The following is a 57,671-nucleotide window of genomic DNA, read 5'->3' on the forward strand; positions in this document are numbered from 1 at the left end:
ATATATAGCTTGGCGAGAAGTCACATTTTGTTTAGATTAGATGGGAATAACGTGCCACACTAACTGGTCGGAGCTTGATGACGACATCACTTTATTGGTAACAAAATGCATCAAAGGATTGTTTTTATCTTGAATGCCCATACTATTTTCATCAATACAGCTTTCACCAATACGATTTTTTACTAATACAACGTCCACCAATACAACTTCTACCAATACAACAAGCAAGCGCTGAACACTGGGTTTAAGCGACGGAGAGACATAATGAAACGCATAGGATTATTTCTTGCTACCAACTTTGCGGTACTGATTGTATTTAGCATTGTGCTAAATATTATTTATGCCGTGACTGGCATGCAGCCGGGGAGCTTGTCTGGACTGCTAGTGCTGGCGGCCGTCTTCGGTTTTGGTGGTTCGATCATTTCGCTACTGATGTCTAAATCGATGGCGCTTCGTTCTGTCGGCGCGCAAGTGATTGAGCATCCACGTAACGAAACCGAGCACTGGCTAATGAACACCGTGAGCCAACAAGCACAACGTGCTGGGATTGGCATGCCAACGGTCGCGATTTATAACTCACCCGATATCAACGCCTTTGCCACCGGTGCTAAGCGTAACGATTCTGTCGTGGCGGTCTCGACCGGGTTAATGCAAAACATGACACGCGATGAAGCCGAAGCGGTACTGGCGCATGAAATCAGTCACATTGCTAATGGTGACATGATCACCATGACCTTAATGCAAGGCGTCGTGAACACCTTCGTGATCTTTATTTCACGTGTGATCGCAGGGGCAGTCAGTGGCATGAATAATAGTGACGAAGAAGGCGAAGGCGGCGGCAACTGGATGATGTATTTCCTGATCTCTTCCGTGTTGGAAATCGTCTTTGGTATTCTGGCCAGCATCCTCACCATGTGGTTTAGCCGTCATCGTGAATTCCGTGCTGATGCCGGATCTGCGCAGCTGGTGGGCAAACAGAAAATGATTGCAGCACTTGAGCGCTTAAAAGTGAGCCAAGAGCCAAAGCTAGAAGGATCGATGATGGCGTTCGGTATCAACGGCAAGAAAACACTGAGCGAGTTGTTTATGACGCACCCGCCGCTAGAAAAACGCATTGATGCCTTGCGTCGTGGTGATCACTTATAACGGGCGCTTTTTCATGCTCGACCACAGCCAGCATCAAATCATGCTGGCGAATGATAGATAACATGTTTAAGCGGCCTGCGGGTCGCTTTTTGTTTGTGCACGACGCCATTTGATCACGTCACTGGCTAACACAGCGCCAAGCACGATCAACGCCATCGCCGCCAGAGTGAGTATGCTAACCGTTTCACCGAAAACCGGTATGGCCATTAACGCGGCCACCACAGGCGTAAATGCCCCCATCGCGGCACTCATTTCAGCTCCTAACCGGCGAATGGCAAAGGCGTAGCTGTAGTTGGCAATAATCCCCACGCCCAAGCCTTGAGCAAGAATGTGATAACCAAGTTCATCGAATGGCGCTTGGAGTAGGTTAAACGAAATAAGCCCACTCAATACGCCCACCGGCAGCAGTAATACAGCCGATATCGCTAATACCGCACCGGCTTCCGCAGCACTTAATCCTGTCACGCGTACGCCAATGGTAAACCAGGCCCAACTGATACTGGCTGCGAGCAAAATCAGATGGCCTTGGGTGACAGGCCAAGGTGAAAAGAACAAGGAGTGCCATAAAAATGCGCCAATACCGAGCACAATCAAACTAATGCCTAATCGTCGTCCCATGGAGAGCGATTCGCCATAAACAGTCCAAGCAATGGTGGAAACAAACAGTGGTAAGATCCCAGGTATTAATGAGGCTCCGTCAGCCACAGGCGCAAACTGCATCCCCGTGGCAGCCAGCAGATAAAACGGTAACCCTGCGCCAAATGCAATCGCAAACAGATAACGTTTGGGGGTAGTGACAATATGGCGTACTCGATGACGACTCAACCAACCAAATAACAACGCGGCGGGTAAGAAGCGCAATAAGGCAATATCGCCACTGGTCAATACCGATTGGCTGGCCTGACGTAATGAAATAAATAAGCTTGCCCAGATGGTCACGGTCAAGCCCATGGCAAGCATACCCAATAAACGTTGTGAAGGTGCAGGCATCATTAATCACTTCCTTGTCGATTCGTTATTTAAGTGTGACAGCGTCAAAGAAGAGATTGGTGGCAAAATAAAGGATGATTTAAGCCAGGATTAGCGATTATCATCTTTTTATGGCTATAAATTAATAAAAACCATCAAGGAGGCGGTTTGGACAATAAAGACAAAGCGATTCTTGCGTTATTGCAGGATGATGCGCGCCGTACTGTTGCCGAGATAGCCGATGCGGTTGGGCTCTCGTTTTCGCCGTGCGCAAGACGGATTAAAAAGCTTGAGGCTGATGGGATCATTGCCTCATACCAGGTCACACTCAACCGTCAGCGGATTGGGCTAAACATGACATTTTTTGTCAATGTCAGCCTGAGTAACCACCGAGAAGAGGCAATTGTTACCTTTGAGCATGCGCTAGTGGAAATGGATGAAGTGATTAACGGCCATGTGATATCGGGCACGTATGATTATTTACTGGAAGTAGTTAGTCGCGATCTGCCGCACTACGAAGCCTTTATGCGTCAGCTGCAAACGCTCGCCATGGTGAAAGACATCAATACCAATGTGGCGATCCGTGCGGTAAAACAAGGCGCAGCACTCAAGGTATAGCGCAGCACTCAAGGCATAGCGCTGCGCCAGAATCACACGATGGAAAAACGGCGATAAACCGATAGCGCATGATTAGCTAAGGTGCTGGTTGACCCAGTCGCTGAACGCATTTTGTGGCAAAGCACCATTTAAGACATCAACCCGTTCGCCGTTTTTAAACACCATCAGGGTCGGAATGCTACGAATGCGATATTGCGCCGCGAGGGCTTGTTGGGCCTCTGTATCAATTTTCACAAAACGGGCACGACCTGATTCCTGCTCTGCCACTGCTTCAAAAGCGGGTGCAAAGCTTTGACAGGGGCCGCACCAGGTAGCCCAGAAATCGACGACAACCGGCTTGTCGCTATTTAATAAAGCGGCAAAGTTATCTGTAGTGCCTTCGATAGGCTTGCCATCGAGCAGTGCCGATTGACACTTACCACAGTTAGGTGCGTCATTAATGCGCGCTTCAGGAATACGGTTGGTTGCTTGGCAGTGGGGGCAGCGCGAGGTAAGAGTTGTCATTGTGCGTCCTCGTTGAATGATTTACCCCTAATGTAAGCGCCTTTGTGTGATAGCCCAAGTTGAAATAATCAATCACTTAAATAGAAAAAGCCGATGACAGTGTCACCGGCTCGTTTTCTTTTGCCTTACCGCTTGCTAGCTAGCCTTGTTAAAGGCCATCAACCACGCCAAGGATTGCGCTGAGCATGTCTCGGCCAAATGCTTGGCTGCGCGCGGGTGACCAGCCAAAGTCAGGATCGGGGTGATTGTTATGATCTTTAAACGGCATTTCGACCGTGTACGACAAACACTTAAAGCGCTCACCAATCCAATTTGAGCCAACGGTTAAGTTCGCTTTGCCTGGTGCATCTTTTTCATAGCCGTGCTCGTCTTGAAACTCCGGCGTCACGGTAAGCAGCGTACGCTTAAATCTGTCTTCCAAGTCTGCCATGCGCGCATCATAAGAGGGGATGCCCTCACAGCCGGCGACAAAGTTATAAGGAATCGCCTCGTCACCGTGGATATCCAAACACATTTTTACCCCAGTTTGCTCCATACGAGCACGAACATGATACACCTCGGGGCTGCGTTCAAGGGTGGGCGACTGCCACTCGCGGTTCAAGTTTGCGCCCACCGCATTAGTGCGTAGGTGGCCGCGCACACTGCCGTCGGGATTCATATTCGGCACCACATAAAAATCAGCTTTTTCTAGTAATGCCTGTGCAGTGGTATCGGTGTCGTCAAGCAATCGGTCGAGTAAACCTTCCATAAACCACTCCGCCATGCTTTCGCCGGGATGCTGGCGCGCAATTAGCCAAATGGGCGTTTTCGGTTGGGCAGACTCGCTTAAATCCGCGCGGATTTTCAACAAACTAATATCACGACCATCTAAGGTTTGTCCTAGCGTTTCGAGCTGGCACTGTGGATAGGTCTGCGCCTGGTGAATGAGATCCAAATGGCGTTCATAGCTATAAGGCGCGAAGTAGGCAAAGTACATCGAACCATGTTGCGGCGTGACCTTAATCGTCAAGGTGTCGCCATCAAACTCGGTTGGCACGCGGAACCAGGTATCGCGGTCATATGAGGCAACGGCTTGGTAATCTTTCCAGCCTTCAGGATAGGCCGACCCAGCGAGCTGTTGAATGTGGAGTGTATGAGCCTGATCCACGTCCGCTTCTAAGCGAAAATGGAACCACTGATAAAATTCAGATTGATTGTCATGATGAATGGCAAGCTGGATATTATTGATGTCGCTATCATTCAGAACGCGAATATTCCCGCTATCGAACTGACTAAAAATACGCATAGAGCATCCTTTTTCTGTTGAAGGGCCAGCTGTGTTTGCGCCGGAAGGATAAGCCTTATTATTATTTTCGCTTCGTCTGTTGCCTATTTGAGCAGACATTGGGCGTTTACAGGCTTATGCTGGTTAATCTCAGTGATTATCTTGCCGTGCCAAAGGTGAGCTGGCAAGGTGCTATCAAGATTCAAGCGAACTCGCCAGCCTTTTGACACAAAAAAGGAGCCATTATGCAGCTTCACGATCAGGCGCTACTCAAATCTCAGGCCTTAATCAATGGCCAATGGGTTGATGCCAATCATCAAACCACACGTTCAGTCACGAACCCTGCTAACGGTGAGTGCTTGGCAATGGTGCCCAATATGGGGGCGGAGGAAACACGTCGTGCGATTGATGCTGCCGACGCCGCCTTGCCCGAGTGGCGATCACTTACCGCCAAAGCTCGAGCTGAGATCCTCTATCGCTGGTATGAGCTCATGCTCGAGCATACCGAGGACTTAGCCGCGATCATGACCGCGGAGCAGGGCAAACCGCTGAAAGAATCTGCCGGTGAGATCCAATACGCCGCGTCGTTTTTGCAATGGTTTGCTGAAGAAGCCAAACGTGTGAATGGCGCAACTATTCCTGCCGAGCAGGCCGATAAACGCATCTCCGTGATCAAGCAGCCCATAGGTGTGACAGCAGCCATCACGCCTTGGAATTTCCCCGCCGCCATGATCACCCGTAAAGCAGCGGCCGCGCTTGCTGCCGGTTGTACCATGGTGGTCAAACCGGCCAGCGACACCCCTTTATCAGCGTTGGCGTTGGGTGAATTAGCGCAGCGTGCCGGCGTACCTGCTGGCGTGCTAAGCATTATCACCGGGACGGCGGGTCCGATTGCAGATACCTTATGTGCCGATGAACGTGTGCGTAAACTCTCCTTTACCGGCTCGACCGACATTGGCGCGCAGCTAATGGAAAAATGTGCGCCAAGCATTAAAAAGCTGTCGTTGGAGCTTGGCGGTAACGCCCCATTCATTGTCTTTGATGACGCCGATATTGATGCCGCCGTAGAAGGGGCAATTGCCGCTAAATTCCGTAACGCGGGACAAACATGCGTGTGCGTGAATCGTATTTACGTGCAATCGCGTATTTATGACGCATTTGCTGAAAAATTCACCCAGGCAGTGAGCCAATTGCGCGTCGGGCAGGGTACTGACAGCAACGTTGACATTGGTCCGTTGATTAATCGTGGTGCCATCGACAAAGTAAAAGCACACCTGGACGATGCCCAGCAACACGGTGGTGAGATTTTATTGGGGGGTGACTGCCCCGATTTAGGCGACAACTTCATCCAACCGGCGGTGATTAAACACGCGACCTCGGCGATGCGGATTGCGAAAGAAGAGACCTTTGGTCCTGTCGCACCGCTGTTCGCTTTCGACGATGAAGCGGAAGCCATCGCCATGGCCAACGATACCGAATTTGGCTTAGCCTCGTATTTTTATGCCCGTGACATCAGCCGTGTACACCGCGTTGCCGAAGCGCTGGAATATGGCATGGTGGGGATTAATACCGGTTTGATCTCAACGGCGGTAGCACCGTTCGGAGGGGTCAAACAATCTGGGTTAGGACGCGAAGGATCGCAATGGGGCTTGGATGAATACCTCGAAATGAAGTACCTATGTTTGGCGCTGTAACCATGTGCTGGCATAACGACACACGGAAAGCGCGTACATCTGGTGTGGAAAATTACTGACACATCATCAACACGCTACCTGGGGTATGGCCGAGAGGCTGGTGAGGTTGTCGCCATATTGGCGACGATCTCGTCACTTTGGTTGTTTTTTATCAGCTTAATGTATGAATATTTGTGATTCGACACATCTGCTCTGTTGTTGCCTTTTCATCCGTGGTAAAACTTAAGAAATGCGTAAGACAAGTCCAACCGTTGCGTTTACGCAGCATGTTGGCGAACCAAACCAAGTGGAGATACAAGTTTGATCAATGTTTTTCTTGTAGATGATCACGAGCTGGTTCGCACAGGGATTCGACGTCTTTTAGAAGATGTTCGTGGCATAAAAGTGGTAGGGGAAGCCGACAGCGGTGAAGCCGCACTCAAGTGGTGCCGGCAAAATCACGCCGATATTGTCCTGATGGACATGAATATGCCAGGTATCGGCGGGTTAGAGGCCACACGTAAGTTGCTTCGCTACTCGCCAGACGCCAAAATTATTGTGCTCACAATTCACACTGAAAATCCGTTCCCAACCAAGGTGATGCAAGCCGGTGCGGCAGGGTATCTCACCAAGGGCGCGGGGGCTGATGAAGTCGTTAATGCGATCCGCATGGTGAACAGTGGCCAACGCTACATTTCACCTGATATTGCCCAGCAAATGGCGCTGAGTCAGTTTTCTACCTCTTCTGATAATCCTTTCAAAGAGCTGTCAGAGCGCGAACTGCAGATCATGTTAATGATCACCAAAGGGCAAAAAGTGACCGATATTTCAGAGCAGTTAAACCTCAGTCCAAAGACGGTGAACAGTTACCGCTATCGCTTATTTAGCAAGCTAGATATCAACGGTGATGTGGAGCTAACCCACCTTGCTATTCGTCACGGCATGTTAGATACCGAAAGCCTTTAAAGCGAAGTTAAGCAGTACGAGATCGCGCAGTGCCAAACACCTTTGATGCCAAGAGTTTTCTTAAAACCGTGCCTCACCAGCCAGGCGTTTATCGAATGATGAACGCCACCGGTGAGATCATTTATGTGGGTAAAGCGAAAGATCTCAGCAAGCGATTAGCCAGTTACTTCCGGCTTCAGGTGTCGAGTGAGAAAACCAAAGCACTTGTCCGTCACATTGCTGATGTGGAAGTCACCGTCACCCACACTGAAACCGAAGCGTTAATTCTTGAGCACAACCTGATCAAGCAGCATCGTCCAAAATACAACGTCTTGCTGCGTGATGATAAAACCTACCCGTACATTTACCTCAGTGGCCATGAGCACCCACGGCTGGCGATCCATCGTGGCGCGAAAAAGAAAAAGGGCGAATATTTTGGCCCGTTTCCCGATGCCAACGCGGTGCGTAAAAGCCTGCACTTATTGCAGAAAATCTTTCCTGTTCGCCAGTGTGAAGACTCGGTGTATGCCAACCGCAGCCGTCCGTGTTTAATGTATCAAATTGGCCGCTGTGCCGGGCCGTGTGTGTCTGGGTTGATCAGTGATGAAGAGTATGCCGAGCAGGTCAATTTTGCCCGCATGTTTTTACAAGGCAAAGATCGCGAAGTGATCGACAGCTTGGTCGCCAAGATGGAAACTGCCAGCCAACAGCTGCAATTTGAAAAGGCCGCCGAGTACCGCGATCAAATTCAAGCGTTGCGGCGCGTGCAAGAGCAACAATTTGTCTCGCAAGACAGTGACGATGATCTGGATGTGATTGGCTTTGCGGTCGAAAATGGTGTCGCCTGTATCCATGTGCTCTTTTTACGCCAAGGCAAAGTGCTGGGCAGCCGCAGCCATTTCCCTAAAATGCCGGCAGAAACCGAGCCCGGTGAAGTGGTTTCAAGCTTTGTCAGCCAGTTTTACTTGGCGCAAGCAGAAGGGCGCACTATTCCAAGCCATATTCTGATTTCAGACGATATTGGCGATGATCTTGGCTGGCTATCGACGACCCTGAGTGAAATCGCCGGGCGCAACGTCCAGCTACAAAGTCGACCAAGGGGCGCTAGAGCGCGATTCTTAAAGTTGGCTAACACCAATGCGCGCACCGCCTTGACCAGTAAAATCAATCATCGGATGACCATCCAACACCGTTATCAGACGCTACAACAAACCTTGGGCTTGGAGCCGGTTAAACGGATGGAGTGTTTTGATATTAGCCACACCATGGGAGAAAAAACGGTCGCCTCTTGTGTGGTGTTCAATCAAGATGGCCCCCTGAAAAAAGAGTACCGCCGTTATAATATTGAAGGGATCACCGGCGGTGATGATTATGCGGCGWTGGCGCAAGTGCTGACGCGTCGGTATAGTAAGCAAGTTGAGCCGGAAAAAATCCCCGACATTATCGTGATTGACGGCGGCAAAGGGCAGCTTAACCGCGCCTGGGAAGTGCTTGAACCCCTAATCGCTGACTGGCCGATTAACCCGCTGATATTAGGTGTGGCAAAAGGCACCAGCCGTCGACCTGGGCTAGAAACCTTAATTAAGATCTCAGGCGAAGAATTTTCGCTGCCGTCCGACTCGCCAGCCTTGCACCTGATTCAACATATTCGTGACGAAAGTCACGACCATGCGATTGCCGGACACCGCGCCGCACGAGGCAAAGCACGCAAACAGAGTGTACTCACACAAATCGACGGGATTGGCCCGAAACGCCGCCAAGCACTACTCAAATACCTCGGCGGGCTCCAAGAGCTGAAAAACGCCAGTGTCGAAGAAATCGCCAAAGTGCCAGGCATCAGTGCAACATTGGCAGAGAAAATTCATTCCTCATTGCAAGGTTAGCGGCAATGGGGCACCATAACCTAGTTACTCCTAAAATAAAAAGCTGAGCATGCGTCTAAATATACCTACCATTCTGACCTTTTTGCGCATTGCGCTGATCCCGGTCTTTGTTGTTGCTTATTATCTTCCCTACGCGTGGGCGCCGTTTGTGGCGGCACTGATTTTTATCATTGCGGGGGCGACGGATTGGTTAGATGGCTATTTAGCACGCCGTTTAAAACAATCGACTCGATTTGGCGCATTTCTCGATCCCGTTGCGGACAAAGTGATGGTGGCGATTGCCATGGTGTTGATTGTCGAGCACTATGCGTCTATTTGGGTCACGATTCCCGCTGCCACCATGATTGCGCGCGAAGTGATTATTTCTGCATTGCGAGAGTGGATGGCCGAAATCGGCAAACGTGCCAGTGTCGCGGTGTCTTGGGTAGGTAAATTTAAAACCGGCTCGCAAATGTTCGCACTGACCATGCTGTTGTGGCATGGCGCCCCTTGGATTGAGTGGTTAGGGTATATTGCTTTGTATGTCGCAGCAGGCCTAACGTACTGGTCGATGTATCAATATATGATGGCAGCCAAAGACGATTTGCTGGCCGATCCTGATGGCGACTAAGCCCTAACGACCGATATCGCCAACGCACCAGCGACAAAAACGCGCGACAGCACGCAACAAAAAACGCAGCCCCGTTAAGGCTGCGTTTTGTCGTTTAGCGTTTAGGAATAGTCAACACAAATGCCGCGCCTTGTAATACCGAGTCCGTGACGTGGATATTACCATCGTAACTAGCGATAATTTCATCGCAGACCGCCAAGCCAATTCCGGTGCCCGGGTTCAGTTGATCGGCGCGCACGCCGCGTTGAAATATGCTCTCTCGATAGCACTCTGGCACCCCAGGGCCGTCATCTTCAATGATAAGCTGAAACACCTCGCCTTGATCCTCTACGCGCACTTTCACTTGCTCGAGGCAGAATCGATAGGCGTTTTCTAACAAGTTACCGAGTAACTCCATCAAATCACTGTGGTGTATCGGCAAAGAGGCGTGTTGATCAAATGCGCGGATCACTTTAACCGGTTTATCGCGATACGCTTTATCTAACATCCCGGCCAAGCTATCGATAGGCGCAGACAGTGGACTAGCTTCGCGTTTTAACCCACATTGCCCCACCAACGCGCGTTTTAGTTGATACTGCACCATGTCATCCATTTGGCTGACTTGCTCTAGGATCCGTTTGTTCAGTACTTCACGCGATAAGCGATTGTCGTCTAACAAGGCGTTGGTGGCCGACAAGCGCGTTTTTAAACTGTGGGCCAAATCATCCATCGCGTGACGATAGCGCGTTTTTTGCTTCTCGCGTTGGGTGATCATCCGGTTAAGCGCTTGGGTAACATCTTGCAGCTCATCAGGATAATCATCGTCCAAGGTTTTTTGCCGTGATTCGGTAATCGCAATCAGCTCTCGTGCCAATCGGCGCAGCGGAGAAAAACTCCAATGGCAGGCGGCGATTACCATGGCAGAGGCCGAAAGAAACAGCAAACTGATATAAAACCAGGTCTCTGTCTCTAAATCAGCTAACTGTTGTTTTTGCATATCTACGTTGCGCAGCACAAACAAGCGATTGTTACTGTCACCCGGTTGCCGATCGGACGATAACTGCTGTGCGACCACACTAAAGCCAGCAATTGACAAATATTGCGGTTTTTTCGCTTGTTGAGGAAACAGGGTACAAATGTCATCAATATCAAAGGCTCGCACATCGCGAGAAGACCACAGCGTGTGGTTGTCTGGGGAGCACAGTACAGACATGTAATCAGAGCTAGACGGGTCCAGCGATTGGATCCACGCCGTGAGCTCATCGGCGCGAATCAATCCATCTTTACTCAGTTGCGCCATGACCATGGGAACTTGTGAGGCCAGATCGCGAGAATAAGCGGCTATCGAGCTTTGTTGATAGAGCTTATTAATTAAAGCGGCTAGGGCGATAGAAAAAACCAGTATGATACCGATAGACGTCGCAAGCACTCGGGTGCGCAATCTTGGTCGACAACGGCATAAGGTAAATTGGCCTAGTTTCATGATTCACTCAGCTTGAATTTCAAAAAGATACCCTTGACCTCGCACGGTCGAGATCGGGTTTCTATGGCCGCTTTGGAGCAGCTTTTTGCGCAGGCGACTGATCATCACTTCAATGGTGTTCGGATCGCCATCTTGATCGTGATACAGCACATCGAGCAAGCGCTGCTTGGAAATCACCTCACGGCTATGACGCATCAAATACTCAAACAAGTCATACTCAAACGCGGTTAACTCAAGTGGCTGGCCGTTCACCGTCACCGCTTTGGCTAACAAATCGAGCTCAATGCCACCGGCGGTAATCGTGGGTTTGACAAAGCCAGCACTTCGGCGCACCAAGGCATTGAGGCGGGCAACCAGCTCCGGCTTTTGAAACGGCTTAACCAAGTAATCATCAGCGCCAGCATCTAGTCCCGTGACTTTGTCTTGCCAGTTCGCCCGTGCGGTCAGCACCAAAATAGGCAGGCGCAAGCCCTTGGCGCGAATATCCCGAATCAAGCTGATCCCATCTTGATCGGGTAGGCCCAAATCAACAACGGCAATATCGTTGGGGTATTGATCGGCAAAATACAGCCCCTCGCTCGCCGTCTTGGCACAGCGAACATGGTGCCCAAGCTCAGTGAGCTCAGTGTTTAGGTGATGACTTAAAATCGAATCATCTTCAATAATCAATACCTGCATAAAAGCCTCTTTAAAACAAAAAAGCGCCCATGGTTGGACGCCTTGATTATAAGTTTTGTTGGCTGAATTGTGCCTGACGTGACGTCGTTCTCTTCGACGGCTTACACCAAAATAATCATTAAGGTGCCGGCGAGTGTCAGGATCACGTTGGCAATCGCATAGGTGCCGGCGTAGCCCAGTGCTGGAATGGTACTGCGCGCGTGCTCATTGATCATATCCATCGCCGGGGCACAGGTGCGTGCGCCAATAATCGCACCAAACAATAAGGCGCGGTTCATTTTAAGCACATAGGCCCCCACCAGATAAGCAATAATCACGGGGATCACGCTAATCACAATGCTGGCTAAAATCACCGAAAAGCCCATATCCGCGATGTAGTCAAATAGTCGGCTACCGGCACTCAGACCAATCCCGGCCATAAAGGTCATCAAGCCCAAATCTTTGACCATATTCAGCGCCCCTTGTGGCACATAGCCGAAGGTAGGGTGGTTGGCGCGTAAAAAGCCAAGGCTGATCCCTGCCAGCAGCAAGCCGGCGGCATTACCCAGCCCAAAGGTCACTTGGCCAAAGGTGAGGGTGATCATCCCCAACCCAAGCCCCAGAATAAAGAAGCAACAAAACGCGAGCAAATCCGACATCTGGCTATGAATCGAGATAAAACCAATCCGATCCGCTAGCCCTTTGACGCGGCTTTTCTCGCCACTGATTTGCAACACATCGCCTTTATTCAGAATAATGCCTTGGTCCATCGGCATCTCGACTTGCGCGCGTACCACGCGGTTTAAAAAGCAGCCATATTCCGACAAGCTAAGATCGGACAGCTTTTTTTGCGCCACACTGTCGTTTTTCACCACGATTTCTTCTTCGACGATGCGCAAATCAAGCAAGTCACGATCAAACACTTCTTTACCGTTTCTAAAACTGGGGTCGAGGCGCGCATGGCTGTCTGGGTAGCCCACTAAGGCAATCTCGTCCCCTTGCTGCAAAATGGCATCGCCATCGGGATTAGCCAAAATGCCATTACGGCGAATCCGCTCGATATAACAGCCGGTTTGGCGATAAATACCCAGCTCACGCAGATTACGGCCATCAATCCAATCAATCAGCTCTGGGCCAACCCGATAGGCGCGAATAATAGGCAGATACACTTTACGCTGTGACTCACTGCCTAACCCGCGCTCAATCGCAATTTGCTGGGCCGAGTGCTCCAGGTTATGGCGTTGCAGCTTAGGCATTAACTTGGCAAGCACAATCAAACTCACCAAACCGGTAAGGTAGGCCATGGCATAGCCGACACTGAGGTTATCGATCATCATCCCCAGCTGCTCGCCATCGGTGCCGGTTAAGCCAGAGTTAAGCGCATCTTTCGCGCCCACGAGCACCGGAGTAGCGGTGAGTGCGCCTGCCATCATGCCAGTGGCAATACTGGTATCCAGACCTAACTGATCTTGAAAAAACAACGTCAACCCAATGGCGCTTAACAACACGGTGAGCGCGAGCAATAGGTAAGATTTTCCGTCACGGAAAAACACGCCAAAAAAGTTCGGCCCTGCCTCGATACCGACACAGTAGATAAACAACATAAAGCCGATGCTGAGTGCGTCGGGCGAGAAGGTAAACCCGGCATTACCAAAAATGATTGCGGTCAACAACACGCCGATGGATCCACCGAGTTGCACACTACCAATTTTGATCTTTCCGACGGCCAGGCCGAGCGCGAGCACCACAAAAAGGAGTAAAATATCGTTTTGAAGCAGGAGGTTATTGACGTCTATATTCACAGCACAAATGTCCGACAGCGCGTGCAGAGGGTTAATATGGTGGAAATTATACCAACCTTAATCACATTTTGTTGGACAAATTTAGTGAAATACACAGAAAAGTCGGGTAAAAAAAGACCGCTTGGCTGATTTTTTCAACGTAAACAACAAAAAGCCCCATCGACTGATTTTTAAGGCGCCCCTATACAAGCCCCTAGACTCAAGCCAACGCCCCCTTACCAGACCCACAGAATAAGCGCTCGCTAACATTTTGGACATTAGGACATGAAAAGCTAACAAGGTTTTTGATAGGCTACTACCACAATGGACATTTTTAAGGCCTGTTGGATGCCGCCAGGGAAAACGCATGAAGATCCGCGCCACGCCTGGGCTAGCAACTTAATGACTAAGTTRTTACTTAGGGCTGAAAACCGTGCGTTATGCCATATTTATTAATTAAAATAAGTGAAAATAAAGGATCAATTTGTTGATCATTTTTAGTGCGATTTAATGGTCTCCTAACGTTTAGGAGATTAAAAATGACAGAAGATAAAAGTCCATTTATGCATTTCGTTTCCATTAGAGACATTCGCCAAGAAGATAAAGTTGAACATACGTTATCAGATATTATTTTGATAACGATTTGTGCGGTGTTGTCTGGTCATGATACCTGGAAAGGTATTAGTGATTATGGACGTAAGCAGCGTGATTTTTTATTACGCTTTGGCTTCTCAGGTAAAACATCACCCTCGGCAGATACGATTGCAAGAGTGATGGGAACCATCAGTACAAAAACATTACAAAAAGCCTTCATAGAATGGATGAAATCGTGTCATGAATTAACGGATGGTGAAGTAGTTGCCATTGATGGAAAAACACTGAAGGGTTCATATAACCGAGCAACAGACCAAGCTGCGATTCATAGGGTTAATGCGTTCGCAACCGCAAATGGTGTATGCCTCGGACAGTCAAAAGTAAATAGTAAAACCAATGAGATCACTGAAATGCATAAGCTGCTGGAATTGATAGACATTTCTGGCTGTTTAATTACGATAGATGCCATGGGTTGTCAGCGAAAAATCGCATGGACGTTTAGAAACACGATGTGCACTCATCAATACCGATTTAAGTGTATTAGGTGATTTGGTTTATGATTGGCCTGAACTAAAAACGATGGGCATCATGGTGAGTGTTCGACAAGAAGGAAAACACGATGAAGAGTCAGATATTTTAGCTCGCTATTATATAAGCTCAAAATCACTAACAGCGAAAGAGCTTCATGATGCCACTCGCTCGCATTGGTTAATTGAATCAATGCATTGGCAACTCGATGTTGGATTAAAAAAAGATGCATGTCGAATTAGGGTAGATGACCGAGCTGAAGTTTTTGTACGAATAAGGCAAATGGTTTTGAATTTATTAAAGCAAGAGAAGAGTTTCAAAGCCGGTATTCAACGCAAGCAAATGATGTGCGCGATGGACCAAGAGTACTTGGCGACCGTGCTGGGAAGCCTTTCATGACGCGGATGTTCATGCGTTTTCCGTGACAGCGCCGCAAATTCAGCCTCGGAAAACTGGAATAAATCGATATTATCGACTTGCGCCCCTAAGGTATCGCCTAAAGGGTTATCTTCATTTGAACCATACTTTACCGCCTATGAATTTGTAGGCTGGTGTGCCTCGCATTAGGGTGTCACGCGCAAAGGGCTGTTCGCATTGAGGGCAGTAACACGGCGTGGTGGTGGCATCCTCAACAATCCTTTCTTTAAAGCACTTCACCAAAGCGCCTTTACCACCTTTTCGGTATTTGAACAGCTGTGCGTTACAGCGTTTACAGAAAATATCGATGGTTTTGGTGGGGCCTTTTTTATTCGGTTTTGCCATCTTGATTGCTCGAGCGTCACTACATGCCGAAAGCTTGATAGTGACGAGTCGGACGTAGGCTGTCAATCAGCTATGGTTTGATGACGCTTATACGTTATTAATGCTTGGCAACCATAAACAAAAGCCAACACGGGTGATCGTGTTGGCTATCGTTCCCGCCTCACAGCCAATGTAAGTGCAAAGGGCTGCTTTTGCTTAGTTCGCGATTTTCACGCGGATTTTGCTCTTTGCAACGCTGGCCAGGTTCAGTGCGGCAATTGCAGCGTTGGCCTGGGCATCGTCAGGCATAGTCACAAAAGCAAAGCCTTTGGATTCGCCAGTCTCTTGATCCAGCACCAGATTGCAGTCGGTGACGTCGCCGTGTTCAGAAAACAGCTGACGGAGTTCTTGTTCGGTGGTGGTGCGTGCAAGGTTGCGAGCTAAAAGTTTCATTGTTGTCCGTTCATATCGAGGTAACAGCACCGATTGTGTCAGTAAAGAGGGCAACGACCAAGTAATAGTTTGGCTTTCTTATCGATAGGTCACTCACCGGTATGGTTTCATTGGTCGAGCAAGCGCACCAAGTATGCCCGTACTCTAATGCGACCCGCGGTAATATTAAGGTTGAACTGTCAGTGATTTAAGCTAACTGGCAAGCTATGATAAGGGAGGACTGTTAAACAGGGCTCCCTTTTTTATGTCCGCTCTTTAAGGGAGCAGCGCGTTGTTCGGTGCTCCCTGACTAGAAGTGCTCAGCATTGACTGCTAACACTTATGTACAAGCCCTATATCGATAACAAGGATGATGAAAATTAGCATGCCAGAAGTCACTGCGAGTAAGCTCACCAAGATAAGCGTCGCTCCGCTAACGAGTAAAGACATAGAGGGTGTTCGCCAGGTATCGTTACCTGACCAACAAATAAAGTTCACGGGCACCGAAGACGAATTTCTTGCTGAGACCAGCGAGACCATTCACCGCCATGTGATCAAGCGACAATGGCTTAGGGCAGGTTCAGATTTGCACACGATGTGCAAACAGACAGCTCGAATCATGAGTGTGTTGTTTATCGGTTTACTATCAACGGGGGCCTATGCGCAAGGGTTGGATTTTCGCGTTGAAACCGGCGGGGTGACGTTTAGCAAAAATGATGTCAGCATCCCCGGAGATACCGGCACTCGCTTTGATATGACCGATTTAACCGGCCGATCCGCAACGCCTTACTTGCGTTTGTATGGCACGTATCAGTTCAATCCCCAGCACGCGGTACGCCTAACCTTTGCGCCTCTCTCTGTCGATGGTCGTGGCACGCTGTCAAAAAGCATCCAGTTTCAGGATCAGCGCTTTGCCGCCGAGCAAGCCATTGATGCGGATTATCAATTCAATACCTATCGCGCGACATACCGCTGGACGTTTTACGATCAAGGCCCTTGGCAGTGGGGCGTCGGTGCCGCCGCCTTGGTGAGAGATGCTGAAATCACCCTCGCGCAAGGTGAAACAAAAGCAACGAAGTCCAACGTTGGCGTGGTGCCCTTGTTGCATGGCTATGGTCAATATCGTCTATCCGATCGCGCGGCGTTGATCTTAGATGTGGAAGGCGCGTGGTCACCCATGGGGCGAGCAGTCGATGCGGCGCTAATGTTGGAGTATCACCTTGGCGATGGCTGGTATGGCGCTCTGGGGTATCGCACCCTAGAAGGCGGGGCGGACAACGATGAAGTCTATAACTTTTCTTGGCTTCACTATGGCCTAGCCAGCCTCCGGTACCGGTTTTAACTGCGAGGGAAGAAATGGAGGTAGCGATTCGGCAAGGATGGCCGTTTGAGCAAGCACAACACGTCGCTGAGTTATATGAGCAGGCGTTTGGAATGAAGTTCGCACGGGCAATCCCTAATCAGGCAGCGCGCGTAGCGGTGTTGTCTCAGTGTTTTGTCCCAAACTTTTCGTTTGCCGCTATGCAAAACGGCAAGGTGGTGGGGTTAGCTGGGTTTCAAACCCAAGCCGGCGCATTGACACAGGGCATGGGCGCGAAACAGTTGATCGATAGTTTGGGGACCATCAAAGGCATTTGGGCCTGCGCGATATTGGCGCTGTTTGAGCGTAAAGCGGCACACAATGAATTGGTGATGGATGGCATTGCTGTTGATAGCGCGATRCGAGGTCAGGGGATTGGTTCCCAATTACTGGATGCCATTCTCGATTATGCCCAAGCACATGGCTTTGAAAGCGTTCGATTAGATGTCATTGATAGCAACCCCAGAGCCCGCAAGCTTTATCAAGCCAAAGGCTTTGTCGCTACCAAAGAAGAGCGCTTTCCGCACCTAAAATGGTTAGTCGGCTTTTCAGGCGCCACCACCATGGTCAAGGCGCTGAACTAAAACAACAAGAGAGACAAGGATGTTTATTTCTCAATATCAATGAGATAGCCTAGTTCTATGATAGGAATTGGAATAAGCACATGGAATTGGTTTGACTAATGGATGATTTCCCGCGCGTAGACCAACTGGACAGTGACCGTCTGTTGCTGGTGGCGCCTAATATGGCCCATCAGCCTTTAATTTTAGAAGCCGTGTTGGAAAGCCAGCACACCCTTGCTCCTTTTATGGATTGGCTGCCGCACGCGCTGACCGAATCGAGCTCGATTGAAAACACCCAACAAGCGATTGATGACTTCGACATGTTTATTAATGAGCTACGCTACTCGATTTTTGAAAAGTCGACGGGGCAACTGGTGGGTGTGATCAGCTTAATGATCCGTAATATCGCGATTCCTTACTTTGAAATAGGCTATTGGCTGCGGAGCTCTAAAGAAGGCCTTGGCTATATGAGCGAAGCGGTGAGGACGCTAGAGCGGTATGCGTTTAATGACCTTAATGCCAAGCGTGTCGAAATCAAAACCGCCTACGAAAATACCCGCAGCCGCGCGGTAGCCGAGCGTTGTGGGTATCATCAAGAAGCGATGCTTACCAACGACCGTATCCTACCTAGCGGCACGATTTCTAGTACTGTGGTCTACGCCAAAGTGGCGGCATGTGAAGCCGAGGAGAAATGATGATCCCAGTGAATACCTCTGTGGTTTCTGGCGTGGCGCTCTCTCGTATTGAGGGAGAAATAAAAATGCTGCTGATGAAGCGAGTGAAAGGTGGCTTCTGGTGCCATGTTGCGGGCTCGATTGAAGCGGGTGAGACCGGAGTGGACGCCATCGTCCGTGAGTTTAGCGAAGAGACCCAGATTACGGTGGCTGACTTGTATAACGCGCAGTTTTTGGAGCAGTTTTACGAAGCGTCAGTGAATGTGATCGAGCTTATCCCTGTGTTTGTGGTGATGTGTGATGATAACCAAGCCATCACGCTTAATGATGAACACACCGAGTTTCGCTGGTGCTCACTCGATGAAGCAAAAGCCTTGGCGCCGTATCCAAATCAGCATGCGGTATACGACCATGTGTGGGCTTATTTTGTTGACCGGCCCATCAACCCGTTATATCGCGTCAACTTACCTAACCGTCAGGAATGAATGATGAGCATGGAACGCTTTTTTACCCAAGATGACATTATGTTGCACGGTGACACGGTTTCCTAGGTGCCAGCTAAACCTTGATTATAAGCTGGCGCGCTACCGGTGTTGATCTCGCCTTTTTTTTCATCGTCACGTAAAGTAGCGCTTTTATTGGCTAGCGAGGCTAGTCGTGTACGTTGTGCGCCCAACCAAAACGTGAGAACGAGTATGCAAGAACAACCGAATAACCCACTTCACGGACTTAGCTTACAAACCATTTTAACGCGACTGGTAGAACACTATAGCTGGTCCGGTCTTTATCAGCGTATTCGTGTGAATTGCTTTCATAATGACCCATCTATTAAATCATCGCTTAAATTTTTGCGCAAAACGCAGTGGGCGCGAGATAAGGTCGAAGCTTTGTATATTGATACTTTTTGCTAAGGGTAAAATCGATAACGCCGAGCGAATGTGCCTCGGCGTTTTTGTTTTTCACAAGATAACAACCATGTTTACTGAGATGCCGCTTGTCGCTGCTGGAAGCGCGTTGCGTGCTCGACTAGGCCCTTAAACAGCGTACGCTGACAGCCAAGGTAAAGCAAAAATTCTGGATGCCACTGTACGCCCAGTGTATAAGGGCGGTTGGGCGACTCAATCGCTTGCACAATACCATCTAAATCACGTGCGCTTACCGTTAAATCCTCGCCTAACGCGTTAATCGCTTGGTTATGTAGGCTGTTTATTTTGCGTCTACCTTGCCCCAACCGTTGCTGTATATGGCCGTTAACATCACGCAATATACACAAGGTTTTCATCGGGAATATTGTCCAGCGATGAGAGGTTTTCTTGCGCTGTTCGCGTAAGCTTTGGTGCAAGGTGCCGCCTAAGCAAATGTTGAGAAGTTGCGCACCACGGCAAATGCCTAAAAGCGGCTTTTGACTGGCTAACGCGCTTTTGATTACTGCGCTCTCTAGTTCATCACGTTCGGGATCGTAGTTTGGTTTCACTTCGGGCTCAGCAGCATACAGCACAGGTTCAACATCGTGGCCGCCTGTGATCACCACACCGTGATAATCATCAGGCTTAAATATTGAACCTGGCCGCAACTGTAGGGGCTGCCCGCCATAAAGACGCACCGCGGTGGCAACGAAAAAACGCGGTAAGAAGGCACCTTTGTCGGGGCCGGTTATTGCGATAATGGGTCTACCCATAGCGTATTCACTTTCTCCGCCCAGTTATTGGTAATGCGTGATAATGGATCGTTTAAGTGAGCAAGATAAGCATCACAGCAAGCTGTCAGTCGTTCTGGATCTGCGGCAAGTTTCTCTACTTCTACCCAATCATTCCATGCCTCATGGATCCCCCATTGTGGACGACTTACTTTGCTATCCGGTAAACGATAGTGAAACGTGGGGCGCGCTTTTGTCAGGCCATCATTGAGCGCCTGATTCACTTGTTTCTCATCGAGGTGAGTGAAGAGTGGCAGCATATCTAGCGCACGATTACGCGTCGGATTATCAGCAAGGTAATCGGCAATCAAGGTGTCGCGATCGGGCCAATAATCGTGCGCTAGAACACGCGTGATATACGCTTTTGGAAAGGGATCGACATAGCTTGTGAGACGACGGGATAAATCAATATCGGTACGTTTAATTAGCCAATCATACAAGCATAAAAATGCTTTCAGATGCGCATTAATGGTGTGAGCGGATAAGTCGGGCAGTTCGGGATTAAGCTGCATCCCAAATGCATAGACAGGGCTGTCCTCTGTGCCTTCTGCACCTTGTTGTCGCAGAAACTCAATCAGTCTATCGACGTCTTGAAGTCGATCAAGCGGAAGCGGTGGGCTGACTATTTCGACCGGTACGACCATTTTAGCTGCCCAAGCTAAAACTTCTTCCGCGGATTGGTCAATTTGATTGGCGAGAGTCTTCTCACTTCGATCGTTCCGTCCAAGGCGTTTTAGCTTGGCGTAATCAAGCTCTATGATCCAATCACCCGCATTGTCACCGGTTAGTTTTCGGTCGTAACGGCCGCCATGCTCAACCGTCAGGGATAAATATTTTGCAACGAGCTGTGCAATGGTGTCTAGCTCCATACCACTCAATTCAAGTTCAACACCGACGCAGCGCGTTTCTCCCTCTGCATTGGTGGTATAAGGGGGTGTTTTTAACGGTGAAGGGGACGCATTCATCAATGGAGCCTCACTTATCGGATAAACATATGAAATACATGGGGGTCACGATGCGCTGATTAAAGGGAAATCGCCTCGATTTGTTCGGGAATTAGCCTAAACAAATCGCCAATATAATGCTCTTTGGCTTTCATCAGCTAATACGATCTGCCGCCCAGCTTGTTAAAGCCATTCGTTTTACATCGGCAATGGCTTCATCTGGCAGTGAGCTTTTTATCCCAACTTGACCTTGGGTGGAAACAACCACTTCATTCCCCCAATCTTGGCCACTGTCGTTATTAAGCCCCCTTGACCACTATCGCTACTGGCGCAAAGCTTGTAACTTAAGGGTAAAAATTCAACAGTTTTAACAACAAAACAAAAAATAACATCATTCAGGGAGTGAAGTATGACGAAGCAGGTCGTGGTGTTAGGGGCCGGAATGGTTGGTGTATCCGTGGCTTGGCATTTACTTAAACGGGGGTATGCCGTCACCTTGATCGATCGCGTGCCTCCAGGGCAAGAAACATCGTTTGGCAATGCAGGCATTATTCAACGTGAAGCCGTTCGGCCCTATGCCTTTCCGCGTGATCTCACCACTTTGCTGCGGGTGTTGCCGAACCGTGCGGTGGATATTCGCTATCGTCCTAGCAGTGTGATTCGAGCGGCTCGCGCGTTATTGCAATATTGGCATTACTCCAGTGATAAGCATTATCGAAAGCTTGTCCCTGAATACGCAGCCTTGATAATGCAATCACTCGATACGCATGATGAGATGATACGGTCCGCGGGGGCGGAAGCGTTAATTCGCAAAGCCGGTTACCTTAAACTGTTCCGTACCCAAAAAGCGCTTGATGAAGAACTGACAAAAACAGCGTCTGACAGCGCGCTATTCGGTGTTGAATTTGATGTGTTAAACCGTCAACAGCTTGCACAGCGAGAGCCGAGTTTGTCTCCGTCTATTGTGGGGGCGATTCATTGGAAGCAGCCTTGGACCGTCACAGATCCCGGCGCCCTGGTCGAAGCTTACGCCGCGGATGTAAAATGCAAAGGAGGAGCCATTAAACATGCTTCGTTAACAGGCTTAACACGGCAAGGCTCGGGATGGCTCATTCAAACCACCAAAGAAAGCTTACACGCTGACCAGGTGGTGATGGCGATGGGGCCTTGGTCATCGTATTGGTTGGATCAACTGGGAATTCAGGTGCCTTTGTTTGCTAAACGCGGCTACCACATGCACTATGCATGTAATAAAAAAGCACCGCTGAATCACTGGCTTATGGATGCGGAAATCGGGTACCTCTTGGCGCCGATGCGTGCTGGTGTTCGCCTGACGACAGGCGCGGAACTGACAGCAGTGGATGCGCCGGTTAATGAGAGCCAACTTAATGCCGCTGAACAGGTTGCGCGTTCGCTTTATCCGCTTGGTCAACGTCTTGATGCATGCCCTTGGAAAGGTGGGCGTCCTTGCCTACCCGATATGAAGCCCATGATCGGCCCGGCGCCAGACCAAAAGGGATTGTGGTTGGCATGCGGTCATGGTCATCAAGGTTTTACCTTGGGCCCTGTGACCGGAAAATTGTTGGGACAAATGATAGATGAGGAACACACGGATATTGATATGCATCCGTATCGTGTCGATCGCTTTTAGTGGTCGGCTGCTGAGTTTGTCATCATTCCCACGCCATGAGGGATCGAAAACGCTGAAGTCGACGTAAACCCGTTTGCTTTACAGGCTGATACTGTAAGACAATGAATAGCTTGGCGAATCCTTTTTTGAGTGACAATGACGATAAATAGGGTTCAGCCATTAATGTGACGTGAACGTTTAGATAGGACCACTGATGCACCAAGCGTTTTTCTCCAAAACTAAGCCCGCCATTGTCGTGCGCGGCCCAGAAGACCAGTCATTTATCGCGCTACTCGAAGCTCGGCTGCGAGATCACGGCTGCGATGTGACTGTGATTGGCCCTGATGATCCAATGCCCGATTGGGATGCTGTGCAATTGATTAGCTGGGTGCCTGAGGGAGAGGCGCAAATGACAACCTTGCGCTGGTTGAGCGAGCAGTGCCCGTTTATTGCTTTAATGGCAAGTCAAGCGGCGGCTGATCGCGTGGCCGCGCTGAATGCCGGGGCGGAAGATGTGCTATCTGTCCCTATTGATATTGATGAGTGTATGCTGCGCACCGCGATTGCGATGCATCGTCGCCATGCCATGGTGGTGATCAAAGAGTCATCAGGCCAGCTGCAAGTTGATAATCTCTGGATGCACCAAGACACACACCAAGTCAGAGTGGATGACCAAGCGGTCAAATTAACACCCATACAATTCGAACTCTTGTGGCTTCTTGCGCAGCATAAAGATACTACGTTGAGTAAGTCACTCCTTTATCGTCAGGTGCTTAAAAAAACGTTTACGCCTGATGATCGCAGCCTCGATATGCATTTAAGCCGTGTTCGGAAAAAACTCGCTGACGCTGGACTGCCGCCTGAGCGCTTGCAAACCGACCACGGCAAAGGCTATTGCTTTATTTAATGGCGTTTAAGCTGAGCGTGACAGCGCAAGTCGCCAGCGACCAGGATGGGGTAAGCGAGGCAACAGCAAGCCGGCAACAACAATCGCAATCCCTAAAACTTGGATTTGGCTGACCGCTTGTCCCATCAAGAACGCGGTGAGTACTGCAAACACCGGTACAAAGTTAAAGAATAGGGCCGCATTGGCTGAGCCAAGGTGGCGTACACCGTTAAGCCAGAGCAAATAGCCCGCGACGGTGCCTAGCACACCGATATAAAGTAACTCTGAAACCGTGATTGGGCTGGCGGTTATCACCTCACCAAAGGGATGTACATTAGGTGTCATCGCACACATCACGCCGATGACCGTGGCGCCACTGAGCATACCCAAAAAGGTATAGGGGATGACAGGCATCCAACGACCAATCCCTTGGCTGAAAAAGGTATAGGCACTCCACGCGAACATACCGGTGAAAATCATCTGATCGCCTTGATTAAAGTTGAGGTTGCGTAAAACACCCCACTGTCCGTCGGTGATCACCAATAATACCCCCGATAAACTGACCACCAAACTGAAAACTTGCCCTTTGCGCGGAAGTGCGCGTATTGCTACGCAGGCAATGAAAGAGGTGACTAACGGGCTGAGCGCCATAATTAATGAGCCGTTGGTGGCTTGGGTATATTCAAGCCCGGTAAACAAGCAAAGATTTAACCCTCCAATGCCTACAGCACTGACGGTAGTTGCCCATAGCCATTGTTTGCCACTGAGAGGGGGGATCTTGGCTCGGGTTGCTTTGAGGTACAGACCCAGACAAATGGCCGCGATCCCAAATCGCCAAAAAACAAGCGTGAGTGCACTGACCTCATTCAAAGCATCCTTACCGATGGGAAAGGTGCTGCCCCAAAAAAACGCACATAAAATGAGTAGGGCGATGGCTTTCCAAATCGACGTTGTATTCATATCAATACCTGACTTATTAAACGATGTACGCTAGTGTATAAGTTTCAAAATTTGAATAAACCGGCAATATCAGAACGGTAAATGCCAATAATGAAACTTAACTATTCGCTAGACGATTTGCGTTACTTTTGTACTGTTGCCCAGTTAGGCAGCTTTAAAGCCGCAGCGCAACAGCTATCGATGCCTCAATCGACCTTAAGCCGGCGAATTCGTCAACTTGAGCAGGATCTGGCCTTGCGGTTACTCAATCGTGATGCCCATCGTATCTCGCTTACGCAAACGGGTCATCGCTATTTCGAACGCGCTGCGAGTCTTTTTGATGAGCTGAATGCGGTCAGTGATGAACTCTTGAGCGAAAAGCAGCATCCTAAAGGTAAGATCCGTGTTAGCGCCCCTATTAATGCCGGTAAACAGTTTTTACGCGCTGTTTTGTTTGATTTTATGCGCGCCTACCCAGAGATTCAGCTTGATCTGAGTTTTTCTAACACACTGGTTGATATTGAAGGCGAAGGAATGGATGTGGTGTTTCGGGTCGGTAATCCGGTCGTGGAAGATTGGATCGCACGGCCATTAACCGATATTCACTTTATTGTCTGCGCGAGTCCAGGTAGTGATTATGGTCAGCTTCAATCACCAAAAGAGCTGGTGGGCAAACCTGTCGTGCTTTGTCACCCAATGACCGTTTGGCAGCTAGAGCACGACACAACCGGTGAGGCTTATGACTATCAAGCCACGACGGGTATTCGGGCTGAAGTTGACGAAATTCAAATGCTGACCCATGCCGTGCAGGCAGGCTTTGGGATGGGCTACATTCCTGACTACTCCGCATTACCGTTGATTGAACAAGGAGCGCTACAACGGGTGTTGCCATCATGGCGGAGCCAAGCACGAACGCTGTTTTTGTTGTATCGCGATCGGGAGCACGTGCCGCTGCGAGTGCGGTTGCTGGTGGAGTTCGTGCTCGCGCGGTTTGTTGGATAATAAAATCAGGCCACAGTGTTTTGCGCTGTGGCCTGATGTGGGAAGGTTAGGCGTCGTGGTTTGTTTCCGTTGACACCATATGTTCAGTTGGCGTCGGCGTAATCGCTTTGGCTAAGAACAAGTACATCGCGGGTACCACGAACAGGGTAAACAAGGTGCCCAATGTCATCCCACTAGCAATCACTAACCCCATGGCAAAACGCGCGCCTGCACCGGCTCCTGAGGCAATCAAGAGCGGGATCATGGCGAGAACCGTCGCGGCCGTTGTCATCAAGATAGGGCGTAAACGGATCGCTGTCGCTTCTTCAATCGCCTCGCGTTTCGTGCGCCCATCTTGCTGTAACTGATTGGCGAACTCGACGATTAAGATACCATGTTTAGCAATTAGCCCCACCAAGGTGAGCAAACCGACTTGGGTATAGATATTCAGCGTGGTAAAACCAAGGCTGATAAATATCAACGCCCCACACACACTCATGGGGACCGTGACCAAAATAATGATCGCGTTTTTAAACGACTCAAACTGCGCCGCCAAGATTAAGAAAATCACCACCAGGGCAAAGAAGAAGGTGACCACCAGTTGTTGGCCTTCGCTCATAAATTGCCGCGATTGCCCTGCATAATCGACACTGAATCCAGCCGGTAATTCGGTCGCGGCGATCTCTTGTAATACACCTAGCGCCTCGCCTAAGGGGACACCTGGACGTGGGACGCCCGAGATTTTAACCGCATTGAGTTGTTGAAAGCCTCGCAGCGCTTGTGGCTGAACGCTTTCTTCCAAGGTCACTAAGGTCGAAAGTTGGATCAGCTCACCTTCTTGGTTGCGGGTATAAAACTGACGCAGTTGATCTGGCGTAAGACGCTCACTACGCGCGACTTGTGGGATTACACGGTATGAGCGGTTATCCAGTGAAAACCGTCCAGCGTCGGCGCCGGATAACAGTGAGCCCATGTCGGCCGCGAGCTGTTGCATGCTCACACCCATCAAGGCGGCCTTTTCACGGTCGATGTTGACCGTTTGCTTTGGACGGTCGATACTTAGATCGGTATCCACAAAGATAAATCGCCCACTTTGCATCGCTTTACCAACGATATTATTAGCGACTTCATTGATGGCTTCATAAGGCTGGGTTGAGCCAATAATAAACTCGACCGGAGTCCCTCCGCCTGGAGACGGTAATGAAGGTGGCACCAATGCAAAGCTACTTAAGCCTGGCTGGCTCTCCATAAAGGGCTGAATCTCGTTTTCTAAGATGGCTTGGGTACTGCGCTCACGCTCATCCCAAGGGGCAAGCACAATACCAGCGATGGCATTATTGGTGCCGCCTGATCCATTAATAATAAAGACATTATCAATTTCTGGCACATCATCAATGAGCCGGTTTAACTCGTCTGTGCTGGCAGATAGCGCGTCCAGTGTGGTTTGGCTATCGGCCTCCAAAATAGAGAAGACGAACCCTTGATCCTCTGCCGGTTCTAATTCAGAGGGACTGGTGATAAACAAAAAGTAGCAGGATACCAACACAATTGCGCCAAAAGTAAGCACAACGCCGTTAGTATTTAGCAAACTATGTAGGGTACGTTTATAGCGACGGTATAAACGATCAAATTGTTTATCTAACCAATGTTCAAGAGAATTCTCTTTCGCCGCTTTATCGGCTTGATAAGGTTTGAGTACATAGGCACACATCATCGGTGAAAGTGTTAGTGCGACCACTCCCGACAAAATCACCGAGGCGGCGAGGGTAAACGCAAATTCGACAAACAAGACACCGGTTAACCCCCCGACAAAGCCAATGGGCAAGAATACCGCTACTAGGGTCGTCGACATGGTAATAATCGGCCAAGCTAGCTCACGCGCCCCCTCAATAGCGGCCTCTGTTCGACTCTTTCCTTCTTCAATATGGCGGTGGACATTCTCCAGCATGATAATCGCATCATCGACCACCACGCCAATCGCGAGAACCATTGCCAACAAGGTGAGCAGGTTGATGGAAAAGCCTAATAGAAACATCAAGAAGAAGGTGCCGATTAATGACACCGGAATGGCGACCGCCGGAATAATCACCGAGCGCAATGATCCTAAAAAGCCATAAATAACGAAGACCACGATCGCTAGGGCGAGAATAATCGATATCACCACTTCATCAATGGCATTATCAATATACTCGGTGGAATCATAAGCGATATAGGCTGATAAGCCTTGCGGTAGTTGGGGGATAATATCCGCGTCCCAAACCTCATTGACTGATTCAATAACATCAAGGGCATTGGCATCCGGGGACACTTCAATGCCGATAAAGGTGGCGTCTAATCCGTTAAAGTTAACGGACGTTTGATAACTTTCTGCACCTAATTCAACCGTCGCGACATCCTCTAAACGTACTACCGATTGGCCATCGCTGCTGATCACCAGATCTTCAAATTGTCTGACGTCATGAATGTCTGTGGCAGCGTTTAAATCTATCGCGACATCTTGGCCTTTGGTGCGTCCAAGCGTTGCCAGAACATTATTATTGCGCAGTGCAGCAACGACATCCGTGCCGGTAAGATCGTATGCAGCGAGCTTGACCGAATCGAGCCAAACCCGCATCGCAAAGCTGCTAGCACCGAGTACATTGGCGCGTTGTACGCCGGGAATCGTAGAAAGTTGCGGCTCAACCACACGCGCCAAGTAGTCGGTAATTTGGTTATCACTGAGTACCTCAGAGTAAAAGGCGAGATACATCGCCGCCACAGTTTCACCGACTTGCAAGGTGACCACGGGTTCACGCGCATCTTCAGGCAGCTCAGACCGTACCTTGTTGACCTGTGCAGCAATTTGCGTGAGTGCTTCATTAGGGTCGTAATCAAGACGCAAATAGGCCTCGATAGTGCTGACGCCTGCCGTCGACGTCGAAACCAAGTAATCAATCCCTTCTGATGCGGCAATTTCACGCTCCAGCGGTGTGGTGATAAAGCCTTGAATCAAATCAGCATCGGCCCCGATATAGGTGGTCGACACGCTGATCACCGCATTCTTAATTTCCGGGAACTGGCGCACATTCATGTCGGTAATGGCGCGTAAACCTAGCAAGATAATGAACAGGCTAACGACGGACGCCAACACGGGTTTCTTGATAAATACGTCGGTAAATCGCATCGAATAGCTCCTATTGATTCACAACGTTGGGATCAAGATCTTCGCTGGGCTGAACACGCGGATTATCACTGATCGTCACGTTACTGCCGTTGCGCAGCTTGAGCAGTCCGGAAGTCACGATGCGATCGCCGCTTTCCAGGCCATCCTCTATCACAATCATGTCACCGCGGCGTGCGCCGGTTTGAACAAAACGCTGTTGCACCCTCAGTGCATCATCATGTTCTTGGATCACGAAAACGGCGTTGCCATAGGGGTTAAATTGAATCGCGGTTTGTGGCGCCAGTAAGACATTTTGCGTTTCTTCACCTTGATCAAGACTCACGCGTGCAAACATGCCCGAGCGTAAAATGGCGTCTGGATTGTCAAAGGTGGCCTGAATGTCGACACTGCGGCTCGATTGGGTAACGACAGGAGAAATAGCGGTGACTGTGCCAGTAAACGTTTGTTCAGGTCGCGCCGTGATAGTTGCTGAGACTGTTTGGCCATCTTGCAGGGTACTAAGCTGTTGCTCGGGCAGGGTAAAATTAAGATGAATCGGATTCACTGAGGTCAGGGTTGCGACCACTGAACCTGGGGCAATTAATTGACCAAGACTGACTTTACGAATGCCAATAATGCCATCGAAAGGGGCGGTTAGCGACTTTTGTGCAATGCGCGCTTGTTGGCTATCAACTGCTGCATTTGCTTGTTTAGCCTCACTTTCTTTACGTTTGAGTTCCGACTCTGATACGTTTTTGTCTCTGTAAAGGCGTTGGTAACGTCGCATCTCTAATTGTGCTRGTTCAGCTACAGATTCGAGTCGGCGCAACTCTGCTTGATCAACACTGGCATCGAGTGTCAGCAGCCGTTGCCCTTTTTTTACTGGGGTCGCATTATCAAAGAAAATATCATCGACAATGCCGTTTGCTTCGGTGGTCAACTGAGTTTCATTAATCGCGGCAAAACTACCAATAGTAGTTTGTTGTTCACGCCATGGGTGCGTCGACACTGTGGTGGCTGTGACAGTCGCCGTCGGGGCAGGCATATTGTCAAAAAATTGATTCATAAAATGATCACCTACCATTTTGTAGGCAAAAATCCCACCAAATACGAGCGCACACGCGACTAACATCAGAATTAAACGCTTTGTCATAAAAAGTCCCTGAAAAAAATCCATCACCGACCTTAGTCAGCACATAAAAACGCAGACGATAAAGGTCGGTTTACCTTACAACGATACGTTAAGTTAAATAGTACAAACCATATCACTGTTTGGTTCATTGGTTGGGAGTAAATTGATGATTTTGTGGAGCTGTTCAGGCTAGAGTCATAAACCAAACGAATGAGGAGAAAGCGGATGCTACTCAACGCAAATAGCAACGTGGATGAAGCGACATTGCGTGCGATTGCCCATATGCCGACGCTTAGTCTACCTGTACTGATGGACGCTCATTTTTGCACTAAGTTAACAGATACTGATTTTATGAGGATCGCGGTACGCCTTGCAGAAAAAAGTGCACAAGAAGGCGGCTGTCCCATTGGCGCGGTGATTATTGATAATCACACGCGCCAAATTGTGGGTAAGGGACACAACACGCTGGTGCAAGAAAACCATCCTTATAATCATGGCGAAACAGCTGCAATGCGTGACGCCGGGCGAATCGATTTTAGCCAAACGACCTTATTTACCAGTTTAAGTCCTTGCGACGTTTGCGCCACATTAATCTTTATGCGTGGTTTCGCGCGAGTGGTGGTAGGGAATGTGACCAGTGCAAGCGGTAACGAGACGATGCTGCAAGAGAAAGGCATGACGGTCGATGTGCTAGAAGATCCGCTGGGCATTGCGCTGTATCAGCAATTTAGAACCGAGCACCCCGAACAAGAGTTAGAAGATTGGCAAGGTGTGAGTGCGGTGAACGCAAAGAAATAAGAATTTTGATAGGAGTAGCCTACGAGGATTGGCTGGGCCTTTTTGTGTTGTCGCCGCCATATCGACTTAAGTTGAATAGCGCATGCGCGATGACATGCTAACGTGATCTAGTTATCTAGACAAAGTCAGCAAGGAGTGCGTTATGTCAGCCAGTAACATCTATGAGCTTGGCTTGGACAAAAGTCCAGCCAATTATCAAACACTGAGCCCGCTTTCTTTCCTTGAGCGGGCCGCCAGCGTCTATCCAGATTATCCGGCCAGCGTTCATGGCCATTTATGTTGGAGTTGGCAGCAAGTGGATCAGCGATGTCGTCAATTTGCCTCGGCATTGACTCAAGCCGGCATTGGGCTAGGTGATACGGTATCGGTGATGGCTCCCAATCTGCCTGAAGTCTTTGAGTTGCATTTTAGTGTGCCGATGACAGGTGCCGTACTCAATACCATTAATACCCGGTTAGAAGCGGAAACCGTCGCCTTTATCCTCGAACACGCGGAAAGCAAAGTGTTTATCGTCGACAAGGAAATGACGGAAGTGGCTAAGCGGGCGTTAAAGATGATTAAACACCGTCCGTTAGTGATTGCGATTGATGATCCCTTGTATCCGCATGGCGAATGCATCAGTGAAACTACCTACGAAACCTTTTTAGTAAAAGGGGATGGCGATTATCAGTACGCATTGCCAGACGATGAATGGCAAGCCATCTCTCTCAATTACACCTCAGGGACCACCGGCAACCCCAAAGGGGTGGTCTATCATCATCGTGGCGCCCATCTGAATGCGGTGAGTAATGTGTTGTCTTGGAATATGGATGCGCATCCTGTCTATCTTTGGACGCTACCCATGTTCCACTGTAATGGTTGGTGTTTCCCATGGACGGTGGCTGCAACGGCGGGGGTCAGTGTCAGCCTACGGCATGTGCGGGCCGAGCCTATCTTTGATGCGATAAAAACCCACAAAGTCACTCATTTCTGCGGGGCGCCGATTGTCCTCAATATGATTAACAGTGCTGATGCTGAGTTAAAATCCGGCATTAACCATACCATCAAGGTCATGACCGCAGGGGCGGCACCTCCAGCGTCTGTGATTGAGGGCATGGAAGCGATGGGCATTGCCGTCACCCATGTTTATGGCTTGACTGAAACCTACGGTCCTTGCGTGGTGTGTGATTGGCAGCATCATTGGGATCACCTCTCTCAACAAGAAAAAGCGCGGATGAAGGCGCGTCAAGGCGTGCGCGCCCCCATGCAAGGCGGACTGATGGTTGCCGATCCGGTGACGTTTAAACCGGTTGCAAAAGATGGTGGCACGCTGGGTGAGATTTTTGTTCGCGGTAATATCGTGATGAAAGGCTACCTAAAGAATCCGAGCGCGACGGAAGACGCCATGAGTAACGGCTGGTTTAGAACGGGCGATTTAGCGGTGTGGCATGCCGATAATTACATCGAAATTAAAGATAGACTGAAAGATATCATTATTAGTGGTGGAGAGAATATTTCCAGCATTGAAATTGAAGATGTCTTGTATCGTCACTCCGAGATTGATGAAGTGGCGGTGATAGCGATGCCCGATGAAAAATGGGGTGAGGTTCCCTGTGCGTTTGTAAAAACCACCGAGGCATCTGCGTTAACCGAAGAAGACGTCATCGCCTTCTGTCGTGACCAAATAGCCCACTTCAAATCGCCTAAAAAAGTGATCTTTACAACACTCCCGAAAACCTCGACAGGAAAAGTACAAAAGTATGTACTGCGTCGTAACGTGAGTGAAAAGTCAGTGTAATAAAAAAGCGGTGACGTCATCCCGTCACCGCTTATTAAATCACGTTCATGCCGTCAATTGGGCGAGTTATCGCCTAACATCTGGCAAACCTATAGCTGCTTGAGTACGGCCTCAGCACTGGAAACGTCAAAGCTTTTCGGCGGCTCAACATTAAGCTGGGTGACGGTGCCATTTTCAATGATCATGGCATAGCGCTGTGAGCGAACGCCGCCAAACTTACCTGAATCCATTTCTAGTCCTAGCGCTTTGGTAAAGCTCGCATCACCGTCGGCCAGCATATGAATCTGATTGGCATTTTGTGCCTCGCCCCAAGCCTGCATCACAAAGGCATCGTTAACCGATACGCAGGCAATCATATCGACGCCTTTTGCTTTAATCTCATCCGCTTTCACCACAAAACCCGGTAAGTGCGACTCTGAACAAGTTGGGGTAAAGGCCCCCGGCACCGCGAATAGCACAACCTTTTTGTTGGCGAAAAGGGCAGGGATGTCGTGGGTTTGCATTCCTTCAGCGGTGAGTTCGCTGAGTGTAGCGCTGGGTAGAGGTTGTCCTTGCTGAATCATGATGACTCCTTGGTCATTGTGTTATCGAACTTTATCCTTCTGCCGTTGAGTCTACGCTTATTTACGCCTTGAAAATACCGAAAATTGATGGGGTTTTAGGCGATATATGCGTCGATAATGTGCAATTTAAGCATGCTGGTCTTACCAATTAATAACCACTTTTACTTTGTGATCCACGCCCTAAAATCCCCAGCCTTGTCATTGTTCTAGGTAATTCAATAATTTGACAATTTGTTTACACGTAAATAACATTCAAATCTCATACTAAACAAGAGACCTCGGAGGTCCGACTAGTGAACAAGAAGCAGCTCTCAACGATTGCGGTTGGCATCATCGCCGCGACTCAAGCTCATGGGGCAGGGTTTCAGGTCGCTGAACATTCAGCAACTGGCCTTGGACGTGCTTATTCTGGCGAAGCCGCCATTGCTGATAACGCATCCACTCTCGCCCGCAACCCCGCCAATATGATGTTATTAGAAAAGCGCCAAGTTTCCGGTGCGATTCATATTGTTGATCCCCATATTCGAATCAAAGATAAAACCAATAACGAAGAAGCCAAAGACGTTGCACCAGTGAAAGTGGTGCCTGCGTTTTATTATGTATCACCGCAAACCGATAAATGGTCATGGGGTGTTGGCTTATATACCACCTATGGCGTGGCAACCGAATATCCCAACGATCTGAAGGTTGGTGATATTGCCGGGGAAACGGACTTGCTGACCACGAACCTAAACCCTGCACTTGCTTATCAAGTGAACGACCATTGGAGTATCGGCGCAGGGTTAAGCTTGGTCTACGCCAAAGCAGAGCTCACCCGATTTAAAGGTGGCACAGCTGATCCTAACATCTTCGGGGGTAGCCGTAGCGACACTTTATTGTCGTTAAAAGGCGATGCAGTTGGCTATGGCTTTAATGTCGGCACCACTTATCACTTTAATGATGATCATCGCATTGGATTTGGCTACCGCTCTGAGGTGGCACTTGAATTTGAAGACGGTGATCTCAATACTTTTGACACAGGGATCTCTTCACCGTCGAAGGGGAAGGGTGATCTAGAGCTCGACTTACCGGAAATTTATGAAGTATCAGGGTTTCATCAGTTAACCGATGACTTTGCCATGCATTACAGCTGGAAACGCACGGGCTGGCGGGCATTTAAAGAGCTAAAAGCAACGTCCAGTCAGTGTAACGACGGTACACCGAATCAATGCTTTTATAAAGATGAGCAATATAAAGATAACGTACGCCTTTCACTCGGCGGTACCTATCAGTTTAATGATGCGTGGACAGGTCGCGCAGGGGTCGCCTTTGATGAAAAAGCGGGTAAAGCGACCTTGAGTATTCCCGACTCGGACCGTTATTGGTACTCCACCGGTTTTACTTACCAATACAATGCCGACTTAACCATTGATGCGGCGATCACCTGGATTAGAAGCCGTGATGGGAATTTTACAGAGACGAGCAAAGGCAGCGGTCCTGTAGATATTTCATCGAAAGGCGATGCGTATTTAAGCGCAGTGCAACTCAACTATACCTTTTAAAATGGGAGCCCATTCATGTTAAAGCATTCTTTTTCGTTATCGATAGTGGCTGCTGCGCTTTTATTGGCAGGCTGTGGGGATGAGACGTCCAGCTCGACTCAGCCGGATTTCAATGCTGGTGTGCAAGCTTTACTCGAACGCGACACTAAAATTGATTTTACGTTGCGTGGGGAGAGTCAATCTGTCCCGGTGCCCACCTTTTTATTAATGAACCCAAACGACGGCACTTTAAATTTACCCACTGGCAGTGACAGCACATTAAGTAATCCGCGTGCGGCGATGAATACCATGGATGGTTGGTCGACCACCATGCCGCTGGTGTTTAACTTTAAAGGTGCAGGGTTAGCTGATGGTTCTGTCTCTGGCGGTGTCTATCTGGTGAAGCTAACTGAATCGCTGACTGGGGAGAATCCGCTGCCAGAAAAGGTGCTAACGCTCGGTAGCGATTTCAATGCTATCACCAGTGCGGCGACAGACACACTGACGATATTACCCACTAGCGACTTAGCGCCGGGCAGTGAGTACATTGTGGTGATTACCGATGAGCTGACCGATATAAATGACAATCCCGTCGGTACCTCAGCAAGCTATGCAGGATTAAAGTCAGCGAGTAATGCATATACAGATACACCATTGGAGCAACCGGCAGCCGTGATTCAGGGAGTTGAAAAATTGGTCGCTGACGCAGAAGGTGTTGATCCGACCAAAATCGTCTACTCCACCTGGTTCTCCACCCAATCGGTGGGTGACAGCTTAAACTACACCAAGCTAGCGACGGCGAAAGCCTTGACTTCGGCTCAAGGGAACCTTGATGAAGTATGGGAGGCTGGTGCCAACCCTAATAATGCCGATTTATCGGATGCCTACACCATCGATATTACCAGTACTCAGGACTATGACACGGCATTGGACGCTGATGCCCAGTTTACCCAGTACTTTGATCCTAATGATGCCAATAATATTAAGGGGACGCTCAAGACAACGTTTAACGGCGTCAATGTTGAGGTGAGCAAAGGCACCATAAAGCTTCCTTACTATTTGGAAACCGATAGCAACTGGAATAGCCAACCGTTTGAGTCGGCCACCCCCAGCTTGGCGAAGGTGTTGAATGCCCTGCAAGACCCTGAGCAAAAAGCGACCATCACCGCTCAGTTGACTGACGCCGGTGTCGATATAGAGGCACTAAGTGGAGATGATAAGGCGTTAATTACCGAAGAGCTCTTCAAATTGGCTGGGGTGACCTTGACTAAAGCCAACGGCAGTCAATTAGACCCTGAGCGCATTATTACCCGTTACAGCCCTGTGCCGCAGATTAAATCGGTGCAAGAGGTGCCCTTCTTGCTGTTTACCCCAGCAACGGTTGATAGTAATACCAAACTAACGGTTTATCAGCACGGCATTGGCTCGGCAAAAGAAAATGCGTACTTCTTTGCGCCTAACTTTACCAATGCAGGCCAAGCGGTGATGGCGATTGATTTACCGCTCCATGGTCAGCGTAGTTTGGATGCTGAACGCTCTGCCAATGTCGATGTGACAGCGTACTTGAACCTCAATAACCTAGCCGTGGCGCGTGACAATGTACGTCAGAGTGCGCTGGATCTAATGGGTGTGCGCGCAGCTTTGACCCGCACCGAATTGGCGGGAGGATTCGCGGGGCCGCCATTAGCGACGATATCGTCTTTTGCTACTTCGGCACCACGCTTGTTAGGTCATTCGCTGGGCGGTATTGTTGGTACTACTGCGTTTTCGGCGTCTAACCGTGCAAACAGCAACGAAGTCGATGCACTTTATAAATTCTCTGCATTGAGCGTGGCGAACTCTGGGGGGCAAATTGCTAACTTGCTGCTCGGGTCGGACTCGTTTGGCCCTTTGATTAAGCACAGTGTTGCTTTTAAAGGCAGTACCGCTTATCAGACCTTTGCCGGTAACAATTGTACGCTCGATAATAGCGCAGAAAATAATGTTATCTGCTACAAAACTTTTGAGGCAAACGGCTCAGAGAGCGCACAAGCGGAAGTGAATGGTGTGGTGCAGCAATTTAATTATGCCGCACAGACGCTACTCGATACCGTCGATCCCTATACGAATGCAACCTTTATTGATGGAAGCACCACGCCGATTTATATGCAACAAGTCGATGGGGATGACACGGTACCGAACGACGTCGCCTATACGGTTCCGGGCGTTGTTGATAATTTCGCTGGCTCTGAGCCATTAGCGAGAAAATTCCTTGGTAAAGTGCCTAGCGAAGCAGTGGATACGGGCTCGCCTGTACAGGCAGGAAGCAGTTCTTTTGTCACCTTTAAAGGGGACAATGCGAGCCATAGCACCTTTATCTTCCCGCAATCGGAGGCAGTTGCTGAGCAAGCCGTGCACGCTGAAATGATCGGCCAGGCGGTTGAGTTTGGTGCTGCGGGTTCACTCAATGCAGGAAACATTGATAGTTCAGTAGTGAACTAAGTAACCGTAACGAAATAGTGGTTTCCTTTGTAAGCGGCTTCGGCCGCTTTTTCTTATTATCATGACGTGATGCTGTGTTGATCAACGTCGTGATTGAATAGCCACACCGTTCGTCACTATTTCTTTCCCTTGGTTTCACGTAAACTATTCTCAATTCCATTGTATTCAATCAAATGATGCTTATGTCTTCTAATCACTCTTTTGCCAATGTTCACCAGGCTTACCACGCCCATGTCTACTACGAAGCCGACACCGAAGCGCAGGCGGATGTTATCTATCAAGCGGTCGCTGCATCGTCACTGCCTATTGACCTTGGCCGTTTTCATCGCAAATGCGTCGGCCCACACCCCAAGTGGAGTTTTCAGATCGCCTTTGACAACACTGCGTTCGATGAGGTGATGGCGTGGCTTGAGGCGCATCGGGGTGATTTAACCGTGTTTTTGCATGGCGTGACGGGCGATGACTACATTGATCATACTGACCATGTTGGTTGGATGGGTCCGTCTATTGAACTCAATTTGGCGATGTTTAAGCCCAAGCAATGAATGCGTTTCTTGACTATCCAGCGCTCCTGATTTGGCACGGCGATGACGAACTCTCGTTTGCCTCCGATCTGGCGTCGCTTGAAGCACTGAGTGAAAACGTGATCACGGAAGACGATCGGCTGGTGGATAGCCAAGGCGTTTGCTGGCTAAGCCAAAACGGTGGTCTGCACTGGCAGCCAAGCGGGCAAACCATGCCGCTTGTTCAGCTCGTGGAACGTATCCAAGCGCACTATGCGCAGCTGGGTCAATGCTGTGTGGGAAAAATCCAGTTTAAAGATAGGGCCGCCGCCATGGCCAGTTTGGCGGTGCACTAGATTCGTGCCATCCGGCAAGGAGTGAGTGATGAGATTAAGATTAAGATTAGGATTCGTGTTTTTGTTATCGACGATGTTAACCGGCTGCCTTGGTATGCCTAAAGATGTAACGCCGGTAACCAATTTTGACCTCAACCGTTATTTGGGAACATGGCACGAAGTGGCAAGACTTGATCACTCGTTTGAGCGTGGCTTATCCGATGTGACGGCAACTTACTCGTTGCGTGAAGACGGTGGCGTCAAAGTAATCAACCGAGGCTTTAGTCGCGAAGAGGGCAAATGGCAAGAAGCAGAGGGTAAGGCGTACTTCGTTGAAAATGATAAGACGGCGTATCTGAAGGTTTCGTTCTTTGGGCCTTTCTATGGTTCTTATGTAGTGTTTGAGTTAGATGATGACTACCAGTATGCCTTTATTTCAGGCCCTGATCATGACTATCTTTGGCTGCTCTCTCGCACACCGACCGTACCTGAGTCTGTCAAAGAACGTTTTATCTCTGAAGCCAAACAGCGAGGCTTTGCCACGGAAGAACTGATTTTTGTTGACCACGCCCGTACTGATCCTAAGCAGCCAGTTTCGAGTGATTAAACTGGATAATCTGATGGCGACAAACAATCTTCTGAAGACCAAAAAGAGATAATCATGCGAAAAACCGATAAAAAATACGACAATGCTATCCGCGAAGCACTGACTGAGGTGTGTGAGCAGACCATGAAACACGTCGATGGTTTTGAATGGCTAACGCATGAGGTGAATTATCAACGTTTTCCGCAAAGTGTGATCATCCGTTTGATGTTTACGGATCGGCAAAGGATCGCAGATTTTAAAAACAGTCATGAATACAATATGGCGTTAATGGCGATCCAATCACGCTTATCAGCGGCAGGGATCTCACTGAAAAATATAGCAAACCATGTGCAACTTAACACCGCGTAATCACCCAGAGATGTACTAATTAGCATCAACAAGAAAAAGGCGCTTTATGGCGCCTTTTTACGTTGTGAGAAGCGAGTGAGTCATTTATGCCGTTGCTAGCGACTGCGCTTGACGGTTGGCATGCCAGACTAAACCAAAACCGATAATGACCACCGCGCAGGTTGATAGCATCACGGTCGTGACCGCGAACAATCCTGAGGCGGCAAACGCAGAGACCAAGGCGCTCGCGACAAAGCAGATAATCATCTGTAAGAAGTTGAGCAGGCCCGCGGCCGTCGCGCTACATGATTTAAAATCTTCTAAGGCTCTGTTTACCACGAGTGGATAAATGGCACCATTGGCCGCCGCCAAAAAGCAGAATGGCCCCAAGATTGCCCAAATATTAGTAACATCAGTGCGCCAGCTAATTAAAAAGATCACCACCACACTGGCGATAAACAGTTTCAGTAACCAAGGAAGGATGCTGTGATCTTTCAGTTTATTCAGTGCATAACGACAGGCATATCCGCCGACAACAAACGCGATTGTTTGTGGAATATAGCTCAGGCCAATATCGGATTCTGTGTAGCCCATCGCTGACATGATAAACGGCGATCCAGTCAAATAGGCAAAGAAAGCGGCCGAGCAACCAGCAAAGATAAGCATATTTCCGATGAACTTTTTTGATTTAAAAACTTGCTGATAATCAGTCTTAAGTTTATCAATAATTTTAGTATCTTGTGCTGGCTTAGTTAAGCTTTCTTTCTCTCGTAGAGTCAGTGCAATAAAAATGACTCCTAGGGCAAATAAAACCACAAAAATACTGCGCCAATCAAAATGCTGAAGTAAATAGGCGCCCAGTAGAGGCGCTAATGCCGGCGATAGCGCAACGAGCGGCATAATGGTCGCGAACATTTTTTGCCCCAACTTGCCTTCGTAGCGATCAATCACCACCGCTTGCCAAATCACAATCGCGCTGCATGCGCCCAACGCTTGAACAAGGCGCGCACCGAGTAACAGATAAATATTATCTGCAAACAGACATACCACGGTCGCAACGCTATAGAGACTTAAGCCAATTAACAGTGCAGGTTTACGGCCAATGCGGTCGGAAAGGGGGCCATAAACGAGTTGACCACAGGCCATGCCAAGCAAAAAGATACTCAAGGTTAAACCGATATTCGCCGACGATGTCGCAAAATCGATTTGCATGGCCTCAAAAGCGGGCAAATACATGTCGGTGGCTAAGAAACCCAGCATACTGAGCCCTGCAAGCCAAAACAGCGTGATAAATGGCACTTGTTTGTTCATTTTTTATCTCTTGATACAAAGATTAATGTAATGAGCAGTTTATGACTAACAATTCATGCTGTGAAACGGTATGATTTGAACATACCTTTCAAAAAATTTGATGTGAATGTTTTCTTACCAAGATTTTCAGGTGATTGAGGTGGTCGCGCGCCGAGGCAGCTTTTCAGGCGCGGCCGCAGAGCTCCATAAAGTACCCAGTGCGGTGAGCTATACAGTGCGGCAAATAGAGGACAAATTGGCGGTGGTACTGTTCGAACGTCTTCATCGCCAAGTAAAGCTGACGCCTGCTGGGGAATACTTTGTTGAACAATCACGCGAAATGCTGAAAGCGATGGCTAATATTCGTCAACAAACACAACGGGTTGCGAATGGATGGGTGCAAAGTGTCTCACTTGCACTCGACAATGTGGTGCGTGAAGACAGTGTCAACACACTCGTGCGCGACTTCTATGATGCGTTTCCTGATGTGGAACTGTTACTGACCATGGAAGTGTTCAATGGCGTATGGGATGCACTCGCCGATGATCGAGCAGATATCGCGATTGGTGCGACCGCCGCCGTCCCCGTCAGTGGTGCGTTTCGTTATCGAGAAATGGGCACCTTGCGTTGGCGGTTTGTTGTCAGTCCATCGCACCCACTCATGCAGTGCGAACAACCGCTAGACAACGATCAGCTCGCAGCGTATCCCGCCATTTGTTTAGAGGACACCTCGCGCCGTTTGCCGCGCCGTACCACTTGGCTATTGGATAATCAGCGCCGTCTTACCGTCCCCAATTGGCACAGTGCCATGCAATGTTTTAAGGCCGGTTTGGGCATTGGTGTGATGCCTTCTCACATGGCCGAAGAGGCTATCGCTCGAGGTGAGCTGGTGGAGCTAACGCTTGCGGATCCGCTTTTAAGCAGCCCATGTTGTATTGCTTGGCGTTCAGATAAAGAATCGCCACCGATAAGCTGGCTGCTCGATTATTTGGGTGATAAAGAGCAATTACAGCAGCAGTGGCTATAACGTGAGCGCGCATGAGATAGCGTTGCTAGCGTCCTTCAATGTCACGTAGCGTATGGTATCCAGCCCAGACGCGACTGGAAGCGGTGACTAAGCACGCGATGCCAAATACCCAAGCAATCCACGCCATGTAAGACGGGAAAAGACACATCAAAACAAAGCTGGCAATGGTCTCGGTGCCTTCGGTGATCCCCCCGATGTAATACAAGGATTTGTTTGCATACACGGGGTTGTCGATTTGATGCTTGCTTGCCATTGTCGCAAAGGCTAAAAAGCTGGCCCCGGTGCCCATAAAACAAAAAAGTAAAAAGCTTGCCGCTATCGCATTATTGGCTGGGTCCGCGAGCGCAAAGCCAAACGGAATGGATGCGTAGAAAATAAAATCAAGTGTGATGTCCAAAAAGCCTCCCGCATCACTGAGGCCCTGCTCGCGCGCGATCGCACCGTCAAGGCCATCGAAAAGTCGATTAATCACAATAAAGCTAAGCGCAAGCCCATAGGCTTGAAGCGCCAGAGCGGGCAGCGCCAGTAAGCCAATAAAAAACCCGCTCAAGGTCACCGTGTCAGGTTTGGCTCCCCACCGAATGAGTTGGACCGCCGCTTGTTTCAATGGCCAGCGGATCACGGCAATCGCATAACGATCAAGCATTTGCTGGGTACTCCTGTGGTGTGAGGGGCGTTTCTGGGCTTGGCCAGTCTAGGCGATGATCAGGATGCGCAATATCTTCGCTATCGTGGGTCACAATCACCGCCGGGATTTGCCTTTGTTCAATTTGTCCAAACACAAAGGCGCGAAAATCACGGCGTAGCGGCTTATCAAGCTTACTGAACGGTTCATCCAACAAAATCGCATCGGGCTTAGCGAGTAACGCGCGTAGTACACTGATGCGCGCACGTTGTCCTCCCGATAGTTGCGACGGTGCATAGTTAGCAAGTGCAGCGAGGTGGATTGCGTCGAGTGCTGCCAGGGTATGGTTGTATTTGTCTTTTTTATTCATCGATGAGGGCAGTGCAAAGGCCAAGTTCTGCCAGACGTTGAGATGCGGGAAGAGTAAATCATCTTGAAATAAAATCCCGATACGGCGCTGCTCCGGCGGTAAGTGATCAAAACGCTCACCATTTAAGGTCAGTTGGCCGCTGTAATGTATTGGTGGTTGGATGTGTCCCGCCAATACGCTCAATAGACTGGATTTTCCGCAGCCACTCGGCCCCATCACGGTGAGGATCTCGCCAGGCGATACGCTGAAAGAGACATCGTGTAATAAACACTGATCAGGCGCGTTTATGCTGAGTTGATTGACACACAGCGTCATGATTATTTGCTCCTGGTTGCGTCGCAACCGATTGATGAGGTGTCAGTCGCCGTTGCATGACACGACTGAGAAACGTTGCCAGGACGAAAACCAGTAAGGGGATCAGCGCTTGCATCAGGCCGTATAGGCCGCTAATCCGTCGATCCAACCCACTGGATAAGCTCACTGCCTCGGTTGTTAGGGTATTGATCCGACCCGCCCCCAATAATTGCGTAGGAAGATATTGGGCTAAGCTCACACTGGCGCCCACTGCCCAGGCGAGAATAATCGCCGGTAACAGCAAGGGAAGTTTGATACGCAGCCAGGCAGCCATCGCACTGACGCCTAAACTGCGAGCCGTTTGGATAAGTCGTTGATCAAACTGTTGCCACGGGCCATCTAATGCTAAATAAACATAAGGAAAAGCAAAAAAGATATGCGCCCAAATAGTCGCGGGTACATGCCATTGTCCCGGTAGACTATACACAGCCACTTGGATCCCAAACAAAATAGACAGTTGAGGTACCAAAAGAGGAATGGCAATCACGGCTTTAGGCAGTGCTCCTTGACGAGGAGAAACCGCGCGCTCAAGGCAGCCCATGGCAAATATGACGGCGACTGTCGCACTGATCAACGCCAGTAAAACACTATTCCCAATTAACGCCCCAACGTAAGCAAGCTCTTGATTCCAAAAGCGCAGCCCATAACGGCTGGGKAGCCAATCGGGAAATGACCAGCGTAAGGCGAACGACCAAATGAACAAAGCCGGGATTACCAACAAGGGAACAATCACGACGGGCCACCAGAGGTGTCTCCCTGGTAACCAAGCACGACGTGTTCCTGTGAATTGCCAACGATTAAAGCGCTCACAAATCAACCATTCGAAAAATCGATAACCAATGAGTACCAAGGCACACAGTAAAAACAGGACCAAAGCCCCTGCCGACGCTCGGGGGAGTAATGAAAGATCAGGGTCGTTAAACCACTGCCAAACTAACACAGCAAAGGTTGGTGGCGTGTTTGGACCTAAAATCATCGCTACGTCGACAACCGAGAGGCTATAGGCCACCACGGCAAAAATAGGAAAACGCATTTTGGCGAACCAAAGTGGAAAAATCACTTTGATCCAGGTACTGGTGCGATCATAGCCGAGGCTGGCAGAGACCATCGTTAAGCGATGCACATCAATTTGGCTTAGCACAGAAAGGCTCATTAAAAGCAAAAATGGCGTTTCTTTCAGGGTGAGGGCTAGGGTTAAGCCCAGCACATAGGGATCCTGTATTAGTGACCAAGTCGGTGGCATGTCTCCGGTCAATGGGCTAGACAGGCGAAATAGCCACCCTGAAGGGGACAAAAACAACACCAGTCCAATAGCAAATGCAACATGGGGCAGGGCCAGTAAACCGGGTAAGCTACGCGCGATGCGTTGCCAAAAGGGCGTCTGCCACGTGGCTTGCAAAATAGCGAAGCTCAACATCACTGCCAATAAGCTACTTGCTAGCCCAGAGAGCAGTGTGAGCCAGAGTGAGTGAGATAAGCCTGGCCAGGCAATGAGTTCACGCCAACCCGAGAGACTGGCTTCAGCTAGCCCCAAAGCAGGTAAAAACGCAAATGCACTGGTTAACAGGCCTCCCAGCCCAGGAAGTAAGGGCAGGCAGCACACCGCCAGCGTGATGGCAAACAACAAACGTGCCATGACGGTCTCTTTTATTGTCCGTAACGTTTAAGCCAAGCGCTTTCGAGAGCGGTTTGCCAACTGGGATGCGGCTCTGGCTGGGACTGAAAACGGCGCGTTTTAGCGGTGTCAGGCAGTTTAACCACCGGTGGGTCGCCCCAAATATCAGTCTGAGCTTTGCGCAATTGCGCCTTCTCACCCATCAAAAAGTTGATTGCTATCTTGGCGCCGGCTTTTGCATTGGCATTGTAGGGGATCGCCAGAAAATGGATATTAGATAAAGCCCCCTGCTCAAACGCAAAGGCGCGTGCCGTTGGCGCTAACGTCCCTGAGGCGATGGCGGATTTTGCCGCATTGGGATTAAAAGCGATCCCGATTAACAGCGCACCGTCATCGACAAGCTGCATGGTGTGTGCGCTGCCTGAGGGAAATTGCTCCCCATTACGCCAAGCGACTGGGTGCAGTGCATCAAGGTAGTCCCATAGCGGTGCAGTTATGGTCTCAAAGTCTGCATCGTCGACAGGCTGATACAGCGCCTGTTGGTTGTTTGTCAGCTCAAGCAGTGCCGCTTTTAAAAAGCTGGTGCCATGAAATTCGGGCGGTTTCGGATAACTGATCCGACCGGGATTAGCTTTTGCGAGCTGTAACAATTCAGCAAAAGAGCTTGGAGGATTGGCGAGTGTTTTTTTATCGTGAATAAACACCAGTTGCCCGACCCCCCATGGTGCTTCCAAGCCTTTGGTGGGTTCAGTAAAGTCTTCTGTCACGGGCAAGGTTTTATCAACAATTTGCCAGTTAGGCAGCGCCTCGACAAAGGGGCCTTCAAGTAACCCGTTTTCCTTCATCGATTTGAAGTTCTCGCCATTAATCCAGACCATATCGACACTGCCGCTGGTATCTTTTCCCGCCGTTTTTTCAGCCAATAAACGATTCACTGTTTCTGCAATATCAGCCACTTTAACGTGTTTGAGGGTCACACCGTATTCACGTTGGAGTTCACGCCCAGCCCAACGAAGATAAGCATTGATTTGCTGATTGCCACCCCAGGCATTGAAATATACGGTTTGCCCGTTCGCGTCTTGTTCGACTTGTGCCCAATCCTGTTCAGCGGGAGTGGCCAAGGCATAGCCACTAGTGATTGCGAGCGTTAGGGCCGCTATCCATTGTTTCATTGCGCTTCCTTATCGATTAGTGACGCATCCAGCGTTGATATTTTTCGACCCACCGTAGGAGTTTCTCCGGTGCATGCGCCTGTTTCCACATACCCGCCGTATATTTAACCGCTTCACTCATGGTGGGATAAGGGTGCACGGTGCCGAGTATTTTGTTCAGCCCCAAGCCATGGCGCATCGCTAAGGTGAACTCGGCCAATAAATCGCCGGCATGTTCTCCCACTATCGTCACCCCCAGTATGGTGTCTTTTCCCTTTGGTGTCAGTACTTTAATAAAGCCATGATCATTGCCATCGGCGATGGCGCGATCCAGGTCATCAATGCCGTAATAGGTCACTTCGACGTCTTGTTGGTTGGCTTTGGCTTCTTTTTCATTAAGCCCAACACGTGCAACTTCTGGGGAAGTGTATGTTGCCGCTGGCATCACCGAGTAATCCGCTTTAAAACGCTTAAATTGGCCAAATAACGCATTGACCGCGGCATACCACGCTTGATGGGCACTGGCATGGGTCAACTGAAAGGGCCCTGCCACATCACCCACTGCATAGATATTGGGGTAATTAGTTTGTAAATAGTCATTGACCTGAATGGTGCCACGCTCGGTCACTGGAATATCGAGCTTTTCGAGACCAAAGCCTTTGGTGTTGGCGCTGCGTCCTAACGCGACCAGCACCGCATCAAATGTGACGGTTTTCTCACCGTCAGGGCCGTCGAGTAAGGCGATTTGCTCATTGCCACGCTGTTCAAATGCTTTGACCTTGTGCTGTGTTAAAACCTTGACGCCGTCACATTCTAAGGCCTGCTCAACCAAGTGGGCAGCGTCTTTATCTTCACGGCTTAATAATTGATCCGCCATTTCAGCCAGCGTGACTTGGCTGCCTAAACACGCAAAACTTTGTGCCAGTTCTGCGCCAATGGGACCACCGCCTAACACCAACAACCGTGGTGGCAGTTCAGTCAGTGACCAAATCGTATCTGAGGTGTAATGTGTCACCTCAGCCAAACCGGGAATGGGAGGGAGCATGGGGCGTGCGCCGGTCGCAATCACGATGTTGCGGGTAGTGAGGCGTTCGCCATTCACCTCGACTTCCCATGGCGAGACGATGTGTGCTTCGCCTTGCACGCACTCCACGCCGAGCTTAGTGTAACGCTCGACCGAATCATGGGGCTCAATGTGGGCAATCACCTGTTTTACCCGCGCCATCACCGCTGGAAAATCAACGACTGGCGCTTGGGTATGAATGCCAAAGTTCTTGGCCTTGCCGATTTCTCGCATGGTTTTCGCTGCGCGTATCAGTGCTTTAGAAGGGACACACCCGGTGTTTAGGCAATCACCCCCCATCGAACCTTTTTCAACTAGCGTGACTTTTGCTTTCACCACTGCCGCGATATAACTCGATACCAGTCCGCCTGCGCCGGCACCAATTACCACCATATTGCGGTCAAACTGATGGGGTTTGCGCCAACCTTGATAGCGTTCACGACGCGTGACCCACGCCATGATCCATTTTGCTAGCAGCGGGAACAGGCCGAGTAATGCGAGCGATCCAAGCACCGAAGGCGACACCACATCACCAAGTGAGTCGATTTGGGCGAGTTGAGTCCCTGCATTCACGTACACAGCTGTCCCCGGTAGCATGCCTAGCTGACTGACCCAGTAGAAGGTGCGCGTTTTTAAGGGCGTTAACCCCATCACTAGATTAATTAAGAAAAAGGGAAAAATGGGAATGAGGCGTAGCGTGAGCAGATAAAAGCGGCCATCTTTTTCAATGCCACGGTTAATGGCCTCTAATTTTTGACCGAAGCGATTTTGTACCCAGTCTTGGAGCAAAAAACGACTGACTAAAAAGGCGAGGGTGGCACCAATAGAGCTGGCGAAAGAGATCAGAACCAGCCCCCACCAAAACCCAAATAATGCGGCGCCCAATAAGCTCGCCACTGCCGCTCCCGGTAAGGACAGGGCGGTCATCACAATATAACCAAGCAAGAAAAATAGGCTGGCTTGGGTAAAATGCTGAACGATGTAATCGTTGAGTATCGCCTGTTGCGCTTTAGCATTGTCGAGCGTGAGCCATTGGCCGAGGTCGAAACTAAACCAGAGCACGACGATGGCGGCAATCACGAGGCCAACAAGAAGTTTTTTTACTGACATATTAGGTCTCGTCGCTAAATTAAAGAGGACCAGCTATTACTTTAGGATACTTTTGTGCACGGTTGGCAACTAACTGGCTGATTTATCGATTGCATCAGCGAACTGTGCGGTCGATCTTACCTCTAACAAGACCGTATCGATCGCTAAAAACTTTCAGTTAAACGAAAAATCGCCAATTAAATCAAAAAACGCCGATTAATCCCCACGAACTAGAGTCGACGTAAAGAAAAGCACACTCGATAAGATGACGACGCAAAAGGAAGGGCATAGAGACATGTCAACGGATTAATAGAATAAAGCGACACCGCCAGAAGGCGGTGTTGAACGCAAATATTGCTCACAGGAAAATTAGTAAGTGATATAGAGGCGACTGTGAGAGGTTATTTTTCTAAGTGTTGTAATAATTCTTGACGGCGTTGGGGTGGCACTACCGACCAGTGTTTACCGGTAATCGCCCCTTCTAACGACCACAAAAGCTCGAGACTCAATTGTGTTTCATGAGCAGATCTCAATGCTTTGTAAGCGCCGACGGCACCGTGCTTTTGCAATGTTTCTGGTGAGTCTATGCCTGCCTTTTTAAGCATTCGTTCGGTGGCTAACCGCAGATTCGGGAGATCTTTAAGCCTTGATGGTGTCGCTGCCGATTTCACAGAACGATCTTGGATAGCAACGTCGAGAGCATTTTTCGCTTCGGCCAATAATCGTTCTGGATCATCCCACCAGGCGTTAGGAATAGCAAAATATTTGGTGACGACCGGGAATCCACGTTTTTTATAGACATACGGCGTTAAGCCTTGTTGTTTGAGTAAGGCCTCGTTTTCTATACCGGCACGAAGGTGGAGGGTGTTATTGACCACTAGGGCGAACATGGTGTCTTCACAAAAAAGTCCAAATCCGCCGAACATGGATCGGGATTTGATATTGCCAAACTCGGCAAATAAACGCATCGCGTCTTTTAAAGCAGGTTTATCCATTTAATAACAATCTCGATGAATGTGAATGCCTAAAAATAAAGTCGCAGTCTAACAAGGCAAACAGACAAGATTGTTATCGAATTATCAACACTTTAGGTTTGATACATCCGATTGCTGATATTTTACTCAGCATTAAAACAACAGCGCTGGCAACCCCGCTACCATTGAATCCCTGACAGTGACGCCAGAATCATTAGGCCGGAGGCTTTGCGTCCCATGCTTTCGCGATGGTTTGCCTTGTTCAAGTGTTGTTCAGGATATAATAATTGGACACAGATGTCGCCCTCTCTACGCATACAAGAATGTGATATGGGTTCAATAAGTATGTAACTGATGATTTAAAGTAAAAGCTCTTATCAATAGGAAATCAAAAAAGCCACGACCGTCATAGAGGCGTGGCTTTACATAAAAAACCCGATAAACCATTAGGTTAGGTTTTTTACAGAGTCTCGACTGATTAATGATAAATCCATTTCAAACACTTGCTGTTGCGTATCGTTATCATTGATCCGGCTGAGTAAAAGTTTAACCGCAGTCTTGCCCAGTTGTCGTTTAGGTTGATGGACAGTTGTCAACGGTGGTGAGTAATATTCAGTCAGATCAATATTGTCATAACCGATGACAGAGATATCATCTGGCACCTGAATACCCGCCTGGTTGAAGGTGCTAATCGCCGCTAACGCCATGATATCATTAAAACAAAAGACTCCCGTAGGACGGTTTTCCATTGCAATAAACTGCTGAGCGGCGACTTTTGCTTGATTCGCTTCAAAGTCCGCTTCAATGATCCAATCTTGATTTACGGGGATGTCAGCTTCTTTCAGGGCCCGATAAAAGCCTGCAAGCCGTTGCTTACAGGTGTTCTTATCCATTTGCCCAGAGATACAACCAATTTGGGTATGCCCGTTGTCAATAAAATGTTTGGTTGCCAGATAGCCGCCTAGTTCCGCGTTATCTTCAATCCGATCGGTATCAATATGGTGACTGCCCCAATCCATGACGACCATGGGCAGGTCACGCTTTTTCTCTAGCAATAGCATGAGATCTTCATTGAGATCCGAGCACACCACAATTAAACCGTCGACACGCTTTTCTGACAGCATACGCAAATAGTCGCGCTGCTTTTCAAGGTTGCCTTCGGTATTACACAAAACCAGCGTGTAGCCTTGCTCGTAGCAATAGTCTTCCACACCGTGCACGAGCTCGGCAAAAAATGGGTTGGTCGATTTAGTGACCAGCATTCCGAGCGTACGTGTCGTATTACATTTTAAACTACGAGCCACAGCACTCGGTGCATAGTTCAGGTCTTCAACGGCTTGCCAAACCTTTTCTGTTGTCTTTTCGGCGACAAAGCGGGTCTTATTGATAACGTGTGAGACCGTGGTGGTTGAAACACCCGCGAGACGCGCGACATCTTTAATCGTTGCCATCTTAATTCTTCTATATTGTGAAGCCTTGGGATCGTTACTCGCGACCTTACAGAAAAACGCCGCTGATACGCAGCGGCGCTGTCTTTCACAATCCCGGCCCATCAGACGGTTGCGAAGGTAACGAATCCGATTTCATCCATTCTCATAGCTAATCGGTTGCGGTCTCAGTTTACTTAGGTTGCCGCCTAGTCGCAATTGGTCTGATGAGCGAACGATCATCAACAGACGGTTTTGTGACCCAGCTAGGCGGTTATCAATGCAAAAGTCTCATGGCGACGCTGGCAAGATCCCACCTTGATAGCAATAACTCAGGCACTAGGTCACGATCAATGGGCAGGCATGCTCTGGGTGCTCAATGACCTTAAGCGGATAATGATAAATCTTTGCGACCTGTTCACTCTCAAAACATTGCCATGGGGTACCCGTTAATACCATCTCTCCTTGTTTGAGAAAATACAGGCGATCCGCGTAGCGACTGGCAAGATTGAGGTCATGCAGCACCAAGACCACTGTCATCCCTTGATCGGCAAGCGATCGACAGCGTTGTAGCGTGTAATGCTGATGGGTAATATCGAGCGCCGATGTAGGCTCATCAAGTAGCATGATGGCCCGCGTTGGATCGGTTTGGATTAACTGCAAAGCAATGCGTGCCATATGGACTCGCTGTTTTTCACCGCCTGACAATATAGGATAAGGCCGGTTAGCAAGGTGGGTGATATCCCACTGCTGTAACTGCTCATCGGCGAGGGCGGCAATTTGCGCCTGATTCGCTTGTAACGGTGTCGCCCCCATTTGAACCACTTCTTTGACCGTAAACGCAAAGGTTAAGCCACTACTTTGGGGAAGAAAGGCGACCTGTTTAGCAAAGCGCTCACCATGCCATGCGGCTTTAGGCATGGCCCAAAAATCAACCTGGCCTGATGGATGACTGTCACTCATCACTTGTTTGAGTAAGGTGCTTTTCCCCGCGCCATTTGGCCCGAGCAACACATGTAATTGGCCTGCAGCAAAGGAAACATTGATGCGATTAAGTAGTTGGCGTCCGTTAAGCGAGTAACTTAAATCACGAACATTGAGGGCAATATCAGACATTAATGCACCACTGCTTGTCGTTGTTGGATCAAAAGCCATAAAAAGAAGGGTGCCCCCATAAGTGCGGTGATGATCCCCACTGGCAGCTCTGCCGGCGCAACAATGATTCGTGCGATAATATCAGCAAGCGTCAATAAAAGGGCGCCCAATATCGCCGATAAAGGGATCAGGGTGCGATGATCTGGCCCAGCCAATATGCGGCCAATATGCGGTACAACCAAGCCAATAAAGCCAATTAATCCTGCGGCACTGACCGACACGCCCATCCCAGCGGCTGTTGCAATGATCAATAAGCGCTTTAGGCGATGAACATTGATGCCAAGATACGCAGCTTCGTTCTCGCCAAGTAATAAGGCGTTGATATGCGGAGCGCAGCGATAGGCAAAAAGCGTGAGGGTAACGGCTGCAACGCCCGTTAACGCGATGAGTCCCCACGATGCGCCAGTGAGCGATCCCATTGACCACAAGGCGATATCACGCAATGTTTGGTTATCAGCAACGTAATTGATTAACCCGAGCGCCGCACCCGACAAGGCACTAATGGCAATACCGGCTAACAACATCACGGTAACCGATGTTCCCATCGATGTTGTGCCAATACGATAAACAAACAAGGTGGCGACCAGCGCACCCAAAAAGGCAAATAGCGGCACCGAGAGGGTAAAACCGACGTTAAGGCTGCCCCAGGATAACAGCAACAATCCCAACGCGCCGCCTAAAGACGCCCCTCCAGAGACCCCAATGATCCCCGGATCCGCAAGCGGATTGCGAAATAGCCCTTGCATTAATGCGCCAGATACTGCCAGAAGTGCGCCAACGAACAAACACAATAAGGTGCGTGGTAAGCGGACCTGTTGCACGATGGTCAAGATATGCGGTGCGACATCACTTTGCCAAGGGCTCAAGCTTTGTAAACTGACGAGCCACCCAAGTTGCCACTGTCCCACGGCTATCGACATCACAGTGACGATGAACAAAACAGTGATCAACACAGGGAAGAGCCGCTGATGCGTTTCACGAAAGTAAGCGTGCATTACTATTGGTTTCCGGTTAAATGGGTTTGAATGCGCAGGGCCTCATCAAGAGTATTCAGACTTAATCCACCCACTAATACACGGCCATCCACAGCGATGATGCGATTGTTTTTATACGCTCGTGTGCTTGATAGCAACGGGACGGCGTTTGCCAGCCCTTGCATACCACCAAGCTGATCGAGTGAGCGTTGCATGACCAAAATAAAGTCAGGATTAAAGCCAAGCAGCGCCTCGGGTGAAAGTGGCTTATAGCTGGTGACGGATTCAGCCGCAGGGTTCGTGGCACCGAGCAATTCAATCAAGGTATTTGGAGTGGTATCCGCGCCGGCGACACTGGCAGGTCGTCCCTGGTGAACCAAGAGAAAAAGACCGTTGAGCGTGGATGTGTTTGATGCTGACGCTCGGGTTTCTAGCTTGGCTAATTGGTCATCCATGGCGTTGATCAATGGTTCGGCATTCGCTTGTGTCGCCGTTAACTCCGCCAAGGTATGAATACGTTGCTTGAGGGCAGCGACCGTCGAGGTACTCGATAACGTGACCACCTGGACCCCGGCATCACGGAGTGTTGATAACACCGGTGCTGGGCCCATTTCTTCTGAACCAATTAAAAGATTGGGGGATAGCGAAAGTACACCTTCCGCCGCGAGCTGGCGATGATAGCCCACGCTCGGCATGTCTTTCTCTTGTAATTGGCTGGTGGCATCAATACCAACAATTTGTGATTGCGCGCCAAGCTCAACGAGCAAGTCAGTCACACTGGCGCCCGCACTGACGATGCGTGGCGAGGCATGAATCGATAGAGATATGAGGGTACTGAACAGAGCTATCACTCTTACTGCGGCGGTGGCCATGTTAAATCCTTATTTTCGCTTTATCAGTGGCTTATTGGTCAAAGGTAATGCAGTGTCACTAGCAGTGATTTATCGTTCACTGCATATTTGTAATCATTAGTTACATGACTAATTAAGATCAATTATCGTTTACATTGCTTTTCTCGATCAATACAATCTTGCAAAAATAATGATGATTCTCATTTGTAGTTGAACCAGAGAGCACTGAAATGACATTGAAAAAGGATATTTTGATACCACGTCCGAGCCACCTAAACCTCGCTATCGGACTTGCGCTTGGCACATTAAGCCTCATTTCACCTGTCATGGCCGCCGATGGCGGGCAACAAAATGGTGACCAAACGGAAACGGTGTCTGTGTATGCCAGTCGTATGGACGCGCAAAAAGCGAATCGCGCTGTTGCCGTCAGCACGGTGTCACAAGAAGAGATTGAGAAAAGACAAGGAAGTAACGTCACGGATGTAATTCGGCACTTACCCAATGTCTCTGTGCTGGGCGGTGGGCGCGATGCCGCTCAGTCTGTGACTATTCGTGGATTAAGCAGCGAAAACGGCCGCGTGGTGCAGCTTGTTGATGGTGCACGTCAGAATTTTTCTGTTGGTCACCGCTCCAGTCTATTTATTGATCCTGAGTTACTCCGCTCGGTAGAGGTGGTCCGTGGCCCTTCCAGTACCTTGTGGGGCTCCGGGGCCTTGGGGGGCGTATTTGCCCAAAACACCAAATCAGCCAGCGATTTTCTTTCCGGTGATCAGGCCGTAGGTGGTTACCTTAAACAAGGTTTTCATAGTAACGATAATGCCTCACGCACCAGCGGCGCGGTGTTTGGACGCACAGAGACGGTTGATTGGCTGGTACAAAGCTACTATCACGATAGTGATGATAACCAATTAGGCAATGGCGAAACCTTGTCTTATTCAGCCGAGAGAGAAAAAGGCGGGTTGGCGAAAGTGACATTCACGCCGTCTTTAGACCATCAATGGACGTTGACTGCTCGTCAAGGCAAGCGTGACGCCATGGTGCCATATAACCCTTCGGAGTTAGCGATCTCAAGCAAGTCGCCTCGCACGTATCGTCAAGTGGATGATCAAAGCTTGTCAGTCGCCTATAACTACAACCCAAGTCAGTCGTGGGTAGATTTGGATGCGCGTCTGTATTGGAATGATACCGAGGTCAATGAACATCGCGTTGAGAAGGGTGAATTTGACAATAACCAGATGCAAACTCTGGGCCTATCTTTGTCCAACCGGTCAAACCTTGAAAACCTCACGCTCACCACTGGGTTGGATGCCTATCAAGATAACTTTGAGACAGTACGAGACGCCAGTGGCTCGATGTTTGGTCGCCCAGATAACCAAGACGCCGAAGCACAAAGTATCGGTCTGTTTAGCCATGTTGATCTCCCTATAGGGCAAACATGGAACTGGCAAGCGGGAGTCCGCTTTGACGCCTATGACGCGAAAGATAAGCGACCCAGCTCGACGATTGGTGACCATGATGATACGGCGTGGTCGCCTTCCACCGCATTAACTTGGCAGGCCACTGAGCAGCTGGCACTCACGGCCAGTTATCGTGAGGCGTTCCGGGCACCGAGCTTAGAAGAAATGTATGCCAGTGGTACACATTTTGGAATGAATCAGTTTGTGCCCAACCCAGATTTGAAGCCGGAAGAGAGCGCCAATAAAGAGCTAAGCATGACCTATACGTTTGTGCCAAATACGTATGTAGATCAAGGTTATATTGATGCCAGAGTCTTTCGCAATGATGTCGATAACTTTATCGAGCAATCAATTAAGTACGGCCCATCAGGCCCAAAAGGTCAAGGATTTGATGGTACTACGGTCAAGACTAACTTGCCCGAAGCTAAACTCCAAGGCATTGAGTTAAGCCTTCATCACCAGCTAGGCGGCTTTACCAGCGACTTGAGCTACAGCCAAACCGAAGGGAAAGACAAAAGCACAGGCACGTATATTAATAACATCCCAGCGCATAAATGGGTTGCTGAAACGCATTATGCACTGGCGACCTTACCAGTCTCCCTTGGTGGGCGGGTCTCGCACTACGCTGAACAGGATCAAACCGATACCAGTGAGCGCGGTGTGCAAGATCACTATGACGGCTACACCTTGTGGGATGTGTATGCAAGCTATAGCCCTAATGGCGCCTGGGATGGCGTGAAGTTTGATTTAGCGATCGATAACTTAACCGACGAGCAATATACCCAAGCTTGGGCGCAAGTGGCTTCACCAGGGCGCGATATCAAATTTAATGTTCGTTACCAATTTTAGCTCGTTACCAACTTTAACGACTCGTACAAAGGGCAGGTGAACGCCTGCCCACACTGATAGAACCTATCACAATAAAAATAGGCTGGGAGTGATCAATGACAACCACTACGTTAACGGAACAGGTCAGCGCGCTACTGACCGAGAATGCCTCGATGCTGCCTGCCGATATGGCAGCAACGCTAGGTGTGAGTGAGGGAGAAGTGGTACGCGCTATGCCAGCGGACTATCAAACTTGGGTCGATGGGCAACATGCTGAAACCGTGCTCATGCAGGTGGCCGAATGGGACGGTCCTGTGACGGCGATTGTGCATTCCGGCGGCTCGATCTTTGAAGTAAAAGCGCCGTTCCCCAAAGGAAAAATCGCTTACGGCTATTACAACTTAATGGGTAAGCCCGGCGAAATGCATGGCCACTTAAAATTAGAACGCATGGCGGGCATTGCTTTTGTCAGCAAACCCTTTCGCGGCAAGACAACCCATTACATCGGCTTTTTTACCGAACAAGGCGATTCGATTTTTAAGATCTATCTCGGGCGTGATGAAAAACGTCAGCTTCTCGACAATCAGATTGATGCCTTTAACCAACTAAAAACGCAGTTAGCGACCTCACAACAAACAGAGCTGGAGCAATAGTTATGGATCAAGCGACTAAACAACAACGGCTACAAAACCGCCTTGGCCCTGAAATTAAAGAATTTCGTGAAAACTGTCGGACGTTACAATTGGCGACCGTAGACGAACAAGGTAAACCTAATGTCAGTTATGCGCCCTTTATTCAGCGTGAAGATGGCTTTTATATCCTCATTAGTGAAATTGCCCGTCACGCACGCAACCTGCAAGAAAACCCAAACCTGTCATTGATGATGATCGAAGATGAAGGGAGCGCGAAACAGATTTTTGCTCGTCAACGTCTTAGTTTTGATGCACGAGCTGAAATGGTGGAACGTAACACCGCGACTTGGCAAGCCGGTATTGATGCATTGAAAGCGCGGTTTGGCGACATTATCGATAACTTGAGTGGCTTAGAAGACTTTCGCCTCTTCCGTCTGGCGCCAGAAAATGGCCTGTATGTGAAAGGATTTGGCCAAGCGTTTCAGGTTGGCAGTGACGACTTTGTTGATATGGTGCACCTTGATCAAGGCCACCGTAAAATCGGCGAAGACAATGACATTAAAACTACCGATGAGCTCGTCATTAACGGCTAATCGAGTTGATGAAGGGAGAGACGGCAATGTGTTTCGCATTGCCGTTTTCTCTTTATTATCGGTATTGGGTTTGGTAACAACCTCGCTGCAATTATGGTAAAGTGAACGCCATTACCAAGCCGATAACCACGAGCAGCATGAATTACATCCCATTATCTGACTACAAAAGAAAGTGGATTTTCACCCATCAATCTCTCCCTATCCCAGAGCAAGATCTTGCTGAGATTAAACCCATGACAGAGACGCGTGCGGCGCAGTTGTGGCAAGAATTTATCAGTAAAGACAGCCCAACCCCGGATCATTTTGGTAAGCAAGATTGGCCCACCCATCAAAACGTTTGGACTCAACGGCTGGTCTGGCAACATGCGTGGGACAACGATGATGATCTGCCTGAAGACTTTGTGTCCAATTTTCCTTGGGAAGACAATATTACGGTCTACTTTTGTTACGATAAGCATAACATCGTCGAAACTCGCTGGGGCGTGTTCAAGCAATATTGGAAAAACTTTCTATTCTATGATGACAAACCCATCTTGATTGGTCGTCGTCGCAAAGAGGTTGCGATGTTTGAGCAATCAGGTGAAGTGGTGATCGGTCAACGTGACTAACGTTCAAGTCATCAACGACGTGGCCGTTAATAGAAGGATAAACCGCATATCCAAACCATAGCGTCATCGTATAGGGATCAGAGATGATAAAAATAATCGCTGCCGTGTGTTTGTCGGTCTTACTGGTTGGGTGCTCGTTACCTCATATGTCGGATCTGTGGCGCAATTACAGCACCATTGGCTTAAACGAAGCATTACGGGGAGCCGAGCAAGATCTGATTCATTGTCGCTATGATAAAACGCTGGATACGGCGCAGCGATACACAGTGGTTGGAACCGCGCGAGAAAAAGCGCGTGCGTTCGAATTAATGGGGATCGCGTATAGCGAGCAAGAAAACACTGCTGAATTTGATCATACCTTGCAACGCTTTTTGTTTTCAGAGCCAGGGCGCGCAATGACAGCGCCACAGGTGCAAATACAATGGCAACAAGCCCAGCTGGACATTGAGCATCAGCGTGAGACGGCGCTAAGCCAGACGCACTGTTTGCAGTCAACCAATATACCCAAAACAGGACCGCTCAAATAATTAGGCAGCCACTGAATGTGACTGCCTGCGCACGCCGCAATGTTTAGCTAGCTCTTTAGAATACTGTCTGCCAAGGTGATCAGTCGCGGATAAGCGAACTCACTTTCTTGCGCAATCGCAGCTTGTTCAACTAACACCTCGTGCAGAATCTCTTGTGTGGTAAGTGGGTTAGCAAGTACCACCCTAAACACTGTGGTCGTCCGCCGCTGCCACTGCTCTGGCGTGAGACGCGTCCGTGAGACGAACGTTTGACCTGATTCACGCTGGCGTTTTTGCACAAATTTAGTCAGATCATTGAGCAAGTTATGAATCAAATCGACTTGCTCTTCATTAGCCACCGCAAGGGCCGCTTGCACACGAGCGGGAACAAATCGATAGGTCAATAAACAAAGCTCT

Annotated in this window: 55 protein-coding genes, 2 pseudogenes and 1 riboswitch (1 of these 58 running past the window's edge); of the genes and pseudogenes, 30 read left to right on the plus strand and 27 right to left on the minus strand. The window is 49.2% G+C overall.

Translation table 11 applies throughout. The annotated features are described in order from the left end of the window. Positions 1 to 36: 36 nt before the first annotated feature. Positions 37 to 198, minus strand: coding sequence for a hypothetical protein (locus tag BZG77_RS14825; RefSeq protein ID WP_158011422.1), 162 nt, complete (start codon positions 196 to 198; stop codon positions 37 to 39). A 66-nt stretch (positions 199 to 264) separates the two neighbouring features. Here BZG77_RS14825 and htpX point away from each other — a divergent pair, with 66 nt between their 5' ends. Beyond that, complete coding sequence (gene htpX / locus BZG77_RS06955) at positions 265 to 1,146, plus strand: protease HtpX (RefSeq protein ID WP_077646694.1); 882 nt, start codon at positions 265 to 267, stop codon at positions 1,144 to 1,146. A 66-nt stretch (positions 1,147 to 1,212) separates the two neighbouring features. Here the strand turns inward: htpX and BZG77_RS06960 are convergent, their stop codons facing one another. Further along, on the minus strand, positions 1,213 to 2,139 hold the full coding sequence (locus tag BZG77_RS06960) for a DMT family transporter (protein ID WP_077646695.1): 927 nt from the start codon (positions 2,137 to 2,139) through the stop codon (positions 1,213 to 1,215). 144 nt (positions 2,140 to 2,283) lie between these two features. Here BZG77_RS06960 and BZG77_RS06965 point away from each other — a divergent pair, with 144 nt between their 5' ends. Continuing rightward, complete coding sequence (locus tag BZG77_RS06965; RefSeq protein WP_077461312.1) at positions 2,284 to 2,733, plus strand: Lrp/AsnC family transcriptional regulator; 450 nt, start codon at positions 2,284 to 2,286, stop codon at positions 2,731 to 2,733. Between the two features lie 72 nt (positions 2,734 to 2,805). Here BZG77_RS06965 and trxC read toward each other — a convergent pair whose 3' ends face one another. Further along, positions 2,806 to 3,237 carry a thioredoxin TrxC gene (trxC, locus tag BZG77_RS06970; protein ID WP_021024404.1) on the minus strand — a complete coding sequence of 144 codons (432 nt, stop codon included), beginning with the start codon at positions 3,235 to 3,237 and terminating at the stop codon, positions 2,806 to 2,808. A 148-nt stretch (positions 3,238 to 3,385) separates the two neighbouring features. After that, a complete protein-coding gene (locus tag BZG77_RS06975; RefSeq protein WP_077576552.1) occupies positions 3,386 to 4,522 on the minus strand; it encodes a M14 family metallopeptidase in 1,137 nt (378 codons plus the stop codon). Positions 4,523 to 4,746: 224 nt separating this feature from the next. On the opposite strand from BZG77_RS06975, the gene BZG77_RS06980 reads away from it, so the two are divergent. The 4 genes from BZG77_RS06980 (at position 4,747) to pgsA (ending at position 9,612) form a co-directional block, all read left to right on the plus strand. Continuing rightward, positions 4,747 to 6,195 carry an NAD-dependent succinate-semialdehyde dehydrogenase gene (locus BZG77_RS06980; RefSeq protein WP_077646696.1) on the plus strand — a complete coding sequence of 483 codons (1,449 nt, stop codon included), beginning with the start codon at positions 4,747 to 4,749 and terminating at the stop codon, positions 6,193 to 6,195. Between the two features lie 300 nt (positions 6,196 to 6,495). Further along, entirely contained in the window at positions 6,496 to 7,140 is a 645-nt protein-coding gene (gene uvrY / locus BZG77_RS06985; RefSeq protein WP_077461315.1) for a UvrY/SirA/GacA family response regulator transcription factor, read from the plus strand. A gap of 29 nt (positions 7,141 to 7,169) precedes the next feature. Further along, on the plus strand, positions 7,170 to 9,002 hold the full coding sequence (gene uvrC / locus BZG77_RS06990) for an excinuclease ABC subunit UvrC (protein WP_077646697.1): 1,833 nt from the start codon (positions 7,170 to 7,172) through the stop codon (positions 9,000 to 9,002). Positions 9,003 to 9,051: 49 nt separating this feature from the next. After that, positions 9,052 to 9,612, plus strand: coding sequence for a CDP-diacylglycerol--glycerol-3-phosphate 3-phosphatidyltransferase (gene pgsA, locus BZG77_RS06995; RefSeq protein ID WP_077461317.1), 561 nt, complete (start codon positions 9,052 to 9,054; stop codon positions 9,610 to 9,612). Positions 9,613 to 9,706: 94 nt separating this feature from the next. Here the strand turns inward: pgsA and BZG77_RS07000 are convergent, their stop codons facing one another. The 3 genes from BZG77_RS07000 to BZG77_RS07010 all read right to left on the minus strand — a co-directional run bounded on the left by BZG77_RS07000 (position 9,707) and on the right by BZG77_RS07010 (position 13,533). Beyond that, entirely contained in the window at positions 9,707 to 11,074 is a 1,368-nt protein-coding gene (locus tag BZG77_RS07000) for an ATP-binding protein (protein WP_077646698.1), read from the minus strand. 3 nt (positions 11,075 to 11,077) lie between these two features. Beyond that, positions 11,078 to 11,752, minus strand: coding sequence for a response regulator (locus BZG77_RS07005; RefSeq protein WP_077646699.1), 675 nt, complete (start codon positions 11,750 to 11,752; stop codon positions 11,078 to 11,080). Between the two features lie 101 nt (positions 11,753 to 11,853). After that, complete coding sequence (locus tag BZG77_RS07010) at positions 11,854 to 13,533, minus strand: aspartate:alanine antiporter (RefSeq protein ID WP_077646700.1); 1,680 nt, start codon at positions 13,531 to 13,533, stop codon at positions 11,854 to 11,856. Between the two features lie 518 nt (positions 13,534 to 14,051). Here BZG77_RS07010 and BZG77_RS07015 point away from each other — a divergent pair. Beyond that, positions 14,052 to 15,033, plus strand: a pseudogene (locus BZG77_RS07015) (ISAs1 family transposase). A 111-nt stretch (positions 15,034 to 15,144) separates the two neighbouring features. On the opposite strand, the gene BZG77_RS07020 reads toward BZG77_RS07015, so the two are convergent. Both BZG77_RS07020 and BZG77_RS07025 read right to left on the minus strand, forming a co-directional pair. Then, positions 15,145 to 15,396, minus strand: coding sequence for a hypothetical protein (locus BZG77_RS07020; protein ID WP_077646701.1), 252 nt, complete (start codon positions 15,394 to 15,396; stop codon positions 15,145 to 15,147). Positions 15,397 to 15,591: 195 nt separating this feature from the next. Then, entirely contained in the window at positions 15,592 to 15,828 is a 237-nt protein-coding gene (locus tag BZG77_RS07025) for an RNA recognition motif domain-containing protein (RefSeq protein ID WP_021023687.1), read from the minus strand. Positions 15,829 to 15,932: 104 nt separating this feature from the next. Here BZG77_RS07025 and BZG77_RS14695 point away from each other — a divergent pair. The 6 genes and pseudogenes from BZG77_RS14695 to BZG77_RS07050 all read left to right on the plus strand — a co-directional run. Further along, positions 15,933 to 16,019, plus strand: a pseudogene (locus BZG77_RS14695) (Ohr subfamily peroxiredoxin); the annotation flags it as partial. A 158-nt stretch (positions 16,020 to 16,177) separates the two neighbouring features. Then, positions 16,178 to 17,149 carry a hypothetical protein gene (locus BZG77_RS07030; protein ID WP_131826142.1) on the plus strand — a complete coding sequence of 324 codons (972 nt, stop codon included), beginning with the start codon at positions 16,178 to 16,180 and terminating at the stop codon, positions 17,147 to 17,149. Between the two features lie 14 nt (positions 17,150 to 17,163). Then, on the plus strand, positions 17,164 to 17,751 hold the full coding sequence (locus BZG77_RS07035) for a GNAT family N-acetyltransferase (protein ID WP_077646703.1): 588 nt from the start codon (positions 17,164 to 17,166) through the stop codon (positions 17,749 to 17,751). 98 nt (positions 17,752 to 17,849) lie between these two features. After that, positions 17,850 to 18,425, plus strand: coding sequence for a GNAT family N-acetyltransferase (locus BZG77_RS07040; protein ID WP_241844119.1), 576 nt, complete (start codon positions 17,850 to 17,852; stop codon positions 18,423 to 18,425). Beyond that, positions 18,425 to 18,889, plus strand: a complete 465-nt coding sequence (locus BZG77_RS07045) for an NUDIX hydrolase (protein WP_077486171.1) — start codon at positions 18,425 to 18,427, stop codon at positions 18,887 to 18,889. The genes BZG77_RS07040 and BZG77_RS07045 overlap by 1 nt, the downstream gene beginning before the upstream one ends. A gap of 210 nt (positions 18,890 to 19,099) precedes the next feature. Further along, entirely contained in the window at positions 19,100 to 19,315 is a 216-nt protein-coding gene (locus tag BZG77_RS07050; protein ID WP_021023695.1) for a VF530 family DNA-binding protein, read from the plus strand. A 68-nt stretch (positions 19,316 to 19,383) separates the two neighbouring features. On the opposite strand, the gene BZG77_RS07055 is transcribed toward BZG77_RS07050, so the two are convergent. After that, positions 19,384 to 20,082, minus strand: coding sequence for a gamma-glutamyl-gamma-aminobutyrate hydrolase family protein (locus BZG77_RS07055; protein ID WP_077646704.1), 699 nt, complete (start codon positions 20,080 to 20,082; stop codon positions 19,384 to 19,386). Next, positions 20,058 to 21,065, minus strand: a complete 1,008-nt coding sequence (locus BZG77_RS07060) for an amidoligase family protein (protein WP_077646705.1) — start codon at positions 21,063 to 21,065, stop codon at positions 20,058 to 20,060. The genes BZG77_RS07055 and BZG77_RS07060 overlap by 25 nt, the downstream gene beginning before the upstream one ends. A gap of 388 nt (positions 21,066 to 21,453) precedes the next feature. Here BZG77_RS07060 and BZG77_RS07065 point away from each other — a divergent pair, with 388 nt between their 5' ends. Both BZG77_RS07065 and BZG77_RS07070 read left to right on the plus strand, forming a co-directional pair. Beyond that, positions 21,454 to 22,695, plus strand: a complete 1,242-nt coding sequence (locus BZG77_RS07065) for an NAD(P)/FAD-dependent oxidoreductase (RefSeq protein WP_077646706.1) — start codon at positions 21,454 to 21,456, stop codon at positions 22,693 to 22,695. 193 nt (positions 22,696 to 22,888) lie between these two features. After that, on the plus strand, positions 22,889 to 23,581 hold the full coding sequence (locus tag BZG77_RS07070; RefSeq protein WP_077486176.1) for a winged helix-turn-helix transcriptional regulator: 693 nt from the start codon (positions 22,889 to 22,891) through the stop codon (positions 23,579 to 23,581). Positions 23,582 to 23,587: 6 nt separating this feature from the next. Here BZG77_RS07070 and BZG77_RS07075 read toward each other — a convergent pair whose 3' ends face one another. Next, positions 23,588 to 24,520 carry a DMT family transporter gene (locus tag BZG77_RS07075; protein ID WP_077646707.1) on the minus strand — a complete coding sequence of 311 codons (933 nt, stop codon included), beginning with the start codon at positions 24,518 to 24,520 and terminating at the stop codon, positions 23,588 to 23,590. 90 nt (positions 24,521 to 24,610) lie between these two features. On the opposite strand from BZG77_RS07075, the gene BZG77_RS07080 reads away from it, so the two are divergent. Beyond that, positions 24,611 to 25,501: a LysR family transcriptional regulator gene (locus BZG77_RS07080; protein ID WP_077646708.1), complete on the plus strand. Its 891-nt coding sequence runs from the start codon at positions 24,611 to 24,613 to the stop codon at positions 25,499 to 25,501. Between the two features lie 46 nt (positions 25,502 to 25,547). On the opposite strand, the gene BZG77_RS07085 is transcribed toward BZG77_RS07080, so the two are convergent. Beyond that, positions 25,548 to 28,643 carry an efflux RND transporter permease subunit gene (locus tag BZG77_RS07085; protein ID WP_077646709.1) on the minus strand — a complete coding sequence of 1,032 codons (3,096 nt, stop codon included), beginning with the start codon at positions 28,641 to 28,643 and terminating at the stop codon, positions 25,548 to 25,550. A 10-nt stretch (positions 28,644 to 28,653) separates the two neighbouring features. Next, a complete protein-coding gene (locus BZG77_RS07090; protein ID WP_077646710.1) occupies positions 28,654 to 29,775 on the minus strand; it encodes an efflux RND transporter periplasmic adaptor subunit in 1,122 nt (373 codons plus the stop codon). Positions 29,776 to 29,979: 204 nt separating this feature from the next. On the opposite strand from BZG77_RS07090, the gene BZG77_RS07095 reads away from it, so the two are divergent. Together BZG77_RS07095 and BZG77_RS07100 are read left to right on the plus strand one after the other, a co-directional pair. Further along, positions 29,980 to 30,552, plus strand: a complete 573-nt coding sequence (locus tag BZG77_RS07095) for a nucleoside deaminase (protein WP_108743958.1) — start codon at positions 29,980 to 29,982, stop codon at positions 30,550 to 30,552. Positions 30,553 to 30,694: 142 nt separating this feature from the next. After that, a complete protein-coding gene (locus BZG77_RS07100; protein ID WP_077646712.1) occupies positions 30,695 to 32,329 on the plus strand; it encodes an acyl-CoA synthetase in 1,635 nt (544 codons plus the stop codon). A gap of 89 nt (positions 32,330 to 32,418) precedes the next feature. Here BZG77_RS07100 and BZG77_RS07105 read toward each other — a convergent pair whose 3' ends face one another. Beyond that, positions 32,419 to 32,892 carry a peroxiredoxin gene (locus tag BZG77_RS07105; RefSeq protein ID WP_077646713.1) on the minus strand — a complete coding sequence of 158 codons (474 nt, stop codon included), beginning with the start codon at positions 32,890 to 32,892 and terminating at the stop codon, positions 32,419 to 32,421. A 293-nt stretch (positions 32,893 to 33,185) separates the two neighbouring features. Here BZG77_RS07105 and BZG77_RS07110 point away from each other — a divergent pair, with 293 nt between their 5' ends. The 6 genes from BZG77_RS07110 to BZG77_RS07135 all read left to right on the plus strand — a co-directional run bounded on the left by BZG77_RS07110 (position 33,186) and on the right by BZG77_RS07135 (position 38,686). Beyond that, positions 33,186 to 34,433, plus strand: coding sequence for an outer membrane protein transport protein (locus BZG77_RS07110; protein WP_077646714.1), 1,248 nt, complete (start codon positions 33,186 to 33,188; stop codon positions 34,431 to 34,433). 15 nt (positions 34,434 to 34,448) lie between these two features. Next, positions 34,449 to 36,893, plus strand: coding sequence for a VolA/Pla-1 family phospholipase (locus BZG77_RS07115; RefSeq protein WP_077646715.1), 2,445 nt, complete (start codon positions 34,449 to 34,451; stop codon positions 36,891 to 36,893). A 182-nt stretch (positions 36,894 to 37,075) separates the two neighbouring features. Continuing rightward, positions 37,076 to 37,438, plus strand: coding sequence for a DOPA 4,5-dioxygenase family protein (locus BZG77_RS07120; protein ID WP_077646716.1), 363 nt, complete (start codon positions 37,076 to 37,078; stop codon positions 37,436 to 37,438). Continuing rightward, positions 37,435 to 37,752 carry a DUF4144 family protein gene (locus BZG77_RS07125; RefSeq protein ID WP_077646717.1) on the plus strand — a complete coding sequence of 106 codons (318 nt, stop codon included), beginning with the start codon at positions 37,435 to 37,437 and terminating at the stop codon, positions 37,750 to 37,752. The genes BZG77_RS07120 and BZG77_RS07125 overlap by 4 nt, the downstream gene beginning before the upstream one ends. A gap of 28 nt (positions 37,753 to 37,780) precedes the next feature. Further along, positions 37,781 to 38,338, plus strand: a complete 558-nt coding sequence (locus BZG77_RS07130) for a lipocalin family protein (protein ID WP_077646718.1) — start codon at positions 37,781 to 37,783, stop codon at positions 38,336 to 38,338. A 54-nt stretch (positions 38,339 to 38,392) separates the two neighbouring features. Then, positions 38,393 to 38,686, plus strand: a complete 294-nt coding sequence (locus BZG77_RS07135; RefSeq protein WP_077646719.1) for a hypothetical protein — start codon at positions 38,393 to 38,395, stop codon at positions 38,684 to 38,686. A gap of 84 nt (positions 38,687 to 38,770) precedes the next feature. On the opposite strand, the gene punC is transcribed toward BZG77_RS07135, so the two are convergent. Next, complete coding sequence (gene punC, locus BZG77_RS07140; protein WP_077646720.1) at positions 38,771 to 39,976, minus strand: purine nucleoside transporter PunC; 1,206 nt, start codon at positions 39,974 to 39,976, stop codon at positions 38,771 to 38,773. Between the two features lie 106 nt (positions 39,977 to 40,082). Here punC and punR point away from each other — a divergent pair, with 106 nt between their 5' ends. Next, entirely contained in the window at positions 40,083 to 40,982 is a 900-nt protein-coding gene (punR, locus tag BZG77_RS07145) for a DNA-binding transcriptional activator PunR (protein WP_077646721.1), read from the plus strand. Between the two features lie 25 nt (positions 40,983 to 41,007). Here the strand turns inward: punR and BZG77_RS07150 are convergent, their stop codons facing one another. The 10 genes from BZG77_RS07150 to BZG77_RS07195 all read right to left on the minus strand — a co-directional run bounded on the left by BZG77_RS07150 (position 41,008) and on the right by BZG77_RS07195 (position 52,651). After that, positions 41,008 to 41,628: a CDP-alcohol phosphatidyltransferase family protein gene (locus BZG77_RS07150; protein ID WP_077646722.1), complete on the minus strand. Its 621-nt coding sequence runs from the start codon at positions 41,626 to 41,628 to the stop codon at positions 41,008 to 41,010. Continuing rightward, a complete protein-coding gene (locus tag BZG77_RS07155; protein WP_077646723.1) occupies positions 41,621 to 42,292 on the minus strand; it encodes an ATP-binding cassette domain-containing protein in 672 nt (223 codons plus the stop codon). The genes BZG77_RS07150 and BZG77_RS07155 overlap by 8 nt, the downstream gene beginning before the upstream one ends. Continuing rightward, positions 42,252 to 43,967 carry an ABC transporter permease gene (locus tag BZG77_RS07160; protein ID WP_077646724.1) on the minus strand — a complete coding sequence of 572 codons (1,716 nt, stop codon included), beginning with the start codon at positions 43,965 to 43,967 and terminating at the stop codon, positions 42,252 to 42,254. The genes BZG77_RS07155 and BZG77_RS07160 overlap by 41 nt, the downstream gene beginning before the upstream one ends. Positions 43,968 to 43,978: 11 nt before the next feature. Beyond that, positions 43,979 to 45,118, minus strand: coding sequence for an ABC transporter substrate-binding protein (locus BZG77_RS07165; RefSeq protein WP_077646725.1), 1,140 nt, complete (start codon positions 45,116 to 45,118; stop codon positions 43,979 to 43,981). A gap of 16 nt (positions 45,119 to 45,134) precedes the next feature. Next, positions 45,135 to 47,270: a dihydrolipoyl dehydrogenase gene (gene lpdA, locus BZG77_RS07170; protein WP_077646726.1), complete on the minus strand. Its 2,136-nt coding sequence runs from the start codon at positions 47,268 to 47,270 to the stop codon at positions 45,135 to 45,137. Between the two features lie 380 nt (positions 47,271 to 47,650). Further along, positions 47,651 to 48,244 (minus strand): TfoX/Sxy family DNA transformation protein, encoded by a 594-nt coding sequence (locus tag BZG77_RS07175; protein ID WP_077646727.1) that lies wholly within the window; start codon positions 48,242 to 48,244, stop codon positions 47,651 to 47,653. Positions 48,245 to 48,389: 145 nt separating this feature from the next. Continuing rightward, a riboswitch (cyclic di-GMP riboswitch) is annotated at positions 48,390 to 48,491 on the minus strand. Positions 48,492 to 48,669: 178 nt separating this feature from the next. Further along, complete coding sequence (locus tag BZG77_RS07180) at positions 48,670 to 49,674, minus strand: substrate-binding domain-containing protein (RefSeq protein WP_077461138.1); 1,005 nt, start codon at positions 49,672 to 49,674, stop codon at positions 48,670 to 48,672. A 315-nt stretch (positions 49,675 to 49,989) separates the two neighbouring features. Next, positions 49,990 to 50,766 (minus strand): heme ABC transporter ATP-binding protein, encoded by a 777-nt coding sequence (locus tag BZG77_RS07185; protein ID WP_158011423.1) that lies wholly within the window; start codon positions 50,764 to 50,766, stop codon positions 49,990 to 49,992. Continuing rightward, the gene (locus BZG77_RS07190) at positions 50,766 to 51,800 is read right to left on the minus strand and encodes a FecCD family ABC transporter permease (protein WP_077646729.1); all 1,035 of its coding nucleotides are present in this window, start codon (positions 51,798 to 51,800) and stop codon (positions 50,766 to 50,768) included. Before BZG77_RS07190 ends, BZG77_RS07185 begins: the two co-directional genes overlap by 1 nt. 2 nt (positions 51,801 to 51,802) lie before the next feature. Continuing rightward, the gene (locus tag BZG77_RS07195) at positions 51,803 to 52,651 is read right to left on the minus strand and encodes a heme/hemin ABC transporter substrate-binding protein (RefSeq protein ID WP_077646730.1); all 849 of its coding nucleotides are present in this window, start codon (positions 52,649 to 52,651) and stop codon (positions 51,803 to 51,805) included. Positions 52,652 to 52,860: 209 nt separating this feature from the next. Between BZG77_RS07195 and BZG77_RS07200 the strand changes: the two genes are divergently transcribed. From BZG77_RS07200 to BZG77_RS07220, 5 genes are all read left to right on the plus strand, one after another. Then, a complete protein-coding gene (locus tag BZG77_RS07200; protein WP_077646731.1) occupies positions 52,861 to 54,936 on the plus strand; it encodes a TonB-dependent hemoglobin/transferrin/lactoferrin family receptor in 2,076 nt (691 codons plus the stop codon). Positions 54,937 to 55,031: 95 nt separating this feature from the next. Then, the gene (gene hutX, locus BZG77_RS07205; protein ID WP_077646732.1) at positions 55,032 to 55,568 is read left to right on the plus strand and encodes a heme utilization cystosolic carrier protein HutX; all 537 of its coding nucleotides are present in this window, start codon (positions 55,032 to 55,034) and stop codon (positions 55,566 to 55,568) included. 2 nt (positions 55,569 to 55,570) lie between these two features. Beyond that, complete coding sequence (gene hutZ, locus BZG77_RS07210; RefSeq protein WP_077646733.1) at positions 55,571 to 56,140, plus strand: heme utilization protein HutZ; 570 nt, start codon at positions 55,571 to 55,573, stop codon at positions 56,138 to 56,140. Positions 56,141 to 56,277: 137 nt separating this feature from the next. Continuing rightward, a complete protein-coding gene (locus BZG77_RS07215; RefSeq protein WP_077461145.1) occupies positions 56,278 to 56,748 on the plus strand; it encodes a DUF2947 domain-containing protein in 471 nt (156 codons plus the stop codon). A gap of 83 nt (positions 56,749 to 56,831) precedes the next feature. Next, positions 56,832 to 57,275: a hypothetical protein gene (locus BZG77_RS07220; protein WP_077646734.1), complete on the plus strand. Its 444-nt coding sequence runs from the start codon at positions 56,832 to 56,834 to the stop codon at positions 57,273 to 57,275. A gap of 47 nt (positions 57,276 to 57,322) precedes the next feature. Here BZG77_RS07220 and panP read toward each other — a convergent pair whose 3' ends face one another. Next, positions 57,323 to 57,671 carry the 3' portion of a pyridoxal-dependent aspartate 1-decarboxylase PanP gene (gene panP / locus BZG77_RS07225; RefSeq protein ID WP_077646735.1) on the minus strand. The gene runs 1,298 nt beyond the window's last position, so only the last 349 of its 1,647 coding nucleotides appear in the window; its start codon lies off the right edge, out of view; it ends in the stop codon at positions 57,323 to 57,325.

Origin of the sequence: Salinivibrio sp. IB643 (assembly GCF_001996105.1) — a bacterium.
Lineage (GTDB): Bacteria > Pseudomonadota > Gammaproteobacteria > Enterobacterales > Vibrionaceae > Salinivibrio > Salinivibrio costicola.

Coding starts and splice junctions, on each gene's coding strand:
- BZG77_RS07065 (WP_077646706.1), top strand. CDS start 21,454: ATGACGAAGCAGGTCGTGGTGTTAGGGGCCGGAATGGTTGGTGTATCC.
- BZG77_RS07000 (WP_077646698.1), bottom strand. CDS start 11,074: ATGAAACTAGGCCAATTTACCTTATGCCGTTGTCGACCAAGATTGCGC.
- BZG77_RS07025 (WP_021023687.1), bottom strand. CDS start 15,828: ATGAAACTTTTAGCTCGCAACCTTGCACGCACCACCACCGAACAAGAA.
- BZG77_RS07150 (WP_077646722.1), bottom strand. CDS start 41,628: ATGCTTGATCGTTATGCGATTGCCGTGATCCGCTGGCCATTGAAACAA.
- BZG77_RS07045 (WP_077486171.1), top strand. CDS start 18,425: ATGATCCCAGTGAATACCTCTGTGGTTTCTGGCGTGGCGCTCTCTCGT.
- lpdA (WP_077646726.1), bottom strand. CDS start 47,270: ATGTCAGTAAAAAAACTTCTTGTTGGCCTCGTGATTGCCGCCATCGTC.
- BZG77_RS07105 (WP_077646713.1), bottom strand. CDS start 32,892: ATGATTCAGCAAGGACAACCTCTACCCAGCGCTACACTCAGCGAACTC.
- hutX (WP_077646732.1), top strand. CDS start 55,032: ATGACAACCACTACGTTAACGGAACAGGTCAGCGCGCTACTGACCGAG.
- BZG77_RS07200 (WP_077646731.1), top strand. CDS start 52,861: ATGACATTGAAAAAGGATATTTTGATACCACGTCCGAGCCACCTAAAC.
- BZG77_RS07135 (WP_077646719.1), top strand. CDS start 38,393: ATGCGAAAAACCGATAAAAAATACGACAATGCTATCCGCGAAGCACTG.
- BZG77_RS07095 (WP_108743958.1), top strand. CDS start 29,980: ATGCTACTCAACGCAAATAGCAACGTGGATGAAGCGACATTGCGTGCG.
- punC (WP_077646720.1), bottom strand. CDS start 39,976: ATGAACAAACAAGTGCCATTTATCACGCTGTTTTGGCTTGCAGGGCTC.
- BZG77_RS07190 (WP_077646729.1), bottom strand. CDS start 51,800: ATGCACGCTTACTTTCGTGAAACGCATCAGCGGCTCTTCCCTGTGTTG.
- BZG77_RS07050 (WP_021023695.1), top strand. CDS start 19,100: ATGCAAGAACAACCGAATAACCCACTTCACGGACTTAGCTTACAAACC.
- BZG77_RS07180 (WP_077461138.1), bottom strand. CDS start 49,674: ATGGCAACGATTAAAGATGTCGCGCGTCTCGCGGGTGTTTCAACCACC.
- hutZ (WP_077646733.1), top strand. CDS start 55,571: ATGGATCAAGCGACTAAACAACAACGGCTACAAAACCGCCTTGGCCCT.
- BZG77_RS07155 (WP_077646723.1), bottom strand. CDS start 42,292: ATGACGCTGTGTGTCAATCAACTCAGCATAAACGCGCCTGATCAGTGT.
- BZG77_RS07125 (WP_077646717.1), top strand. CDS start 37,435: ATGAATGCGTTTCTTGACTATCCAGCGCTCCTGATTTGGCACGGCGAT.
- BZG77_RS07060 (WP_077646705.1), bottom strand. CDS start 21,065: ATGAATGCGTCCCCTTCACCGTTAAAAACACCCCCTTATACCACCAAT.
- BZG77_RS07220 (WP_077646734.1), top strand. CDS start 56,832: ATGATAAAAATAATCGCTGCCGTGTGTTTGTCGGTCTTACTGGTTGGG.
- BZG77_RS06980 (WP_077646696.1), top strand. CDS start 4,747: ATGCAGCTTCACGATCAGGCGCTACTCAAATCTCAGGCCTTAATCAAT.
- punR (WP_077646721.1), top strand. CDS start 40,083: ATGTTTTCTTACCAAGATTTTCAGGTGATTGAGGTGGTCGCGCGCCGA.
- BZG77_RS07185 (WP_158011423.1), bottom strand. CDS start 50,766: ATGTCTGATATTGCCCTCAATGTTCGTGATTTAAGTTACTCGCTTAAC.
- BZG77_RS07215 (WP_077461145.1), top strand. CDS start 56,278: ATGAATTACATCCCATTATCTGACTACAAAAGAAAGTGGATTTTCACC.
- trxC (WP_021024404.1), bottom strand. CDS start 3,237: ATGACAACTCTTACCTCGCGCTGCCCCCACTGCCAAGCAACCAACCGT.
- pgsA (WP_077461317.1), top strand. CDS start 9,052: ATGCGTCTAAATATACCTACCATTCTGACCTTTTTGCGCATTGCGCTG.
- BZG77_RS07130 (WP_077646718.1), top strand. CDS start 37,781: ATGAGATTAAGATTAAGATTAGGATTCGTGTTTTTGTTATCGACGATG.
- BZG77_RS07020 (WP_077646701.1), bottom strand. CDS start 15,396: ATGGCAAAACCGAATAAAAAAGGCCCCACCAAAACCATCGATATTTTC.
- BZG77_RS07195 (WP_077646730.1), bottom strand. CDS start 52,651: ATGGCCACCGCCGCAGTAAGAGTGATAGCTCTGTTCAGTACCCTCATA.
- BZG77_RS07070 (WP_077486176.1), top strand. CDS start 22,889: ATGCACCAAGCGTTTTTCTCCAAAACTAAGCCCGCCATTGTCGTGCGC.
- BZG77_RS07075 (WP_077646707.1), bottom strand. CDS start 24,520: ATGAATACAACGTCGATTTGGAAAGCCATCGCCCTACTCATTTTATGT.
- htpX (WP_077646694.1), top strand. CDS start 265: ATGAAACGCATAGGATTATTTCTTGCTACCAACTTTGCGGTACTGATT.
- BZG77_RS06960 (WP_077646695.1), bottom strand. CDS start 2,139: ATGATGCCTGCACCTTCACAACGTTTATTGGGTATGCTTGCCATGGGC.
- BZG77_RS07080 (WP_077646708.1), top strand. CDS start 24,611: ATGAAACTTAACTATTCGCTAGACGATTTGCGTTACTTTTGTACTGTT.
- BZG77_RS07115 (WP_077646715.1), top strand. CDS start 34,449: ATGTTAAAGCATTCTTTTTCGTTATCGATAGTGGCTGCTGCGCTTTTA.
- BZG77_RS07165 (WP_077646725.1), bottom strand. CDS start 45,118: ATGAAACAATGGATAGCGGCCCTAACGCTCGCAATCACTAGTGGCTAT.
- BZG77_RS06975 (WP_077576552.1), bottom strand. CDS start 4,522: ATGCGTATTTTTAGTCAGTTCGATAGCGGGAATATTCGCGTTCTGAAT.
- BZG77_RS07100 (WP_077646712.1), top strand. CDS start 30,695: ATGTCAGCCAGTAACATCTATGAGCTTGGCTTGGACAAAAGTCCAGCC.
- BZG77_RS07085 (WP_077646709.1), bottom strand. CDS start 28,643: ATGCGATTTACCGACGTATTTATCAAGAAACCCGTGTTGGCGTCCGTC.
- BZG77_RS07030 (WP_131826142.1), top strand. CDS start 16,178: ATGATGAAAATTAGCATGCCAGAAGTCACTGCGAGTAAGCTCACCAAG.
- BZG77_RS07120 (WP_077646716.1), top strand. CDS start 37,076: ATGTCTTCTAATCACTCTTTTGCCAATGTTCACCAGGCTTACCACGCC.
- BZG77_RS07005 (WP_077646699.1), bottom strand. CDS start 11,752: ATGCAGGTATTGATTATTGAAGATGATTCGATTTTAAGTCATCACCTA.
- BZG77_RS07040 (WP_241844119.1), top strand. CDS start 17,850: ATGGATGATTTCCCGCGCGTAGACCAACTGGACAGTGACCGTCTGTTG.
- BZG77_RS07055 (WP_077646704.1), bottom strand. CDS start 20,082: ATGGGTAGACCCATTATCGCAATAACCGGCCCCGACAAAGGTGCCTTC.
- BZG77_RS07175 (WP_077646727.1), bottom strand. CDS start 48,244: ATGGATAAACCTGCTTTAAAAGACGCGATGCGTTTATTTGCCGAGTTT.